Source organism: Kribbella sp. NPDC050281 (assembly GCF_040655855.1).
Lineage (GTDB): Bacteria > Actinomycetota > Actinomycetes > Propionibacteriales > Kribbellaceae > Kribbella.
The window spans coordinates 1-56,323 of the sequence record NZ_JBFAKS010000052.1 but is presented as its reverse complement, the minus strand read 5'-3'; the positions used below and the strand labels follow the sequence as shown (position 1 = coordinate 56,323).

At 68.4% G+C, this 56,323-nt stretch carries 54 protein-coding genes and 1 riboswitch; of the genes, 25 read left to right on the top strand and 29 right to left on the bottom strand.

Translation table 11 applies throughout. The features are described from left to right. Positions 1–83: 83 nt before the first annotated feature. Both AB0I34_RS38850 and AB0I34_RS38845 read left to right on the top strand, forming a co-directional pair. The gene (locus AB0I34_RS38850; protein WP_360455803.1) at positions 84–566 is read left to right on the top strand and encodes a glycoside hydrolase family 99-like domain-containing protein; all 483 of its coding nucleotides are present in this window, start codon (positions 84–86) and stop codon (positions 564–566) included. Between the two features lie 18 nt (positions 567–584). Continuing rightward, positions 585–1,445: a biopolymer transporter Tol gene (locus tag AB0I34_RS38845; protein WP_360455800.1), complete on the top strand. Its 861-nt coding sequence runs from the start codon at positions 585–587 to the stop codon at positions 1,443–1,445. Here the strand turns inward: AB0I34_RS38845 and AB0I34_RS38840 are convergent. From AB0I34_RS38840 to AB0I34_RS38830, 3 genes are read right to left on the bottom strand one after another with little or no spacing between them, the layout of a single operon-like run. Beyond that, entirely contained in the window at positions 1,442–2,689 is a 1,248-nt protein-coding gene (locus tag AB0I34_RS38840) for an FAD/NAD(P)-binding oxidoreductase (protein WP_360455797.1), read from the bottom strand. The two genes, AB0I34_RS38845 and AB0I34_RS38840, sit on opposite strands and share 4 nt — an antisense overlap. A gap of 10 nt (positions 2,690–2,699) precedes the next feature. After that, positions 2,700–3,926, bottom strand: coding sequence for a deoxyguanosinetriphosphate triphosphohydrolase (locus tag AB0I34_RS38835; RefSeq protein ID WP_360455794.1), 1,227 nt, complete (start codon positions 3,924–3,926; stop codon positions 2,700–2,702). Between the two features lie 32 nt (positions 3,927–3,958). Continuing rightward, the gene (locus AB0I34_RS38830; RefSeq protein ID WP_360455791.1) at positions 3,959–4,564 is read right to left on the bottom strand and encodes a RibD family protein; all 606 of its coding nucleotides are present in this window, start codon (positions 4,562–4,564) and stop codon (positions 3,959–3,961) included. Between the two features lie 72 nt (positions 4,565–4,636). On the opposite strand from AB0I34_RS38830, the gene AB0I34_RS38825 reads away from it, so the two are divergent. Both AB0I34_RS38825 and AB0I34_RS38820 read left to right on the top strand, forming a co-directional pair. Beyond that, entirely contained in the window at positions 4,637–5,185 is a 549-nt protein-coding gene (locus tag AB0I34_RS38825) for a winged helix-turn-helix domain-containing protein (protein ID WP_360455788.1), read from the top strand. Continuing rightward, the gene (locus AB0I34_RS38820) at positions 5,182–6,444 is read left to right on the top strand and encodes an MFS transporter (protein ID WP_360455785.1); all 1,263 of its coding nucleotides are present in this window, start codon (positions 5,182–5,184) and stop codon (positions 6,442–6,444) included. Before AB0I34_RS38825 ends, AB0I34_RS38820 begins: the two co-directional genes overlap by 4 nt. Here AB0I34_RS38820 and AB0I34_RS38815 read toward each other — a convergent pair. Further along, positions 6,384–7,010: a TetR/AcrR family transcriptional regulator gene (locus tag AB0I34_RS38815; protein ID WP_360455782.1), complete on the bottom strand. Its 627-nt coding sequence runs from the start codon at positions 7,008–7,010 to the stop codon at positions 6,384–6,386. The genes AB0I34_RS38820 and AB0I34_RS38815 overlap by 61 nt on opposite strands. Positions 7,011–7,094: 84 nt before the next feature. On the opposite strand from AB0I34_RS38815, the gene AB0I34_RS38810 reads away from it, so the two are divergent. Next, the gene (locus AB0I34_RS38810) at positions 7,095–7,949 is read left to right on the top strand and encodes an alpha/beta hydrolase (RefSeq protein WP_360455779.1); all 855 of its coding nucleotides are present in this window, start codon (positions 7,095–7,097) and stop codon (positions 7,947–7,949) included. Here AB0I34_RS38810 and AB0I34_RS38805 read toward each other — a convergent pair. After that, on the bottom strand, positions 7,914–9,440 hold the full coding sequence (locus tag AB0I34_RS38805) for a UDP-N-acetylglucosamine 1-carboxyvinyltransferase (protein WP_360455776.1): 1,527 nt from the start codon (positions 9,438–9,440) through the stop codon (positions 7,914–7,916). The two genes, AB0I34_RS38810 and AB0I34_RS38805, sit on opposite strands and share 36 nt — an antisense overlap. A gap of 174 nt (positions 9,441–9,614) precedes the next feature. On the opposite strand from AB0I34_RS38805, the gene AB0I34_RS38800 reads away from it, so the two are divergent. Beyond that, positions 9,615–10,829, top strand: a complete 1,215-nt coding sequence (locus tag AB0I34_RS38800) for a hypothetical protein (protein WP_360455773.1) — start codon at positions 9,615–9,617, stop codon at positions 10,827–10,829. A gap of 145 nt (positions 10,830–10,974) precedes the next feature. Here AB0I34_RS38800 and AB0I34_RS38795 read toward each other — a convergent pair whose 3' ends face one another. Next, positions 10,975–11,253 (bottom strand): muconolactone Delta-isomerase family protein, encoded by a 279-nt coding sequence (locus tag AB0I34_RS38795; protein ID WP_360455770.1) that lies wholly within the window; start codon positions 11,251–11,253, stop codon positions 10,975–10,977. A 302-nt stretch (positions 11,254–11,555) separates the two neighbouring features. Further along, positions 11,556–14,213: a pyruvate, phosphate dikinase gene (ppdK, locus tag AB0I34_RS38790; protein ID WP_360455822.1), complete on the bottom strand. Its 2,658-nt coding sequence runs from the start codon at positions 14,211–14,213 to the stop codon at positions 11,556–11,558. A 315-nt stretch (positions 14,214–14,528) separates the two neighbouring features. Then, positions 14,529–14,755, top strand: a riboswitch (cobalamin riboswitch). A gap of 91 nt (positions 14,756–14,846) precedes the next feature. Between ppdK and metE the strand changes: the two genes are divergently transcribed. Continuing rightward, positions 14,847–17,102, top strand: coding sequence for a 5-methyltetrahydropteroyltriglutamate--homocysteine S-methyltransferase (gene metE, locus AB0I34_RS38785; protein WP_360455767.1), 2,256 nt, complete (start codon positions 14,847–14,849; stop codon positions 17,100–17,102). 45 nt (positions 17,103–17,147) lie between these two features. Here the strand turns inward: metE and AB0I34_RS38780 are convergent, their stop codons facing one another. From AB0I34_RS38780 to AB0I34_RS38760, 5 genes are all read right to left on the bottom strand, one after another. Beyond that, the gene (locus AB0I34_RS38780) at positions 17,148–17,348 is read right to left on the bottom strand and encodes a hypothetical protein (protein WP_360455764.1); all 201 of its coding nucleotides are present in this window, start codon (positions 17,346–17,348) and stop codon (positions 17,148–17,150) included. Positions 17,349–17,694: 346 nt separating this feature from the next. Then, on the bottom strand, positions 17,695–19,653 hold the full coding sequence (locus AB0I34_RS38775; RefSeq protein WP_360455761.1) for a VWA domain-containing protein: 1,959 nt from the start codon (positions 19,651–19,653) through the stop codon (positions 17,695–17,697). 1 nt (position 19,654) lies between these two features. Next, on the bottom strand, positions 19,655–21,052 hold the full coding sequence (locus tag AB0I34_RS38770; protein ID WP_360455757.1) for an ATP-binding protein: 1,398 nt from the start codon (positions 21,050–21,052) through the stop codon (positions 19,655–19,657). Positions 21,053–21,114: 62 nt separating this feature from the next. Further along, entirely contained in the window at positions 21,115–22,392 is a 1,278-nt protein-coding gene (locus AB0I34_RS38765; RefSeq protein ID WP_360455754.1) for a serine hydrolase domain-containing protein, read from the bottom strand. A 9-nt stretch (positions 22,393–22,401) separates the two neighbouring features. Further along, complete coding sequence (locus tag AB0I34_RS38760) at positions 22,402–23,118, bottom strand: Clp protease N-terminal domain-containing protein (protein ID WP_360455751.1); 717 nt, start codon at positions 23,116–23,118, stop codon at positions 22,402–22,404. Between the two features lie 75 nt (positions 23,119–23,193). Between AB0I34_RS38760 and mug the strand changes: the two genes are divergently transcribed. After that, positions 23,194–23,694, top strand: a complete 501-nt coding sequence (gene mug / locus AB0I34_RS38755) for a G/U mismatch-specific DNA glycosylase (RefSeq protein ID WP_360455748.1) — start codon at positions 23,194–23,196, stop codon at positions 23,692–23,694. 73 nt (positions 23,695–23,767) lie between these two features. Next, a complete protein-coding gene (locus tag AB0I34_RS38750; protein ID WP_360455745.1) occupies positions 23,768–27,091 on the top strand; it encodes a hypothetical protein in 3,324 nt (1,107 codons plus the stop codon). Here the strand turns inward: AB0I34_RS38750 and ligD are convergent. The 13 genes from ligD to AB0I34_RS38685 all read right to left on the bottom strand — a co-directional run bounded on the left by ligD (position 27,088) and on the right by AB0I34_RS38685 (position 39,134). After that, entirely contained in the window at positions 27,088–28,062 is a 975-nt protein-coding gene (ligD, locus tag AB0I34_RS38745) for a non-homologous end-joining DNA ligase (RefSeq protein WP_360455742.1), read from the bottom strand. The two genes, AB0I34_RS38750 and ligD, sit on opposite strands and share 4 nt — an antisense overlap. Continuing rightward, positions 28,043–29,185 carry a hypothetical protein gene (locus AB0I34_RS38740; RefSeq protein WP_360455739.1) on the bottom strand — a complete coding sequence of 381 codons (1,143 nt, stop codon included), beginning with the start codon at positions 29,183–29,185 and terminating at the stop codon, positions 28,043–28,045. The genes ligD and AB0I34_RS38740 overlap by 20 nt, the downstream gene beginning before the upstream one ends. Next, positions 29,182–30,030, bottom strand: coding sequence for an acetylxylan esterase (locus AB0I34_RS38735; protein ID WP_360455736.1), 849 nt, complete (start codon positions 30,028–30,030; stop codon positions 29,182–29,184). The genes AB0I34_RS38740 and AB0I34_RS38735 overlap by 4 nt, the downstream gene beginning before the upstream one ends. Before the next feature lie 3 nt (positions 30,031–30,033). Beyond that, complete coding sequence (locus AB0I34_RS38730) at positions 30,034–30,960, bottom strand: acetylxylan esterase (RefSeq protein ID WP_360455733.1); 927 nt, start codon at positions 30,958–30,960, stop codon at positions 30,034–30,036. Positions 30,961–31,161: 201 nt separating this feature from the next. Next, on the bottom strand, positions 31,162–31,545 hold the full coding sequence (locus AB0I34_RS38725) for a PPOX class F420-dependent oxidoreductase (RefSeq protein ID WP_360455730.1): 384 nt from the start codon (positions 31,543–31,545) through the stop codon (positions 31,162–31,164). Positions 31,546–31,556: 11 nt separating this feature from the next. After that, the gene (locus tag AB0I34_RS38720; RefSeq protein ID WP_360455727.1) at positions 31,557–32,477 is read right to left on the bottom strand and encodes an NAD(P)-dependent oxidoreductase; all 921 of its coding nucleotides are present in this window, start codon (positions 32,475–32,477) and stop codon (positions 31,557–31,559) included. Then, positions 32,474–33,070, bottom strand: coding sequence for a dihydrofolate reductase family protein (locus AB0I34_RS38715; protein WP_360455724.1), 597 nt, complete (start codon positions 33,068–33,070; stop codon positions 32,474–32,476). Before AB0I34_RS38715 ends, AB0I34_RS38720 begins: the two co-directional genes overlap by 4 nt. Positions 33,071–33,088: 18 nt before the next feature. Then, on the bottom strand, positions 33,089–34,387 hold the full coding sequence (locus AB0I34_RS38710; protein ID WP_360455721.1) for an FAD-binding oxidoreductase: 1,299 nt from the start codon (positions 34,385–34,387) through the stop codon (positions 33,089–33,091). A 54-nt stretch (positions 34,388–34,441) separates the two neighbouring features. Beyond that, positions 34,442–35,305, bottom strand: coding sequence for a DUF6597 domain-containing transcriptional factor (locus AB0I34_RS38705; RefSeq protein ID WP_360455717.1), 864 nt, complete (start codon positions 35,303–35,305; stop codon positions 34,442–34,444). A gap of 238 nt (positions 35,306–35,543) precedes the next feature. Beyond that, positions 35,544–36,665 (bottom strand): tRNA dihydrouridine synthase DusB, encoded by a 1,122-nt coding sequence (gene dusB / locus AB0I34_RS38700; RefSeq protein WP_360455714.1) that lies wholly within the window; start codon positions 36,663–36,665, stop codon positions 35,544–35,546. A 3-nt stretch (positions 36,666–36,668) separates the two neighbouring features. After that, the gene (locus tag AB0I34_RS38695) at positions 36,669–37,361 is read right to left on the bottom strand and encodes a hypothetical protein (protein ID WP_360455711.1); all 693 of its coding nucleotides are present in this window, start codon (positions 37,359–37,361) and stop codon (positions 36,669–36,671) included. A 1-nt stretch (position 37,362) separates the two neighbouring features. Beyond that, the gene (locus AB0I34_RS38690; RefSeq protein ID WP_360455708.1) at positions 37,363–38,748 is read right to left on the bottom strand and encodes a glycine--tRNA ligase; all 1,386 of its coding nucleotides are present in this window, start codon (positions 38,746–38,748) and stop codon (positions 37,363–37,365) included. A gap of 95 nt (positions 38,749–38,843) precedes the next feature. Next, entirely contained in the window at positions 38,844–39,134 is a 291-nt protein-coding gene (locus AB0I34_RS38685) for an antibiotic biosynthesis monooxygenase family protein (RefSeq protein WP_360455705.1), read from the bottom strand. A 33-nt stretch (positions 39,135–39,167) separates the two neighbouring features. Here AB0I34_RS38685 and AB0I34_RS38680 point away from each other — a divergent pair, with 33 nt between their 5' ends. Then, positions 39,168–39,476 carry a DUF6703 family protein gene (locus tag AB0I34_RS38680; RefSeq protein WP_360455702.1) on the top strand — a complete coding sequence of 103 codons (309 nt, stop codon included), beginning with the start codon at positions 39,168–39,170 and terminating at the stop codon, positions 39,474–39,476. A 47-nt stretch (positions 39,477–39,523) separates the two neighbouring features. Here the strand turns inward: AB0I34_RS38680 and eboE are convergent, their stop codons facing one another. Further along, a complete protein-coding gene (gene eboE, locus AB0I34_RS38675; protein ID WP_360455699.1) occupies positions 39,524–40,675 on the bottom strand; it encodes a metabolite traffic protein EboE in 1,152 nt (383 codons plus the stop codon). Between the two features lie 111 nt (positions 40,676–40,786). Next, positions 40,787–42,085 (bottom strand): YibE/F family protein, encoded by a 1,299-nt coding sequence (locus tag AB0I34_RS38670; RefSeq protein ID WP_360455696.1) that lies wholly within the window; start codon positions 42,083–42,085, stop codon positions 40,787–40,789. 52 nt (positions 42,086–42,137) lie between these two features. Here AB0I34_RS38670 and AB0I34_RS38665 point away from each other — a divergent pair, with 52 nt between their 5' ends. From AB0I34_RS38665 to AB0I34_RS38635, 7 genes are all read left to right on the top strand, one after another. Then, entirely contained in the window at positions 42,138–43,127 is a 990-nt protein-coding gene (locus AB0I34_RS38665) for a metal ABC transporter substrate-binding protein (RefSeq protein ID WP_360455693.1), read from the top strand. Next, the gene (locus AB0I34_RS38660; RefSeq protein WP_360455690.1) at positions 43,124–43,888 is read left to right on the top strand and encodes a metal ABC transporter ATP-binding protein; all 765 of its coding nucleotides are present in this window, start codon (positions 43,124–43,126) and stop codon (positions 43,886–43,888) included. The genes AB0I34_RS38665 and AB0I34_RS38660 overlap by 4 nt, the downstream gene beginning before the upstream one ends. Further along, complete coding sequence (locus AB0I34_RS38655; protein ID WP_360455687.1) at positions 43,885–44,889, top strand: metal ABC transporter permease; 1,005 nt, start codon at positions 43,885–43,887, stop codon at positions 44,887–44,889. The genes AB0I34_RS38660 and AB0I34_RS38655 overlap by 4 nt, the downstream gene beginning before the upstream one ends. Before the next feature lie 61 nt (positions 44,890–44,950). Beyond that, positions 44,951–45,346, top strand: a complete 396-nt coding sequence (locus AB0I34_RS38650; protein ID WP_360455684.1) for a Fur family transcriptional regulator — start codon at positions 44,951–44,953, stop codon at positions 45,344–45,346. 59 nt (positions 45,347–45,405) lie between these two features. Further along, positions 45,406–45,885 (top strand): MerR family transcriptional regulator, encoded by a 480-nt coding sequence (locus AB0I34_RS38645; RefSeq protein WP_360455681.1) that lies wholly within the window; start codon positions 45,406–45,408, stop codon positions 45,883–45,885. A gap of 76 nt (positions 45,886–45,961) precedes the next feature. Further along, a complete protein-coding gene (locus AB0I34_RS38640) occupies positions 45,962–46,936 on the top strand; it encodes an aldo/keto reductase (RefSeq protein WP_360455678.1) in 975 nt (324 codons plus the stop codon). An 84-nt stretch (positions 46,937–47,020) separates the two neighbouring features. Next, complete coding sequence (locus AB0I34_RS38635; protein ID WP_360455674.1) at positions 47,021–47,509, top strand: GNAT family N-acetyltransferase; 489 nt, start codon at positions 47,021–47,023, stop codon at positions 47,507–47,509. Here the strand turns inward: AB0I34_RS38635 and AB0I34_RS38630 are convergent. Then, positions 47,506–48,600 (bottom strand): S-(hydroxymethyl)mycothiol dehydrogenase, encoded by a 1,095-nt coding sequence (locus AB0I34_RS38630; protein ID WP_360455670.1) that lies wholly within the window; start codon positions 48,598–48,600, stop codon positions 47,506–47,508. The genes AB0I34_RS38635 and AB0I34_RS38630 overlap by 4 nt on opposite strands. A 226-nt stretch (positions 48,601–48,826) precedes the next feature. On the opposite strand from AB0I34_RS38630, the gene AB0I34_RS38625 reads away from it, so the two are divergent. The 4 genes from AB0I34_RS38625 (at position 48,827) to AB0I34_RS38610 (ending at position 52,471) form a co-directional block, all read left to right on the top strand. Beyond that, a complete protein-coding gene (locus tag AB0I34_RS38625; protein WP_360455667.1) occupies positions 48,827–49,705 on the top strand; it encodes an ABC transporter ATP-binding protein in 879 nt (292 codons plus the stop codon). Next, complete coding sequence (locus tag AB0I34_RS38620; protein ID WP_360455664.1) at positions 49,702–50,511, top strand: ABC transporter permease; 810 nt, start codon at positions 49,702–49,704, stop codon at positions 50,509–50,511. The genes AB0I34_RS38625 and AB0I34_RS38620 overlap by 4 nt, the downstream gene beginning before the upstream one ends. 98 nt (positions 50,512–50,609) lie before the next feature. Continuing rightward, on the top strand, positions 50,610–51,830 hold the full coding sequence (locus AB0I34_RS38615) for a sensor histidine kinase (RefSeq protein WP_360455661.1): 1,221 nt from the start codon (positions 50,610–50,612) through the stop codon (positions 51,828–51,830). After that, entirely contained in the window at positions 51,827–52,471 is a 645-nt protein-coding gene (locus AB0I34_RS38610; RefSeq protein WP_360455658.1) for a response regulator transcription factor, read from the top strand. Before AB0I34_RS38615 ends, AB0I34_RS38610 begins: the two co-directional genes overlap by 4 nt. On the opposite strand, the gene AB0I34_RS38605 is transcribed toward AB0I34_RS38610, so the two are convergent. Then, a complete protein-coding gene (locus AB0I34_RS38605; RefSeq protein ID WP_360455655.1) occupies positions 52,464–53,396 on the bottom strand; it encodes an isoprenyl transferase in 933 nt (310 codons plus the stop codon). The two genes, AB0I34_RS38610 and AB0I34_RS38605, sit on opposite strands and share 8 nt — an antisense overlap. Positions 53,397–53,888: 492 nt before the next feature. On the opposite strand from AB0I34_RS38605, the gene AB0I34_RS38600 reads away from it, so the two are divergent. The 4 genes from AB0I34_RS38600 (at position 53,889) to AB0I34_RS38585 (ending at position 56,264) form a co-directional block, all read left to right on the top strand. Then, complete coding sequence (locus AB0I34_RS38600) at positions 53,889–54,263, top strand: hypothetical protein (protein WP_360455652.1); 375 nt, start codon at positions 53,889–53,891, stop codon at positions 54,261–54,263. A 461-nt stretch (positions 54,264–54,724) separates the two neighbouring features. Next, a complete protein-coding gene (locus tag AB0I34_RS38595) occupies positions 54,725–55,246 on the top strand; it encodes a hypothetical protein (RefSeq protein WP_360455649.1) in 522 nt (173 codons plus the stop codon). A gap of 39 nt (positions 55,247–55,285) precedes the next feature. Then, the gene (locus AB0I34_RS38590; RefSeq protein ID WP_360455646.1) at positions 55,286–55,789 is read left to right on the top strand and encodes a hypothetical protein; all 504 of its coding nucleotides are present in this window, start codon (positions 55,286–55,288) and stop codon (positions 55,787–55,789) included. Then, complete coding sequence (locus AB0I34_RS38585; protein ID WP_360455643.1) at positions 55,779–56,264, top strand: hypothetical protein; 486 nt, start codon at positions 55,779–55,781, stop codon at positions 56,262–56,264. The genes AB0I34_RS38590 and AB0I34_RS38585 overlap by 11 nt, the downstream gene beginning before the upstream one ends. The last annotated feature ends 59 nt before the right edge of the window (positions 56,265–56,323 follow it).

Below are 56,323 nucleotides of genomic sequence, written 5' to 3'. Positions count from 1 at the left end.
ACGAACTGGGGAAAAGTACGTGCGCCTTCTCGCTCTCGCCGCGGCCTTCACCGCCGTGATCCTGACCGCCGGACGTCTACGTGATGATCAACCAGGCTGGCTTCGACCCGAGGCAGGTCGGCAACGCCGGGGCGGACGCGCCGTACTGCACGACTGACGGTCCGGCCGTCGAGAGCCGCTCGTACGCGACGTACCTGCAGGGTCAGCGGGCCTTCTACAACCAGGCGCCGGGCGCGTACGGCCGCTGTGTCCTGTCCGACTTCGACGAACGGCCGCGGTACCCGATCGAGACTCCCGACGTGAACGCGATCCGCTGGATGCCGGACCAGTCGTTCGACGGCTACCGCCAGGCGGTCCGCAACGCGACCGCCGACATGGCGACCTCGACCCGGCCGTCCACCGTGGACAACTACCTGTTCCTCTGCGCGTGGAACGAGTGGCACGAGGGCGGCATCCTCGAGCCCAACGAACGCGACGGCTGCGCCTGCCTGGACATCCTGCACACCGAGCTCCAACTCCAGGGCCCCGGCTGTGTCGCTGATCCGGAAGGCACTCCCCCGAGCTGATGACATAGGTTGGAGGGCGTGCCACGAACCCTGCGCCCTGGTCAACGGTCCGAGCTCTACGTCGTCGACATCGCCACGGGCGAGCGTCGTCTGGTGCACAGCTCATCCACTCTGCTCTTCGAAGCGCCCAACTGGACGCCGGACGGACAGCTGATCGTCAACGGCGACGGGCGGCTGTTCAGAGTCGGCAGTGCGCTGCAGGAGATCGACCTCGGCGGGGTGCCGGCGATCAACAACGACCACGTCGTGAGCCCGGACGGTACGACGGTGTACGTGTCGGCCGACGACGGTCACCTGTACGCCGTACCGTTCGACAGCTCGGGCCCGCGGCGGGTGACCAACGACCGCGGACCGGGCTTCCACCACTACCTGCACGGTGTGTCGCCGGACGGGAAGACGCTGGCGTACATCGGACTGACGAATATCGACGGGCGCCGGATCGCCAACGTGTGGACCATCCCGGCCGCCGGTGGGGCTGACGTCCAGGTCACGAACGACGAGTACGCCGACGACGGGTCGGAGTACAGCCCGGACGGGAAGTGGATCTACTTCAACTCCGAGCGGGCTTCGACGACGCCCGGCCACGCGCAGCTGTTCCGCATCCTGGTGAGCACGGGTGAGGTCGAGCAGCTGACGTTCGACGAGCGGGTCAACTGGTTCCCGCACCCCGCGCCGGACGGGTCAGTGATCGCCTACGTCAGCTTCCCGTCCGGCACCTTTGGTCATCCCGCGGATGTGGACGACGTACGCCTGCGGCTGCTCAGCCCGGGCGGCGAGATCCGGGAGCTCGGGACGCTGTTCGGCGGCCAGGGCACGATGAACGTGCCGAGCTGGTCGCCGGACAGCCAGTCCTTCGCGTACGTCGCCTACCCGCTCTAGACGTCCGCCAGCTCCACCGACGTGTCGGCGAGGCGGGCGGGGTCGACCTGCTTACCCGAGCGGATGAGGTCCTGGATGGTGTCGATCGTGTCCCAGTTGTTGACGTGCATGCCGGCCAGCACGTGCCGATCGTCGTCCAGCCAGAACGCAAAGTAGGCACCGGACTTCGGGTCGCCGCGCAGCACCACCTGGTACGACGTCCCGCGCGGAACCTCACCGGCGTACTCCATGCCGAGGTCGAACTGGTCGGTGAAGAAGTACGGGATCGCATCGTGCGCGACGTCCTGGCCGAGCATCGCCTTGGCCGCCGCGACACCGCTGTCCTTCGCGTTCTGCCAGTGCTCCACCCGGACCGACCGGCCGAACAGCGGGTGGTCCCACCGCGCCACGTCTCCGGCGGCGTAGACGTCCGCCACCGACGTCTTCAGGTCGGAGCCGGTGACGATGCCGGAGCCGTTCTCCCGGGTCGCGACCTCGATGCCGGCCTCGGCGGCGAGCTCGGTGTTCGGCTGTACGCCGACGCCGACGATCACCAGGTCCGCCGGGATGACCTCGCCACCGGAGAGCCGTACGCCGGTGACCTTGTCGGTGCCCTCGAAGCCCTCGACCCCGGTGCCGAACCGGAACCGAACCCCGTGCTGGCGGTGGAACTCGGCGAACAACTCGCCGACCTCTTCACCGAGCACGGACGCCAACGCGGTCGACTGCGGCTCGACAACCGTCACCTCGGAGCCACGTTCCCGAGCGGCCGACGCCGTCTCGAGGCCGATCCAGCCCGCGCCGACCACGACCACGCGCGGCTTGGCGACGTACGCGTCGTCCAGCGCCTGCGACTCCTCGGCCGTCCGCAGGTAGTGGACCCCGGGCAGGTCACCACCAGGTACGTCGAGACGGCGCACGCGACTGCCGGTCGCGATCAGGAGCTTTCCGTAGGACACCTGAGAGCCGTCGTCCAGGGTGACGGTGTGGCCGGCGACATCGATGCTGGTGACGGTCTTGCCGAGCCGCAGTTCGATCTTGTTGTCGTCGTACCACTGCTGGTCGTGAAGTTGCGCGACCTCTGTCTCGTCCTTGCCGAGCAGCACCCCCTTGGACAGCGGTGGTCGCTCGTACGGCAGCCGCGTCTCGCTGCCGATCAGGACGATGCCTCCGGTCCAGCCGTCGTTCCGAAGCTCCTCGGCCGCGGTCGCACCTGCGAGACTCGCGCCGACGATGACAATGGGCTGCTGGTCTGCGTCACTCATACCCAGCAGATTAACCCTTCAACGACGTGTGCCAGGCAAGAGCTGACGGGTCGGTCAACGACGCGACCTGGTCGACGATGACGCGCAGTCGCGCGTCGTCGTCCGCGGCCTCGGCGAAGTCCGCGGCGAACGCGGTGTCGAGGTGCTGTGGAGCGGTTTTCCACAGGGCCTCGACAAGCTCGGTGAGCAGCTCGCGCTGGGTGGCGCGGCGCGCCTGCCGCTCGGGCGAATTCAGCACGTGGAACATGCCGACGCCCTTCAGCAGGCCAATCTCCACCCGGATGCCGTCCGGGACGACCAGGTCCGCCTCGTAACGAATCAGCCGCGAGCGGCCGAACACCGCATGCGTCGCCTGCTCGGCCGCCGTGCAGAACCGGCCGATCAGCTGACTGGTCAGGTCCTTCAACCCGCCGAGCGCGCGCCGGCTGTCGTCGAACGGCGTTCCCGGCCAGTAGGCCAGCGAGGTCAGTCGCCGCCAGCCTGCGTCCAGCTCCGCATCCGTTGCCTCTGGCAAATACATCTGCCGGACCGTCTGCCAGTACGTCGCCCGGTCCGCACCCACCTGCGCCAGGTCGATGTGGTGGGCAACGATCCCGTCCTCGACGTCATGCACCGAGTAGGCGACGTCGTCGGCGAAGTCCATCACCTGCGCTTCCAGACACCGCTGCTCGCCGACGCCCTGGCGCAACCAGGTAAAGACGGCGAGATCATCGTCGTACACGCCGAACTTGCGCTCTCCGGCGCGGCGGGACCACGGGTACTTCGTCGCGGCGTCCAGCGTGGCGCGGCTCAGGTTGAGGCCGACGCTGCGGCCGGCCGCGTCGAACGTCTTGGACTCCAGCCGGGTCAGCAGTCGCAGCGTCTGCGCGTTCCCCTCGAAGCCGCCGATGCCGGCCGCCACCTGGTCGAGCGCGCGCTCGCCGTTGTGACCGAACGGCGGGTGGCCCAGGTCGTGTGACAGACAGGCCGCGTCGACGATGTCCGGGTCGCAGCCGAGCGTGAGAGCCAGCTCGCGGCCGATCTGCGCGACCTCGAGACTGTGCGTCAGCCGGTTGCGGACGAAGTCGTCGCTGCCGGCCGTCACCACCTGGGTCTTCGCCGCCAGCCGCCGCAGCGCCGCACTGTGCAGCACTCGCGCACGATCGCGAGCGAAAGCAGTCCGGCCCGGTCGTTTGACCGGCTCCGCCACCCAGCGCTCGGCGTCATGCTCGTCGTACCACTCGTGCTGCTTCCTCATCACCGCTCACAGTAGCGGCCGGCACCGACAGGTCAGGCGTAGACGCAGTACCGGAGCCAGACGGTGCCACCTTCGAAGACCTCGGTGCCGGCATGACGTAGCGGCAGCCCTTCCAGCCCGCACCATCGCCGGCCGGATCCGACGACGACCGGGTGGACCAGGAGTGCGATCTCATCGACGAGACCGAGCTCGAGCAGTACGGCGATCAGCGTCCCACCGGAGTCGACGCGGACGGTCTTGGCACCGCGGTCACCAAGGACATCGAGCACCTCGGCCAGATCGACCCGGTCGTACCCGGTCACGAGTTCGCGGGTCGTCGCGTCAGGCGGCCGGGCCGGCGTCTGGTCGGCGTACAGGGCGAGGACATCGGACCAGTGGCCGAGCCGGCGTAGCCCCTCCCACTCGCGGACCCGCGCTCGGCTGTCCACGACGGCGAGCAGCGGCGCGGCCGGCCGTGGACCGGGATGCGGCGCGGCGCGCACCGCGGCCTCCTGCGCCAGGATCGTGTCGGCACCGACCAGCGTGACGTCCTCCTGCCACAACGTCGCCAGCGCGTAGAACCGCGCGAGGTCGGCGTCGAACCCGGACGTCCTACCGTCCAGCGACACCGCCACCTGAGCCACTACCTGAGGCCGCATGCCCCGAACGCTAGGAGCCGCCACCGACAACCGGCGTTGCAGAGACTCGTTTGCAGAGACTACTCTGCAACCATGCGACGAAGGATCGACGCCCGCAGTCTGCGCGGACTGGCCCACCCGCTGCGGATGAGAATCCTGGAGGCGATCGAGCTCGACGGCCCGGCCACCTCCACCAGCCTGGCGGCCCGGCTGGGCGAGAGCACCGGCACGATCAGCTGGCACCTGCGGCTGCTCGCCGAGCACGGCTACCTCGAGGAAGACGTCGAGCGCGGCACCAAGCGCGAGCGCTGGTGGCGGCTCGCGGCGCGGCAGACAGTCCTCGACCCGGGAGAGTTTCGCGACGATCCCGAGACCAGCGGCGCGTTGAACGTCTACCTGCGAGATCTGGTCGAGCGGTACTTCGACCGCGTCCGCGCGTACGTCGACGAGAACTGGCCCGGCGAGTGGCAGCACGCGGCCGCCCTCTCCGACTGGCGCGATCTGCGCCTCACTCCGGATCAGCTGCACAACCTCAACGAGGAGATCGCCGCGGTCGTCGAGCAGTACGCCAGCACGGAGCCCGCGGGCGAGAACACCGAGCGGGTGATCGTGCAACTGCAGTCCTTCCCGCGCAGATCATGAGCCTGCTCCGGCGGCACCGCGACTTCCGGCTGCTCTGGACCGGCGAGACGATCAGCCGGTTCGGATCCGCGACCTCGTCGGTGGCGCTCCCGCTGATCGCGATCTCGATGCTCCAGGCAACCACCTTCCAAGTAGGCCTGCTGACCGCGGCCGCCTGGGCACCCTGGTTGCTGATCGGACTGCCCGCCGGCGCCTGGATCGACCGGGTACGCCGCCGCCCGGTCCTGCTGGGCTCCTCGGCAGCATCGTTCCTCCTCTTCGCCGCGCTCCCCCTCGCCGCGTGGGCCGACGTACTCACGATCCACCTGCTGCTCGCCGCCGCAATCCTCGCCGGGGCCGCCGCAGTCGTCTTCCAGACCGCCTACACCGCCTACCTGCCCAACCTCGTCGACCCGGCCGACCACGCCGAAGGCAACGCCAAACTCCACGGCAGCGCTTCAGCCGCCCAGATCGCCGGCCTGGGCTGCGGCGGCCTGGTCGTCCAACTGGCCGGCCCAGCCAATGCACTGCTCGTCGACGCAGCAACTTTTCTGGTCGCCCTCATGTGCCTGGCCGCGATCGGATTCCGGGAGCGCCGTACGACGTCCGGCCGCCGGGCCGGCGCGATCCGGGCAGGCATCGCGTTGGTGGCAAGGGATGTCTGGCTGCGGACTCTGACGATCTTCGGCGCGGTCTCGAACCTCGCGTTGATGGGCTACCAAGCCATCGTGGTCGTGTTCCTCGTCCGCGAAGCCGGCCTGACGGCGGGCACAGTCGGCGCGTTGGTGGCCGCCGCGACCAGCGGTGGGGTTGCCGGTGCCTTCGCGGGCCGTCGTCTCGCCGCGCGCTTCGGTACGGCGCGCGCACTGCTGATCTGTGAGCTCGGGCTACCGACCCTCGCCCTGCTCATCCCGCTGAGCAGCCTCAGCCCTTGGCTGTACCTGGCCGGTGGCTTCGGTGTCAGTCTCGGCGTCGTCGGCGGCAACGTGGTGAAGGCGACCTTCCTGCAGTCCTACTGCCCACCGGACCTGTTCGGTCGCCTGACCGCGACGAGTTCGTTCGTCAACTACGGAACGATCCCGCTGGGCGCGCTCCTCGGTGGAACACTCGGCCAGACTCTCGGACTCGGGCCGGCGCTCTGGATCACGACCGCGGGAGTCCCACTCGCGGGCCTGGTCCTGCTCTGCTCACCGATCCGCCGGCGCCGCGATCTCCCCACTCACCACGGCAGCGTCGTACCGGCGGCCACGACCGACTCCAGCCGGGACCGGATGGCCTGACGAGCCCGGTCGTACGCCTTGCCGTCGTCGTGCAGGATCGACGCGAAGTTGGCCGCCTCGTAGTACGCATTCAGGTCGAAGGCCAACTGGTTGGCGTCGGCGTCCACCTCGCCGGCCTCGACGGCCGCCCGGACGGTCTCCTCGATCAGCTCCATCCACTCCACATGGACGTCGATGAGCGCGTCGTGCACGGCGCCGTCGCGGCCGGCGTACTCGTGCGACACCTTCTGGAAGAAGCAACCGCCCGGGAACACCCGGCTGCTCGAGTAGTGCAGCCAGGACTCGCTCAGCGCCCAGACCCGTCCGAGGCCGGGCTCGACCTCGAACGCCGGCGTCACCACCTCGTCGGCGTAGATCCGCCGCGCGGCCCGGATCGTCGCGAGCTGCAACTCCTCCTTCGACCCGAAGTGCGCGAACAGCCCGCTCTTGCTGATCCCCAGCTCGGTCGCGAGCCGCCCGATCGACAGTCCCTCGAGCCCGTCGACCGAGGCGATGTCGACCGACCGGCGCAGCACCGCGCGCCGGGTCTGGTCACCACGCACCAACCGCCCGTCGACCTTTTCCACGACTCACGATCCTAGTGCCGGTTGACGTCGAGCTTCGGACAAACTAATAATACGACCGTTCGTATAGTTTGTTGAGGAGGAGACATGAAGCAGTTGATCCGGGCCGGACTGTCGACCGTCGAGAGGTTCTCTCCCCGGCTGGCCGGGCGACTCGCGTTCGCGCTCTGGCGCCGGCCGCTGGGCCGCGGCCGGGTGCGCGAGTCCGAGCGGGCGATCCACGAGGCCGCGCGGGTCGAGGTCGTCGGCGGCGTCGTCACCTACACCTGGGGTGACGGCCACCGCCCGGTGCTGCTCGTACACGGCTGGCGCTCACGCGCGTCCCGGTACGCCGGTTTCGTCGCGAGGCTGCTCGAGCTCGGCTACAGCCCGGTCTCGTTCGACGCTCCTGGGCACGGCGACACTCCCGGCCCGATCGTCTCGATCCTCGGCTACCAGCGCATCATCCGCGGACTGGAGGAACGCCACGGCCCGTTCGAAGGCGTGATCGGCCACTCCCTCGGCGTCCCGTTCGCCCTCTACGCCGTCCGCGAAGGCGTCGCCGCCCGGCGACTCGTCATGATCAGCGGCGTCGCCGAGTTCGGCTACCTGGCCGACACGTTCTGCCGCGAGCTCGGCCTCGGACCGAAGACCAACAAGGCGCTCCGGCGCTCGATCGAGCGCGGGTACTTCGACGGCGACGAGCAGATCTGGGACAGGTTCTCGGTGGCGACCGCCGACGCGGACCTGCTGGTGATCCACAACGACGAGGACGACGTCGTGGATCCCCGGCAGGCGCGGGTGCTGCTGCGGGCCTACGGGCCGCGAGCCCATTTCCTGGCAACGACCGGCCTCGGTCACCGCCGGATCATGACCGATCCGGAGGTGATCACCGAGGCCGTCGCCTTCCTGCAGGACGCGCGCGGGTCAGATGTCGCGGAAGGTCTCGATCTGAGCGCCTAGCGAGTTGAGCCGGGCGGCCAGTTCCTCGTAGCCGCGGTTGATCACGTAGACGCTGCGCAGGACCGACGTACCCTTCGCGGCCATCATCGCGATCAGCGTGACGACGGCCGGCCGGAGCGCCGGCGGGCACATGATCTCGGCGCCGGAGAAGTGCGTCGGCCCCTCGACCATCACCCGGTGCGGGTCGAGCAGCTTGACCCGGCCGCCGAGCTTGTTCAGGTCGGTCAGGTAGATGGCCCGGTTCTCGTAGACCCAGTCGTGGATCAGCGTCTGCCCGGTCGCTGTCGCCGCGATCACCGCGAAGAACGGCAGGTTGTCGATGTTCAGGCCGGGGAACGGCATCGGGTGGATCTTGTCGATCGGCGCGTGCAGCTTCGACGGCCGGGTGGTCAGGTCGACCAACCGGGTCCGGCCGTTCTCGGCCAGGTACTCCGCGCTGCGGCTGTAGTCGAAGCCCATCTCCTCCAGCAGCGCCAGCTCGATCTCGAGGAACTCGATCGGCGCCCGCCGGATGGTGATCTCCGAACCGGTCACGACCGCCGCGGTGATCAGGCTCATCGCCTCGATCGGGTCCTCCGACGGCGCGTAGTCGACGTCCACGTCGATGTCCGGCTTGCCGTGCACGGTCAGCGTGGTCGATCCGATGCCGTCGATCGTGACGCCGAGCAGGTCGAGGTAGAAGCACAGGTCCTGGACCATGTAGTTGGAGCTGGCGTTGCGGATCACGGTCACGCCGTCGTACCGGGCCGCGGCCATGATCGCGTTCTCGGTCACGGTGTCGCCGCGCTCGGTCAGCACGATCGGCTTGCCCGGCGACAGCGCCCGATTCACCACCGCGTGGTACTCGCCGCCGGTCGCCTTCACCTCCAGCCCGAACGGCCGCAGCGCCGCCATGTGCGGCTCGACGGTCCGAGTACCGAGGTCGCAGCCACCGGCGTACGGCAGCTGGAAGGTGTCCTCGCGGTGCAGCAGCGGGCCGAGGAACATGATGATGGAGCGAGTACGACGGGCCGCCTCGGCGTCCATGCTGCCCAGGTCGAGGTGGGCCGGCGGGACGATCTCGAGGTCGCCGGCGTCGTTCAGCCAGGTGGTCCGGACGCCGATCGAGTTCAGTACCTCGAGCAGCCGGTTCACCTCTTCGATCCGGGCGACCTTGCGCAGCGTGGTGCGGCCCTTGTTCAGCAGGCTGGCACAGAGCAGCGCGACGCCGGCGTTCTTGCTCGACTTCACGTCGATCGACCCGGAAAGCTCCCGGCCGCCGGCGACGCGGAGGTGGACCGGACCGCCACCGAGAGAGACAATTTCGGAATCGAGGGCTTCGCCGATCCGGGCGAGCATCTCGAGGGTGAGGTTCTGATGACCCTTTTCGATCCTGTTCACAGCACTCTGGCTGGTGTTCAGTACTTCCGCGAGTTGCGTCTGTGTCCAGCCGCGATGCTTGCGGGCGTCCCGGATGAGATTTCCGATCCGGCTCAGGTAGTCATCGGTCATGGGCCGGACCTTATCTCACATGTGAGATACCTCTGCATCGACCCGCCGGTTCGAGGGTAGCCAATGTCACGCCGATGCTCACACCAGCCCCCGGACGGGCCCCTCACCGTCCGTCGAAACCGCCGCCGCTTAGAGTTACCCCAACTCCCGCCGCCACCCGGAGAGGACCAGCAGATGCCCGATGACACCTCCGCCGCGGTGGTGAACGAGTTCGAGGCGGAGTCGTGGCCGCTCGATGCGGCTGCGGACAGCCTGCATCAGGTGATCGACGGGTTCCAGAACGGTGACACCCGGCCGCTGGTGATCGGCGACGGCGACCAGCCGGTCCTCGTGGTGCTCGCGGTCGCCGACCTGGCCGACTTCCGCGCCCGCGTCGCGGAGCTGCTCGCCAATCCGGTCGACGCCGGGTGGCTGCGGTACTACCTGCGCTCGAACTTCGACATGAGCTCGGAGCGGCTCGTCGAGTTGCTCGGCGTCGACGCCGAGCACGGCCTGTCGTCGCTGGCCAGCCAGGTGAACGTCGAGCAGGCCGCCGTACTGATGCCGGATCATCTGCGCCGGACCGAAGCCGGTGCGAACCCGCTGATGCTGATCGGCGACGGGATGATGGCGACGGCGGCGCTGGTCGCGTTCCCGGCGTTCCAGGTGCTGCTCGCGCTCGAGGGCGGGAAGGTCGACGACGACTCCTGCGCGCACGACGACGAGGAGAAGCCGACCACGCCGCTGGAGGTCCTGGCCGAGCGGCTCGGTCCGGTGTCGACTCAGCTGGTCGCCCAGATCAACTCCGGCCGCGAGCCCGGCCTGCCGCGGTACGAGCTGCACTTCGAGGACGACCTGCTCGAGCACCTGCGCGACCTGGAGGCACGGGCGCAGAAGGCTCCCGGTGGCGGTGCGTACGACGAGCTGAACACACTGCTGCAGCAGTTCGACGAGATGCGCAGCGGGCTGACCGAGGTCGAGGACGAGGAGCTGGACGAGGCGCCGTACCTGGAGGCGACCGACCTCAAGGCGGCGTTCCCGGACCTGCGGGACAGCTTCCGCGAAGGCTCGGACGATCCGTACCTCATCGGTCTCGACGGCCGTCCGCTCGCCGGGCTGATCACCTACGACCTGTACGAAGAGCTGCAGAAGGTCTCGGTGGAGCTCGACGGGACCGACGAGGCACCGGTGCTCCCGCTCCCCCAGCCGCGCTGGGAGAACGGGCCCCCGCTGCTGCCGTTCGATGCTGCGATCGAGGTCTGCGACGCGGTGATCGAGGACATCTCCAACGGCGAGGCGTCGATGATCTTCGTCGCCGACGAGGACGGCGAACCCGAACTGGTCCTGGCGCCGTTGGTCTGGCTCTGGGCGTACGTCGACCACCTCGACCTCGAAGGCGCCGACATCTGAACTCCCGCCCGTCGGCGTTCCGTGGCAGCGGACGCGTGGCACTCACCAAATGCGCGCGACCGAGGCGATCACGCTCAGCTCGCGGCCGGTGGTGACCGATGACCGGGGTTGGTGAGTGTGGCAGGTCCGCCTCCCGCCCGCGAGCTCAGCCCAGGGGGAAGAGGGGCTTCCACTCGGCGAGGGTGGCGATCTCGTAGATGTCGGCCGGGGTGTACGGGTCCTTCGCGAGGATCTCGCGGAGCTCGGCCTCGTCGGCGACGTCGTAGACGAGCAGCGCCCCGGTCTCGTCGGTGAAGGGTCCGGCGGCGACGAGCTTGCCGGCCGCCTTGAGCTCGGTGAGGTACTCGCGATGGGCCGGACGGACCTCCAGCCGGCGCTCGGTCTCGGCAACATCGAAGCGCAACTGCACGACATATTGGGCCATGCCGAAAACCCTACACGGCCTTGCCTGCAAAGGATTTGGTGCGGGAAGGGAGTCACGAGCCGCCACAGCGGCTGGTTCAGGTCAGACCCGAAAGTCGACGAGTGATCGCCCTTCCCGCCCGGATATTCTGACTACCTCACCGGCCGTTACGCAAGGGGTTGGTTAAGAGAAATATTGCGGACAGTTCAGGCCCGTGACGCTTCGTGATGGAATCCCCGGCCACACCCAGCGCCGCGCCGATCACCCGCACGGTCCGTCACGCCGCCCGGCTGTCAAGCCCCACAACCGGGCGGCGACGGAGGTTAGTCCAGTGCGGCGCGGCCGGCCTCGAGGCGGGCCACCGGGATGCGGAACGGCGAGCAGGACACGTAGTCCAGGCCTGCCTCGTGGAAGAAGTGGATGCTGTCCGGGTCGCCGCCGTGCTCGCCGCAGATGCCGAGCTTGAGATCCGGCTTGGTGGCGCGACCGCGGTCGACGCCGGTACGGACCAGCGCACCGACACCTTCCCGGTCGATCGACTCGAACGGCGACACCGCGAAGATGCCCTTCTCCAGGTAGCGGGAGAAGAAGGCGCCCTCGACGTCGTCGCGGCTGAAGCCCCACGTGGTCTGAGTCAGGTCGTTGGTGCCGAACGAGAAGAAGTCGGCCGCCTCGGCGATCTGGTCCGCGATCACCGCCGCGCGCGGCAGCTCGATCATCGTCCCGATCGGGATGTCCCACTCGATGCCCAGCTCGGCGATCACGCGTTCCACCTCGTCCCGGGCCAGGTGCAACTCCTGGACCGCGCCGACCAGCGGAATCATGATCTCGGGCTGCGGGTCCTTGCCCTGCTGCTTCAGCTCGACGGCCGCGGACGCGATCGCCCGGACCTGCATCGCGAACAGCCCGGGGATGACCAGGCCGAGCCGGACACCCCGCAGACCGAGCATCGGGTTCTCCTCGTGCAGCCGCTCAACCGCCGCCAGCAGAGCGGCATCGTGACCCGGGTCCTGACCGCGCTCGCGGGCCAGCGCGACCTTGACCGCCAGATCCTCCATCGACGGCAGGAACTCGTGCAGCGGCGGGTCGATCAGCCGGATCGTCACCGGCTGCCCGTCCATCGCGGCCAGCAACTCCAGGAAGTCGCCCCGCTGCAACGGCTCGAGCTCGGCCAGGGCCGCATCGCGATCACTGTCGTTGTCGGCCAGGATCAGCCGCTCGACAGCTTCCCGGCGCTCGCCCAGGAACATATGCTCGGTCCGGCACAGCCCGATGCCCTCGGCACCGAACCGCCGCGCCCGGGCCGCATCGTCCGCGGTGTCCGCATTGGTCCGTACGCCGAGCCGCCGTACCTCGTCCGCGTGCGTGATCAACCGGTGCACCGCGGCCACGAGCTCGTCGCCCGACTCGGGAGCCAGCGAACCTTCGAAGTACTGCACCACCGGGGACGCGACCACCGGGACCTCGCCGCGGAACACCTCTCCGGTCGTCCCGTCGATCGAGATCGTCTCGCCGGCCTCGATCACCGTGCCGTGCACCTTGATGGTGCCCTGGGCAACGTTCACGTCGAGCTCCTCGGCGCCGCAGACACAGGTCTTGCCCATGCCGCGGGCGACCACGGCCGCATGCGAGGTCTTGCCGCCGCGGCTGGTCAGGATCCCCTGCGCCGCGATCATGCCGTGCAGGTCGTCCGGGTTCGTCTCGCGCCGGACCAGGATCACCTTCTCGCCGCGGTCCGCGGCCTCGACCGCGGCGGCCGAGGTGAACACGATCGTGCCGGACGCCGCACCCGGCGACGCACCGATCGCCTTGGTGATGAGGTCGGTGTCCGCGTCCGCGTCGAACCGCGGGAACATCAACTGCGCGAGCTGCGCACCCTTCACCCGCTTCAGCGCCTCGTCGGTGTCGATCACGCCCTCGTCGATCAGGCTGGTCGCGATCCGGAACGCGGCCGCCGCGGTCCGCTTGCCGACCCGCGTCTGCAGCATCCACAGTTTGCCGCGCTCGACGGTGAACTCGATGTCGCACAGATCGCGGTAGTGGCTCTCGAGCTTGGCCATGATCGCCATCAGATCGTCGTACGACGTCTTGTCGATCTGCTCCAGGTCCGCGAGCGGGACGGTGTTGCGAATGCCGGCCACCACGTCCTCGCCCTGCGCGTTCTGCAGGTAGTCGCCGTACACACCGGGCTGACCGCTCGACGGGTCGCGGGTGAACGCGACGCCGGTGCCGGAGTCCATGCCGAGGTTGCCGAACACCATCGAGCAGATGTTGACCGCCGTACCGAGGTCGGTCGGGATCCGCTCCTGCCGGCGGTAGAGGATCGCCCGCTCGGAGTTCCACGAGCCGAAGACGGCCTCGATCGCCAGGTCCATCTGGGTCCGAGGGTCCTGCGGGAACTCGCGGCCGGTGTGCTCATGGACGGCCTGCTTGAACGTCTCGACCAAGCGCTTCAGGTCGTCCGCGTCCAGGTCGAGGTCGTTGCGGGTGCCCTTGACTTCCTTGGCCGCCTCGATCGCGTCCTCGAACACGTCGCCGTCCATGTCGAGCACGGTCTTGCCGAACATCTGGATCAGCCGGCGGTACGCGTCCCAGGCGAACCGCGGGTTGCCGGAGTGATGCGCGAGCCCGTTCACCGAATCGTCGTTCAGGCCGACGTTCAGAACGGTCTCCATCATCCCGGGCATCGACACGGCCGCTCCGGACCGGACCGAGACGAGCAGGGGGTCGTCGGCCTGGCCGAGCTTCTTGCCCATCTTCTGCTGCAGTACGTCGACGTGGTGGTCGATCTCGTCGGCCAACTCCGGTGGCACCGAGCCGGTGGTCAGGTACGCGCGGCAGGCCTCGGCGCTGATGGTGAATCCGGGTGGCACCGGCAGGCCGAGGTTGGTCATCTCGGCCAGGTTCGCCCCCTTCCCGCCGAGCAGCTCCTTCATGTCCTTGTTGCCTTCGGCGAAGTCGTAGACGAGTTTCGGCACGATCACTCCCTGTGGTTCAGGCGGTGCTTCTGAGCGCGGTGTGGTGGCCCGCTGGCCCATCGACTCCAGTGGCGGGGGCGTTGCTCTCAGAGTAAGCCCAAAAACCAGTCCAGTTGAACACTGGTCTCACGATGCCGACGTGACTCTGCCCACAGGTCGAAGGCCGGAAAACCCTTCCCCCGTTGACAACGCAAGACAATCGGCACGTCCGCCAACGAAACCTTCTGGCGAATCGATCCCGGGGTTTCGTCGCGTCGACGGCGGGTACCGCGAGTGGTGTTCGTCTCGCCGTCCGGCGCGTCGCGGTGCTCGCGGGTTACGCTCGGCAGTGCCGACGGTTCGCCTGGTCGGGTGGTCGACGACGAGGCGAGGCAACAGGGAACCCGGTGTGAATCCGGGACTGCCCCGCAGCGGTGAACGGGAACGACAGCCGTCAGACAGCACTGGACGCCCGGCGTCCGGGAAGCGACGGCCAGTAGGCCAACCGGTCAGACCGACCGGACTGCCCGTGAGTCCGAAGACCTGCCGACGGTCCGCGCACCAGCCGGTGCGCGGTGGATCGGTGGTCTCGTGGGAGGACCCGTCCGGCGTCTCCGCGACCCCGCCGATCCCTGGCACGCTCGCGAGGAGAGAGACGTGAACACCATCAAGACAGTGCTGGGCTATCCGCGCATCGGCCCGGACCGCGAACTCAAGAAGGCCGTCGAGAAGTACTGGTCCGGCGACAGCGACGCGGCCGAACTGGAGGCGACCGCCCGCCAACTGCGCGCCGACACCTGGCGCGATCTGGCCGGCCGCGGACTCGACGTTCTCCCCGGTAACACCTTCTCGTACTACGACCAGATGCTCGACCACGTGCAGCTGTTCGGGATCATTCCCGAGCGCTTCCGCGCCCTCGATCGCTCCGGACTCGACACGTACTTCGCGATGGCGCGTGGCCACGCCGAGGTGGCGCCGCTGGAGCTGACCAAGTGGTTCGACACCAACTACCACTACTTGGTCCCCGAGCTCACCGAGGACACGGTGTTCCGGCTCAACCCGGCCAAGCCACTCGAGGATCTGGCGGCCGCGCAAGAAGCCGGGGTGGAGACCCGCCCGGTCCTGATCGGGCCACTGACCTTCCTGCTGCTCTCGAAATCCACAACTCCGGGCTTCGAGCCACTCAGCCTGCTCGACCGTCTCCTGGACGCGTACGCCGAACTTCTCGGCAGGCTCGATGCCGCGGGTGCTGACTGGGTGCAGCTGGACGAGCCGGCCTTGGTCCAGGACCGCACACCGGCTGAGCTCGACGCTCTCCGTCGCGCGTACGACCGGTTGGCGAAGCTCACCGAACGCCCGCGTCTCCTGGTCGCGACGTACTTCGGAGATCCCGGTGCAGCCCTGCCGGTGCTCGCGTCCACAGCGATCGAGGGGCTGGCGGTCGACCTCGTGTCCACTCCTGGCCTGGTCGACCGGCTGGCCGTCTTGCCGGCCATCCAGCGTAAGACCGTTTTCGCCGGGGTGGTCGACGGCCGGAACGTCTGGCGCACTCCCCTCGGTGAGGCGTTGTCGACCTGCGTGCAGCTGCTCGGCTCCGTCGGCCGGCTCGCCGTTTCCACCTCGTGCTCGCTGCTCCATGTGCCGTACGACGTGGATGCGGAGGACGAGCTTGATCCGCAGGTGCGGGCGCGACTCGCGATCGCGCGGCAGAAAGTCGACGAGGTAGTCCTGCTCGGCCGTGCGCTCAGCGAGGAGGAGCCCGGCGTACTGGTGAACCTCGACAATCCGTCGCCCGGCTTGTTGAAGGAGTCCGGCCTCGCTCGTGAGCAGGCCGTCCGCGCCCGGGTCGCCGCGATCCGTCCCGAGGATCGGCAGCGAGCGCCGTACGACGAACGCCGGACCGCGCAGGAGTCGATCGGGCTGCCGGATCTCGCGACCACCACGATCGGCTCGTTCCCGCAGACCGCGGACCTCCGCCGAACCCGCACCGAACTCCGGTCCGGCCGGATCGACCAGGCGACGTACGACGAGCGGATGCGGGCCGAGATCGCGCGGGTGATCAGCCTGCAGGAGGAGCTCGGGCTGGACGTGCTCGTGCATGGGGAACCCGAGCGCAACGACATGGTCCAGTACTTCGCCGAACAGCTGGACGGCTTCGCGACCACCAAATACGGCTGGGTGCAGTCGTACGGCAGCCGGTGCGTCCGGCCACCGATCCTGTACGGCGACGTGTCGCGACCCGAGCCGATGACCGTGCGCTGGGCGTCGTACGCGCAATCGCTGACCGAGCGGCCGGTGAAGGGGATGCTGACCGGGCCGGTGACGATCCTGGCCTGGTCCTTCGTCCGCGACGACCAGCCCGCCGCCGTTACCGCCGATCAGGTCGCGCTGGCCCTGCGGGACGAGGTGGCCGACCTGGCGTCGGCCGGGATCAGGATCGTGCAGGTGGACGAACCTGCACTGCGCGAGCTGCTGCCGTTGCGATCGGCGGAGCAGAAGGCGTACCTGGACTGGTCGGTCGGTGCGTTCCGGCTGGCCACTGGCGGCGCGTCCGCCGAGATCCAGATCCACACGCATCTGTGCTACTCGGAGTTCGGTGCGGTGATCGCCGGGATCGACGGACTGGACGCCGACGTGACCACGATCGAGGCCGCGCGATCAGGTATGGAGATCCTCGGCGACCTCACCGCCGCCGGCTTCCGCCGCGGCGTCGGCCCGGGCATCTACGACATCCACTCTCCTCGCGTCCCCAGCCAGGACGAACTCACGGACCTGATTGACCGGGCCGTGGCGGCCGTGCCGGCAGACCGGTTGTGGATCAATCCGGACTGCGGCCTGAAAACCCGCGGCTACGACGAGGTGATCCCTGCGCTCCGGCACCTGGTCCAGGCGGCCCGGACCGCCCGCACCTGAGTGCCCTTGCCGTGGGCACCTTGTTAGGTGCCCACGGCAACCGGGTCAGGCTGTCACGGTGCAGTAGTCGGACGCCCAGAACGAGTCGCCCTTCCACATCTCCACGCGCAGGGTGTGGCGGGATCCTTCGGTCAGGTTCCCGGTGATCCAGTCGGTGTGATACGGGTAGTTGTGACCTAGGGTGCTTGCCCGGCGGCCGGTGTCCAGCACGGCCACGACACCCCACCCGTCCTTGGCCTCATCCATGCCCTGAGCGCGTCACCGGGGGTCCAGTCGAACGGGTCACCATTCCACTCGCCCATCCCGACCAGTTCGTCGTCACTGGATCGATAGACACGCAGGAGGTACCCCTTGTGGTCGCTGTCGAGCAAGGCGCAGGTCGAGTAGTAGGGCTCACCTGCGTTCGCCTCGGTCTCGGCGACCACTGCCAATCCACCGGCGAGCAGCGAGGTGGCAGCGACGAGTGCACCCACACGAGCTTTCAGATTCACAGATTGTCCTTCCAGGAACGTCCTTCAATGCCGCCCCTAGCCTGCACAATCTCTTGTGATATCGCAGCTGGTTTTTCACATCAACTTACGAGAAGTTACCATCACATCCTGCGGCGGGTGCGGAGGTAGTCGCCTACTACGGCGGCGCCGAGGCCGTCGGGGTCGGGGGCCAGGACTCGGCCGCCGCTGCGGCGGGCCAGGAGGTCGACGAAGGCGTTGAGGCGGGGGTCGTCGCCCAGACGGAAGACCGTGAGCGACGCGCCGAGTTTGGCCAGGCGGTCCACCTCGAAGATCGTCTTGCGGAGCGTGGCCGGCTCGGGTGGGTAGGAGAACTCCGCCGTACCGTCCGGCTCCAGGTGCGCGGTCGGCTCGCCGTCGGTCACCATCAGGACCACCGGCTGCGCGTCCGGATGACGACGCAGATGACGGCCGGCCAGCAGCAGGGCGTGATGCGCGTTCGTCCCTTGCTCCCAGGCGCCCTCCATCCCGATCAGCTGCGGCAGCTCGACGACTCCGGCGTACCTCCCGAACGTGATCAGCTGGAGCGCGTCGTTGCGGTAGCGCGTCGAGATGAGCTGGTGCAGGGCGAGTGCCGTCCGCTTCATCGGCAGCCAACGGCCCTCCTGGACCATCGACCACGACGTGTCGACCAGCAACGCGACCGCGGCCCGGGCCCGATGCTCGGTCTCCGCGATCTCCACATCAGCCACATCCAGCTTGACCGACCCACTGCGCGTAGCACTCCGCAGTACTGCGTTCCGCACGGTCCGAGGCACATCCCACGGCTGGGTATCGCCGAACTGCCATTGCCGGCTGGAGCCACTCAGCTCGCCCGCCGCCCCGGCATTGGCTGCGTCGCGTTCACCCGATCCCCGAGCAGCCCGCAGTACGTCGGCCAGCGCGGTCTGCCCGAGCTGTCGCAGAGCCTTCGGCGACAACCGCAACGAACCATCGGGCGCTCGCTCGAGCAAACCCTGGTCGCGCAGCTGCCTCTCCAGCTCGGACAACCGGCGAGCATCCACCGTTGCCTCGTCGCCGAGCTGCCGGGTGAGCGCATCGAGGTCGATGTCCTCGAGCCGCGCGCCCGGATACGACTGCGCCAACTGCTCGGCCAGCGCATCGAGCTCGGCGAGGTCGGACATCGCCTGCGCACCGTCGGCGAGACCGAGCGGGTCGTCACCGCTCATCCGCTCCGACCCGGTCCAGTCCTCCCCCGGCCGCAGCGACTGCAGCTGGGCGTCCAGCTGCGCCAACTGCTGGGCGAGTTGCGGACTGCCGAATGCCTGCTGCGACAACTCCATCAGCTCGGCCCGCTGCTCGGCAGTCATCGAGTTCATCATCCGCTGTGCCGCGGCCGCCCGCTGCGCCAGTACGTCGATCAGTTCGTCGACGTTCTGCGGATTCTCCGGGAAGAACTCGCCGTGCTTGGCCATGAACTCGTCGAACAACTCCGGCACCTCGGGCCGGTCCTGTGCATGCGCGGCGAGCAACGCGTTGAGGTCGGTGAGCATCTCGTTGATCCGCTCGACGTCCTCAGGCGTGGTCTGCTGCAGCGCCTCCTTCATGCCCTCGAACCGCGACCCGAGCAGCTCGCGCCCGAGCAACTCCCGGATCTCCTCGTACTTCTGCCGCGCCTCCGACGACTCCCACTGGTAGTTGGCCAGCTCCCGTACGGCGGCCGCCGTACCCGACGGAAGCGCGTCGAGCTCGGCCTCCTTGAACCGGGCGTCGTCGGACGGGTTCGGGAACAGCTCGCGCCGCTCGGCTGCCAGCGCCTCGTCCAGCAACCGCTGGACGTCCCGCAGGGTGCCGTCGAGGTTGTGCCGCCGCTGGATCTCGCGGCGGCGCTCCCACATCCTGCGGGTGAGGTCGTCCAGGCCCTGGGTGTTCCGGGTGCCGCGCCGGAGAAGTTCTTCCAGCGCGGACCGCGGCGACGAGCCGTTCATCACGTCGCGGCCGATCTCGTCCAGCGCGTCGCGCAGATCCGCGGGCGCCTTCAGTGGATCCGGCCCGTCGTGCCACGGCCCGTAGGACCAGCCTTCCGGTATGGACGCGGACATGTCAGATCCCGTAGATCGTTGTGTCGTTGTCGGCGTCCTTGGCCAGTCGTTTCGACAGGTACAACGCCTCCAGGGCGAGCTCGACCGCGGCAGCGATGCGGCCGGGCGACTCGTCCGGCTCGACGCCGGCGCGCGCGGCGACGTCGTGCAGAACCGGCAGCTCCGGCAGCGCGGCCAGCACGTCCCGGCCGGGCACCCGCTCACCCGTGGTCACAAGGTTGCCATCGGCAACAGCGTTGGCCAGCGGGCTGAGGTCCAGCCCGGCGAACCGCTCCCGGGCGGTGTCCGCGACCGAGCGACGCAGCAGGTACTCGAGCAGCTCGATCTCGCGCCCTTCCTCACCGGGCTCGAACTCGAGCTTGCCGCGCAGTACGGCGGGCACGGCCTCCAGGTCGACCGGCCGCGCGACCGCCGGCTCCTCGCCGGTGATCGCGCTGCGCCGGAGCGCGGCGGCGGCGATCGTCTCGGCCGCGGCGACCGCGAACCGGGCCGACACACCCGAGCGCTGATCGATCGACGTCGACTCGCGCAGGTGCCGGACGAACCGGGCCAGCACCTCGAGCAGCGGCTCGCCGACCTCGGCGGTGAACTCGGCCTCCTGCCGGATCACGTCCACCTCGGCGTCGATGTCGAGCGGGTAGTGGGTCCGGACCTCGGCGCCGAACCGGTCCTTCAGCGGCGTGATGATGCGGCCGCGGTTGGTGTAGTCCTCCGGGTTGGCCGTTGCCACCAGCAACACGTCGAGCGGCAGCCGCAGCGTGTACCCGCGAACCTGGATGTCGCGCTCCTCCATCACGTTGAGCAGCGCGACCTGGATCCGCTCGGCCAGGTCCGGCAGCTCGTTGATCGCCACGATGCCGCGGTGCGCCCGGGGCACCAGACCGAAGTGGATGGTTTCCGGGTCACCCAGACTGCGGCCCTCGGCAACCTTCACCGGGTCCACGTCACCGATCAGGTCGCCCACCGAGGTATCCGGTGTCGCGAGCTTCTCGGCGTACCTCTCGCTTCGATGGATCCAGGCGACGGGCAGTTCGTCGCCGAGCTCCGCGGCGCGGCGGCGCGACGCCGGCGTGATCGGGTCGAGCGGGTGCTCGGGCAGTTCGGCACCCTCGATCACCGGGGTCCATTCGTCCAGCAGACCGACCAGCGTGCGCAGCAGCCGGGTCTTGCCCTGGCCGCGCTCACCGAGCAGGACGACATCATGCCCCGCGAGCAGGGCGCGTTCGAGTTGCGGAATCACCGTCCGGGTGAATCCGACGATGCCGGGCCACGGATCACGCCCGGCCCGGAGTTCTGTCAGCAGGTTGTCACGAATCTCGGCCTTGATCGACCGTGGGAGATACCCGGCGGCCCGGAGGTCACCAGCCTTACGAGGAAGTTCAGCAGGTGCACTAGTCACAGGTGAGACGTTAGCTCGCTCACCCCAAATCGCACCCCGAATATCTCAGCAGGCGGCCTCGCTCAGCGCTTGGGCGTGACCCGGCCGGAAGTGAAGACGTGACTCGGCGTGAAGGTGACCGGAACCCACGGATGCTCCGGCGCCTCGCGGGTGACGAAGTGATCGCCGTCCGCGGGCTCGGTCGGGCGCAGCTCGTACTCCTGCACAGGCTGCTCGGCGAACGACAGCCGGTCACCGGTGGCCTGATACGCCATCACCAGCGCATCGTCGCGCCGTACGACGTCCAGCCGGACGCTGGCACGTTCGTAGCGGCCGACATGGCGGTCGTCGACCGGAGCGTCGGCCGGCTGCGGTGAGGCCGGGTGGCCGACCCCGGTGAAGTGCGTGAAGACCTCGGTGGCCAGCGGCTCGAACAGGGTCGTGCCGTTGCCGGAGTTGGTCAGCAGACACATGATCAGCCGCGCCTCGGGGTCGATCCGGAGGAACGCCAGCTGGGAGATCGTCGTACCGTCGTGGCCGAACAGGCCGCGGCCTTGCCAGTCATAGATCCGCCAGGCCAGGCCGAGGTTGCTGAAGCCGCCGATGCCACCGGCGTACGGGACCTGCGGCTCCTGCATCGACCGGTAGCGGTCGTCGGTCAGGTGCATCCGGGCGAACTCGAGCAGGTCGCCGGCGGACGCGGTGACCCCTCCGGCCGGACCGATGCTCCGAGGCAACTGCCATGTCTTGACCGGCGAGCCGTCGGTGCCCAGGTGACCCAGGGCGGCGCGGTGCAGGATCGCCTCCTCCGGCAGCGTGACTGTCCTGGTCAGTCCGAGCGGCTCGACCAGCCGCTTGCGCAGCGACTCGTCCCAGCTGCCTGAGTCGAGCACCTCGATCAGCCTGCCGAGCAGCACGAACCCGGCGTTGCAGTAGGAGTACGCCGTACCTGGCTCGAACAACTGCTCGACGTCGGCGAGAAGAGCGACGTACCACTCGAGGCACTCGTCGCCGCGGCCGGTGTCGGTGAACACGTCGCCGTCGATGCCGCTGGTGTGAGTGAGCAGGTGACGGACGGTGATCCGCGGATCGATCGATGCCTCAGGCAACAACTTCACCACGGCGTCGTCCAGCTCCAGCCGCCCCTCCGCGGCCAGTTGGACGATCATCGTCGCGGTCCACGGCTTGCTGACCGACCCGAGCTGGAAGACCGAGTCCTCCGTCGTTTCGACCCCGGTCGACGCGTTCAGCACGCCGTACGGCGCGATCGTCGTCTCACCGTCGTGCCAGATCCCGAGCACCGCCCCCGGAACCTTCGCCGTCACCGCCAGTTCACTCAACCGTGCAGACCAGTCAGGCATGCGCCCAACCTACTTCGTCGCCTCCTCCAGCAGCGCACGGAGGGCAGTCCAGGCAGCGGTCTCATCGAAGTTCTCCGCCAGCAGGATCTTCGTCGCCAGGCCGGCCGAGTCCCGGTAGAACGCCAGCAGCAGGTGCTCGGTGCCGATGTAGTTGTGCCCCAGCGTCAGCGCCTCCCCGACCGCGCCTTGCAGCACGTGCGCGGTCCGTCGGGTGAACGGCGGTCGCTCGGCGTCGAGCGCCTTCGGCGGGTCGGTCGGCTCCTCCGCCGGATTCACCTCGTCGACGGCGGCGCGGACCCGTTCCTTCGTGATGCCGTGGTGCAGCAGGGCCTTCGTACCCAGCGACTCGGGCTCGGCGTAGAACGCGAGCAGCAGGTGTTCGGTGCCGATGTAGTCGTGGTTATCGCCACGGGCCACGTCCGCCGCGGCCTTCACCACAGCCATCGCGCGCTTCGTGTACCGGTTGAAGGCCGGCTTGCTGGTCCACGAGTCGGCGAAGCGCTTGTGTGCGGCCTGCTTGCTCACGCCGAGCACCGCGCTGATCTCGACCCAGGATTTGCCGGCGCCGCGGGCGCGGTCCACGAAGAAGCCGAGGGCGGCATCGCCGGTGCTGGTCAGTTCGCTGATCGTCGATGCCGCGGCGGCCAGCTGCTCGAGTTCGTCGTCGCTGCCGGCGTCCGCCTTGATCGTGTTGATGAGTTGCTGCAGGTCAGGTCCAGGAGTCATGCCGTCAACCTTAGGTTGACGAGCGGTTGAGCGTCAACCCTGGGTTGACGTGGCCTGGGCTGTACGGTGTGGCGCGTGCAACCTCTGCCGGACGTGATCAGTGACGGGCTGCGGGTGCTGTTCTGCGGGATCAATCCCGGGCTGATGTCGGCGGAGACCGGCCATCACTTCGCCCGGCCGGGGAATCGGTTCTGGCCGGCGTTGCACCTGGGTGGGTTCACGCCGCGCCAGTTGCGACCGGACGAGCAGGGTGAGCTCCTGACCTACCGGCTCGGGATCACCAACGTCGTCGACCGCCCGTCCGCGCGCGCCGACGAACTGACTCGCGCGGAGTATCTGGCCGGCGGGGAGAACCTGGTGAAGAAGGTCCTTCGCGTCCAGCCGGAATGGCTCGCGATCGTCGGCGTCACGGCGTACCGGGACGCCTTCGGCGAGCGGAAGGCTGCCATGGGCAAGCAGGACCGCCTGATCGGGGACACCCGCGTCTGGATCCTGCCGAATCCGAGTGGACTCAACGCGCACTACACCTTGCCGAAGCTCGCCGCCGCGTTCGCGGAACTCGAGCAGGTCAGTTGACAGGTCGCCGTACTGCTGCCCGACGCGACCCTGCCCGACTGACCTGACACCCGGGGTCGGCAGGATTGGGCCCATGCGTGCGAGCGAGCTGATCCAGTCCGTCGACAAGCTTCCGTACGGCGCTCGGCAGCGGGCGGCCGCACTAGCGGGCCGTCGGCTGAACGGGTCGGCGCTCCTCGATGAGCTGGCACGCGGTACGTCGTACGAGCGGACGCTGGGGCTGACGGTGGCGCAGGCGGCCGGGCACGTCTCCTACGTGACCGCGTTGCTGCGGGACCCAGATCCCTCGGTGCAGGCGCGGGCGCTCGCCGCGGTTGCCGGCGGCGTCCCGGTGTCTGATGACGATCTGCGGATCCTGTACGACGATGCACCCGCCGTACTGCGGACGAAGCTGCTTCACGTGATCCGCAAGACCGGGCGGTCGCATCTGGCTGCGCGGCTGATCGACGACCACCGGGAGCGCTGGGGCGATCGGGCCGCGGCGGGCCTGCTGAACAGCACCGACGATGCGACGGTCGAGCGGTTGCTCCCGGAGCTGGCGTACTGCCTCGGTAGTGGTGAGTGGCAACGACTTGGCTCGCGGCATCCGAAGGCTGTGCTGGCCTACGCGGGTAGCACGCTGCCGACCGGTCCGGACAAGAGCGAGTGGTGGCAAGGCGCGGCGTACGGCGTTGTCGGCGCGCTCGACCACGATGCGGCGCAGGTCGCGTCCCTGCTCGTCACGGCACTCCCGGCGGACCAGTTGCCGATGGCAATCGTCTCGATCCTGGGCCGGTTGATCGACGCCGACCCCGCCGGTGTGCTGGCGATTCTGCTCGCTCCCGAACGTGCTCGCTCGTTGCACACCGCCCTGAGCCCGGCGGTCCGGCGCCGGTTGCACCGATACTCGAACGCTGAGCTGATCGCTCTCGGTCGGCTTCTCTGGCCGGATCTGACCCAGCTGCTCGAGGATCTGCCGCCGTCGCGCCGGACGAGGATCTTCACCGCAGTCACGAGCACCGTGGATCTGGGCCAGAGCGTGCTTTCCGCCGGGCTGCTCGCCGTACTCCCCCGCGAGCTCAGGTACGAGCAGGCGCGGCGGATGCTGACGCTCGCGGTGATCGCCGACGACACGCGCGAGCGGTGGCGGGTCACCGCGTTCCTTCCGTACGACGAGGCGTTCGCACTGCTGTCGCCGGAGATCAGCCGGCCGGATGCCGACGATCGGCATTGGGTCTATCGCGCGGTGATCGGTGCGGCCGGGCATTCCCGGCAGCCTGAGCAGGTCGCGATCGCGATCTCCTGGGCGACCCGGGTGCGCAACGACCGCGATGCCGTTCGCCAGGGCGTGCTGCTTGCTGTCAACGAGCTCCCGCCGTCGACGTACACCGACGCTGCGGTGACCGCACTGGACACACTGCTGACCGCTGCACTGGAGGCTCGCGACAGCTCCTGGTACACCCGGTCGGCGCTCGGCCACATCGCGGAGACCGCCGTACGGGAAGGTGCGCTGCGGCAGCAGGAACGGCTGCTCGACTGGGGTCTGCAGGCGCATGCGCGGCTCACCGAGAACCAGGGCAGCCTGCAGCTCTACGGAATCGTCGATGGTCTGCCGCGTGGACGTGAGACGGCGGTGTACGACGTACTGCGGCGGTCTGTCGACGACAGTGTGGCGCGACGCGAGTTCACGCTGACCTTCGGGATCGCGCGCGCGTTCGGGAAGCGCGGGTGGTCGAACGAGCATCTGCACAACGCGCTCGAGCAGGCTCTCTGGTCGAACCAGGAGAACACCGTCGGTCAGGCGGCCGAGCTCTGGCTGGAACCTCCCGCGACGAGGCCCGAACGGATCGGTCGCGTCATCGGGAGAGACGTCGGCATGGCGCGGTGGGACGCGGTCTGGCGCGCTGTCACCGAATCGCGGACCGATCTGCTGGATGTCGTCCTCTCACAGCCGGCGCGCATCAGGCGATTCGATCGCAACCATCCGGCGTGGCCGGTCTCCGGCGCCGCGCTCCGCCGCTGGCTCCCCCGCCAGCAGGCGCGGTACGCCGAACTCGTCGCCGAGGCGGCCGGCGACGCGCGGATGCCGGACTGGGCTCGGGCGCATGCGGTGTCGATGCTTGGACACGTGCCCGGGGTCGGACGTACTGCGCTCGAACCGTTCCTGCGGCACGAGTCGGTGTTGTTGCAGGAGGCTGCGCTGGGTGCGTTGGCGTGGACGGACTCACCGCAGCAGGCGTTGCCGGTGTTGCTGTCTCATGCCGGTGACGATCGGGCGCGGGTCGCGATCTATGCGGCGTCCAGGGCGGCCCGGTTCGTCCGGCCGAGTGTGTTGCCGGGGTTGCTCCATCCGGTGCTGGTCGCTGAGGGCGTGAAGGTGACGTCGCGGAAGGAGGCGGCGCGGCTGCTCGGCGAACTCCGTGCTCCGGGTGCGAGCGCCGTACTGACTGATGCTTGGGCCTCGGCGCATCGGGATGTGAAGGCGGCGATCACCAGTGCGGCGTCGCAGTATCTGTTGCACGAACCCGCTAGCTGGGCGCTGCTGCAGCAGGCGGTGCACGACAGCGCGGCGACGGCGATTGTGCTGACGCAGCGGTCGGCTTTCGGGCTGGCCGCGAAGTACCGGTCGCGGTACGCCGACCTCCTGGTCGCGGTCACGAACCGGTCGGAGCCTGAGGTCGTGCGGGCCGCGTTGTTGTCTCTGCCGTGGTGGGCTCGGTGGAACCGGTCGGCGGCGCCTGTGTGCGCGGGGTTCATCACCGACCTGGCGGCTCGCAATCGGACGTGGAGTGACGCGACGACGGCGCTGGTGGCGATCGTGGCGACGGACCCGCGGCTGGGACTCGACGATCTGATCTCCGCCGTACGGCTGCTGGTCCGGCTGGAGAACGATCCCAACCTGCCGAACGCCACTCCCGACCGGGACCACCCGGCCCGACAGCGTCTCACCATCGTCGTCCATCGGCTGGCCGCGGCCTTCAGCGCCAAGCCGTCCGAGCGCCGCCAAGTCCTGAAGACCGTCGCCGGCGAACTCGAATCCCCAGACCTCCTGGCGCTGCGCCTGCACCTCCTGACCTACGCAGTCGACTGGCCGAACCTCTCGGCCGAGCTGCCTGACCTGCGCAGCAGACTTGGCGACCGCCCGTTGACCGCCTTCTCGGCAGCCAACCTGCTCCGCTCCCGTCTGTCGGCAAGCGAAGCCAGCTGGTCCCCCGAGTCGCTGGCGGATCCGGCGACACAGCTCGTCCACGACCCGGACCTGGCCGCCGGCCTCCTCGCCTGGTCCCTGATCTCCACCGCCGGCCCGCGCTCAGGCTGGTCCTCCACCTGGCGCGCGTTACTCATTGCCCTGCGCAACCACCCGTCCACCGACGTACGTCAGCTCGCGCTCGAACTGACGACGGCGAGCGAGGATTAGTCCTCCTTCTCGGCCTTCTCCTTGGCCCGTTTGCGGCGCTTGCCTTCGTGCATGGCGATGACGCGGGCGATGGGGATGGCTCGGCCTTCCTCGAGGAGGTCTTCGGGCAGGGATTGGGGAGCTGGGAGTTGATCGGCCCAGCGGTCGGCGTCGCCCAGTTGATCGACGGCGGTGCGGACGGTGAAGTCGCGCGGAGTGACCCGGTCCAGGTCGTCCCAGCCGACCGGGAACGATACCGGCGTACCAGGCCGGACCCGCGGACTGTACGCCGCGACCACCGTCGCCCCACCGGATCGGGTCGAGTCGACGAACACCTTCCCGCCCCGGTCCTCCTTGATGTACGCCGTGGTCGCGATGTCCGGGTCGATCCGCTCGGCCCGCGCCGCGATCGCCCGGGTCGCGGCAGCCGCATCCTCGATCGACACCGACTCGTCGATCGGCACGAACACATGCACGCCCTTCGCGCCGCTCGTCTTGACCGCACCCGACAGCCCTGCGTCGCTCAGCGCCTGCCGTACCAGGAACGCCGCCTGTACCGCTTTCGCGAACGTCTCGTCTCCCTCCGGCGGGTCGAGGTCGAGCACAAGGTGCGTGATGCGGTCCCAGTGATCCGCGCGCATCAGCGTCGGGTGGTACTCGACCGCGCGCTGGTTCGCGAACCACAGCAGCGTCCGCCGGTCGTCGCACAGCGCGTACGACACCTCGCGCTTGGACGCCTCCGCCCACACCGGCACCGTCTTGACCCAGTCCGGTGTGTACTTCGGCACGTTCTTCTGCATGAACTTCGGCTGCCCTGGCCGGATCCGGATCACCGACAACGGCCGCTCGCGCAACTCGATCAGGATCCGCTCGTGCACCGCATCCAGATAGTCGACCAGGTCCCGCTTGGTCGCGTCAGCCCCGTCGAACAAGGGCTGATCCAAGTTGGTCAGGTCGACCCCGTCCCGCGTCTCATCCGGCTTGCTCGCCATTCCCAGAGCTTAGAAGGCCGACAAGGGCTTCGAGAACCTTTTCCTCCTCGCCGGGTTCCACCGTCTGCGGGTTGAGTGCGATCGCGTCGTCGGGCAGGCGATAGGTGCCGACCGCGATCCGCGGGTCGCCGTCCCACAACGCCGCGACCAGGTCGTCCCGGGTCCAGCCGGAGGTTGTCGACAATCGCACAACCGCTCGGCTGTGCGGCTGACCCGCCTCGCTCGGATAGCCGCGGGTGACGGTCACTCCCGGCATTCCCTGCAATCCGCGGATCCAGTTGTCGACAATCCGTTCGTAGCCGGCGAGCATCGCCGCCTCATCCTGCTCCAGCGTCCATTCGACCGCGGCGACCAAACCGAGCAGTTCCTCCTTCCCGACCTTCATGCCGCGCCCGATGTCCTGGTTCGGCGATGCATGCAGCCGGCAACGGTCCACGATCCACCGGCGGCCCAGCACCAGGCCGCTGGCCTGCGGACCCCGTAGCCCCTTCCCACCGCTGAGGATCAGCGCGTCCGCGCCCACCTCCCGAGTGAATCGCCACAGTGTCGATACCGGAGGGATCTGTGCAGCCGCATCAACGATCACCGGTACGCCGGCCTCCGCGGCGACGCCGACCACGTCTTCGACGGCAAGCGCGCCGGCCGCCAAATGGGTCCCGGCGAACCACAAGACGCAGGCCGGCTTCCGAGCGAGCGCGGCCCGGAGGTCGTCGACCGACGGACCGATCTCGACGATCCGAGCCCCGGTCAGCTGGACACCGTAGTCGTAGCCGTTCCGCTGCGAAGCGAACATCACCACCTCGGTGTCGACCGGGAACGCCCGCGACTGATCGGTGATGCAGGCGGCAACGGTCAGCGTGATCGCCGCCGCCGCACCGCAGGTCACGTACGCCGCCTCGTTGTGCGTCAGCGCGGCCAGCCGCTCACCCACGCGAGTGTGCAGTTCGTCCAGATCGACGAAGTGAGCGGCCGCGTCGTTCATCGCCTGCAGAACCGGGGCCGGCATCAACGAGCCACCGAGCATGGTCAGCGTGGCGGACGCGTTGATCACCGGCCGCACCCCAAGCTCGCCGAGCGTGGTGGACGGACGGACCGGCGGATCCACCTCGAGCGGATCGCTCATCGGACCAGGAACCTTGACATCGGCCGGACCCCGGACAGCTCGGCCAACCACGCGTCGTGGAAGTCGTTGTCCGTCCCATCGAGGTGCGTCAGCTTGTAGACACCCGCGGCAGGCAGAGCGCTGATCAGCGGCGCACACCAGTCCGGATCGTCCGCCGCGACCAGGCTCGTTGCGGTCACCGCTGGCGCGTGCCGGGTCGGATCGAAGTAGGACAGCGTGTTGTCGACAATCTGCACCGACGATCCGGCGCGGAGATGATCGTTGAGCTCCTCGAGCGGATACGAACTGGACTTCAGCCGCGCCTCCGTCGCCCGGTAGAACAGCAGATCGGTCACCCGGAGCGCGGTGAAACCGGGCCGCCGGGCGGCCGTCAGCACGGCCAGGTCGTCGCCGGTCACCGCGACGCGCGCCGGATCGACCTCCGACAACCCCAGCAGGAACTCGGCCGCCCGAAGACAGTCCGCCGCGATCCCGCGATAGATGTACGACGCCGGATCGTCGATGCCCATTGTCAACAATCCTGGGTACGCCGCCGAGAATCCTTCGTCGGCCAGTCGCTGACCACGATGCATCACACCGAACACGACGTACCGGCTCCGGTCGTTGGGGTGCGGTACGTGATTGACGCTGCCGTATCGCGGTGTCTGGAGGAGCGCGGGGAACGGGCCGTCACCGGTGGGGATGCTCAGGTGGCCGAAGACGCGGTACGGGCCTGTGCTCGTCAGCCGGACGGTGTAGCTGGTCGCCTCGTCGGTCGCCCGGGCCGGCACCACGTCGAGCACCGGCCGAGCGGGTATTGCAGCGAGTTCCCTGTCGACCGCGGCCCAGTAGTTGTCGAAATCCATCAGTCACCGCTCCGGTTGCAGGTGCTCGGCAAGGAAGTCCTCCACGATCCGCATCACGCCCGGCAGCCCGGCGTGATGCGCGCAGTGCGGGAAGGTGTGCAGCGTTTTCTCGCAGGTCAGTGTCCGATGCAGCGCGAACCCGGTCTCCGGCGGGCAGACATCGTCCTCCAGCCCGAGGTACAGGAGCGTCGGCGCCTGCACCTTCGGCGCGAAGTTGAGACCGTCGTAGTACGCGACCGACTCCCGCACCCGATCCACGTCCTTGGGGTGCACCCGCAGGTACTCGTTGATCTCTTCGTACGGGTACGACCGAGTCAGCGTCGGCGCGGTCATGATCCCGCACAAGTACGGTGCCCCGGCCGCGACGGCCTTGATCGCGTCGGGTCGCAGCGCCGCCGTACTGATCCCGAGCCCACCGCCCTGGCTCGATCCCTGCAATCCGATCCGCGCCGTGTCGACTTCCGGACGACCTAGCAAGACGTCGACCGCCCGGACGACGTCGAGGTAGAAGCCGCGATACCCGTAGGTGTTGTGGTCGACGATGTTGTGCGTCAGGAGCCCCGGATAGCCGGGGTTGAACACGTCGTTCGACCGGAGCTTGCCGCGTGGCGCCACCGCGAGGGCGGCGTACCCGAGCTCGGACCATTCCTTCGGGATCGTCGGCTCGGAGATGTAGCCGGGGATCGTCACCAGTGCCGGGTACGGCGCTGGCCTGTCGCGCGGGATGGTGTACCAGCCGGCGATCCGCAGACCGCCGAAGCTGGTGTAGCGCAGATCGTAGACAATCACCTTGTCCGTGGAGAGTGCCGGCGTCTCGGTGAGCACCGGCTCCAGCGGGTACGACGCGCAGTCCGCCAGGCCGGCCGCCCAGAAGGCGTCGAAGTCGTCCGGCAGTTCGACCTCGACGATGGCGTTCTCAGGGTCTCTCAAGAGCATTCCTCTCGATGGGGGTGCTGCGTAGAGCGTGCGCTGGGTGCTGTGCAGAGCGTGCGCTGGGTGCTTGGTACAGCGTGCGCCGGGTGCTGGGTGCTCACACGCGTTGGGGTGCTTGCAGCGCGATGCCATCGGAGGCTGTGAACAGATGCAGCCGGTCCGGGTTGAACCAGACGTACAGCGGACAGCGGCCTGCTCTCACCCGACCCCCACAGCCTGGTGCTCGGGCTCGATGACGGCCACGACGCGCTCCTCGCCTCGGGGATAGGGTGCGCCGGCGTACTTGATGGCCAGATTGTCGACAATCTCCCAGGCCTCGTCGCCCTCGATCCATTCGACGACCCGGCCGCGAATGACGACCGGCTCGAACGGATTGTCGACAGGCGCGATGGACAGCGCCATCCGAGGGTCGCGGCGCAGGTTGCGTGCTTTGCGCATGGTCGGACCGGTGAAGAAGACGATGCGGTCACCGTGGGCGCCGACGTACACGGGAGTGCTGTGCGGCGAACCGTCGGCGCAGATCGTGGCGAGGTGAGCGATCGAGGTGCCGTCGAGGACGCTCCGTACTTTCGGGTCGAGCATGCTGTTCTCCTTCAGCGAGGGTTGGCGGCGCGCCATGCGACGTAGTCGGCGACCGCCTTGGGGACATCGAAGGCCGGCTCGAAGCCGGTGTCGTTGGTGAGCCGGGTGATGTCGAGGTACGGGTTGTCGTCGGGACCGTCCTGCCGTCCCGGCAGGAGGTCGAGCTTCAGGCCGGGAGTGATCGCCTGCAGAGCACCCGCGAAGTCGCGGTTGGTGTACGGCTGGCCGCTGGACACGTTGTAGACGTTGTGCGGAAGGGTTTTCGCGGTCGTCAGGAGTGCGATCGCGCGGCCTGCGTCCGGCGCATAGCAGCAGTCTCCGCCGTCGTCGGCGTAGAGCGGCTTCGGCTCCTCACCCCGGAGTACGGCGCTGATGTACGGCGGGATGTAGAAGAACGGTGATTCCGGATCGACGAGCGGTCCCCAGATGGTCCCGATCCGGAGTACGACGGGCTGGACGCCGCTGCCCTGAAGGCTGTGCATGGCGAGCGGCTCGACGGCCTTCTTGAACGCGATGACCAGGTGCGGCAGCTCTGTGGTGGGCAGGTCGAGCTCCTCGTGCCAACCGGTTTCGGTCCGGCCGATGTACACGCCGAGGCTGCTGGCGACGGCACACCTGCGGACGCCCCAAGCGCGGGCGGCGTCGAGCGCGTTGAGCAGACCGGTCGTGTCCGTGCGGAAGAAATCCACCGGGTTCTCGCCCGGAACGCTGCCCGCGAGGTGGACGATGTCGCTGATGTCGTGGCGGGCGCCGAGGGCGAGGAAGGCGTCCCGGTCGGTGACGTCGAGGGGTTCGACGATGACCTGGCCGGCGAGGAACGACGGGACCTCGGTACGGCGGTGGGTGGTGACGACGACCTGCTGTCCGAGGTCGAGGAGCGCGCGGGCGGTGTGGGCGCCGATCATGCCGAGCCCGCCGGTGACGAGGATCATCGGACGACCTCGTAGTGCAGGTGGGTCACGCCGGGCGCGGGGATGGCCTCGAGCAGGCGGAGTTCCACGTGCTCGGGGAGTTCCTGGAAGAAGCTGCGACCGGCGCCGAGCAGGATCGGCACCTGGTGGAGGATCAGCTCGTCGACGAGGCCGACCGCGAGCGCCGAAGTCACCGCGCCGCCGCCCATGATGGCGACGTCCTTGTCGCCGGCGACCTCGCGTGCCGCGGCGACGGCGTCCTCGATCCCTGTCGTGATCAGGGTTTGACGCTGGTCGCTCATCCCCGGCACCGGACGGTGGCTGACGACGACCAGCGGCGCCGTCGGGTGTGGGGCCCCGCCGTTGACCCAGCCGGAGTCGTCGTACGTGTTGCGACCGGCCAGGCTCGCGCCGACGCGTTCGGCACTCGCGTCGAAGAACCGGACACTGGCCTCGCTCAGCTTGAAGCCGTCGAACACCTGGCTCGGCGTGTCCCCGTCGAAGTACCAGTTGAACAGCATCCCCCCGTCGCCGAGCCCACGTCCGGCGCCGGGATCGCGACCGGTGATGTAACCGTCGACCGAGACCGAGTGGGCACTGATGACCTTGCTCATGGCTGTCCTCCGTGGTGATCAGATGGCTTGCGGGAAGTCGAAGAATCGGTGCGGGTCGTAGGCGCGCTTGACCGCTGCGAGCCGCTGATAGTTGGCCGCGTGGTACGCCGACGCCCAGTCGTCGAGCGCGCTGTCGGGGAAGTTGGGGTAGACGCGGCCGGACCCGTCGGCGTGCGCGGTCGCCCAGGACTCGTCGACCCAAGGATCGTCCGCGTCGCCGATGTGCTCGAGCAGGAAACGCGTGCTGCGATGAGCGAACGCCGTCGCGTTGTCGACAATCCTGTTGTAGGCCCCGCCCATCGCGGTGAACGCCAGCTCCCGTCGGCCCGTGGTCGTCGAGAACTGGTCCAGGAGAGATGCGATGGAGCCGTCGGCCATCGAGTCGGAGAAGAACTCCGACCTGAACCGGGTGAGGCGTTCGGGTTCATCGAGTGGGTCACCGAAGGTGCTCTTCAGCCGGCTGTAAGGCAGGCCGGCGCGCAAGTCGACGGTCGTGGCCTGCTCGGTCAACTGTTGCAGCAGTTCCCGGGTCGTCGCCTCGTCGAGTGTCGAGGCGCCGAAGATCGTCGCCTGGACGGGTTCGCCGGGCTCGGACACCAGGGAGAGGTTGACGGTGAGTTCGTCCGGGGCGTCCGGTGCCCAGACTTGCCAGGCGGACACCAGTTGCTCGAGAGCGATGTCTGACCACTGCGCCTGGATGCGGGTGGTCATCGGCTCAGGGACGGTGTCGAACCGCAGTGACGTGACGACACCGAACTGGCCGCCGCCGGCCCCACGAAGACCCCAGAACAGGTCTGGTTCGTGGTCAGCGTCGCACTCCACGACGCTGCCGTCCGCGAGCACGACCTGTGCGCCGACGAGGCGATCGCAGGTCAGGCCGTACTTGCGCCCGAGCAGACCGATCCCGCCGCCGAGGGTGAGGCCCGTGATGCCGACGGTCGGACCGCATCCGCCCGGCACGGTTCGGTCGTAGGCGTGCAAAGCGGCGTACACCTGTGCCAGGCGGGCGCCGGCTCCGATCGTGGCGATGCCATCAGATCCCACCGCGATGCCGTCGAGGCCGGACAGGTCGAGCACGATCCCGTCCGTCGAGGATCGGCCCGCGAAGCAGTGGCCTCCGCCACGTGGGGCAATACGATCTCCGGTGGTTGCGGCGTACTTGATGACGCTGACGACGTCCGAGACCGAGCGGCACTGAGCTACGAGCCTGGGCCGCGCGTCCCGGTAGGCCGGGTGGAACGGGCGGCGGATCTCTTCGTAGCCCGCTGAGCCGGGGCTGAACAGCTCGCCGTCGAGTGCGTCGGTCCAGTCGGTCATGAGTCAGACGCTATGACCGGCACGCCGACGGGTCTTGAACGAATCGCGCACGGGTCAGACTCGGAGCGGCTGCCTCCGGGAAGCGAGGAACGGCTTGTACGACGCGGAGTGGTCGTGGCCGCACATGCACCGGTCGACGGTGCCGCCGAGGGGCTGGCTCGGGTTGAGGCCGAGGAGTTGGCTCGGGGTGAGGCCGGTCAGGCGGAGGCATTCCCGGCTGAGGTGCGCCTGGTCGGCGTACCCCGCGTCGATCGCCAGACCCGCCGTACCGTCCGCACCACGCCGGCCCGTGGGCGTGGCGCCTGCCTGCGCCAACGCGAGAAACCCCTGGAACCGCAACGTCCGTTGGAGCACCTTGGGGCTCGTCCCCACCGCGTGCAGGCAGCGGCGACGCAGCTGACTCGCGGAGAGCGCCAGATGGCTGGCCAGCGTGTCGATGTTGAGCGGGTGCCACGGCATCAACGCCTGCACCGCCTCGCCCACCAGCGGATCCACGCGCACCGCGGTACGAAACTCCTGCACGAGGTGGGCTTGCAAGAACATGAGCGCTCGTTCGGGTGTGCCGGCTCGGGCCATCGCCTCGACGAGACGGTCCTCCAAGCTTCCCCACAGGTCTACCAGGCTCACGCGCTGATCCACGAGATCGTCGAGCACCGTCGGCAAGGGCGGCGCCGTGCCCGGGTGGAACCGCACTCCCACGATCGTGGTGTGGGCGGGAATGACCTCGACCTCCGGACCAGTCAGCGGGCCTACCAACTGCGGACGCCCACCAATCGGAAAGTGAATCTCCACGCCACCTGTCGGCAAATGCCGCTGCACGTACGCCGCTTCGCCGGTCCGCTGGATCCAGACCGTCCGCACCACGCCCGCGAGCCCCGGCAACGGCGGCCGCTCGACGTAGGACTCCACAACGGCCATCTTGGCACTGAAACGGCCAACCACGACCGCCGTCAAGAGCACGGCGCGCATGGTCACGACCGCCCGACCTCAACGCGCCCGCACACCGCGACGAATCAGCAGAAGCCCCAAGCCCGCACGACTTTCTGCCGAATCCTTGCCCTTTCAGGCATCACATCCGTTCCGCGGAGGTCCGCCTAGCGTGTGACGAGCCGCGGTCCGCCGAAGGCGCCAAGGCAGCGGCCGGAGGCCGTGACCTTCAGCCGCCGGAGACGCCTAGTTCGGCTTCGGCCAGGTCGGCGGTGAGGCCGTCGGTGTCGTCCAGCCAGCCGTGTGGGAGGACGATGTGGTCGCGGGGACTGCCTTGGCGACCTCGGGGTGCACCGAGTTCGGCGACCGGGAACGGGACGGTCGGATCGAGCTGGGCCAGCAGTTCGTCGAGCTGGGCGAGGGATTCGACCATGCCGAGGGCCGCGCGGAGTTCGCCGCCGGCCGGGAAGCCCTTCAAGTACCAGGGGACGTGCTTGCGGAAGTCCCGCAGGCCGCGCGGCTCCCCCATCAGGTCAGCCAGCAACTCACCGTGCCGGCGCATCACGACAGCGACCTCACCGAGGGTCGGCAGGTTCAGCGCTTCCCCACCGGAGAAGGCGACCGCGAGGTCCCGGAACAACCACGGCCGACCAAGGCATCCGCGCCCGACGATGACTCCCGCGCACCCGGTCTCCGCCACCATCCGCAAGGCGTCGCCCGCCTCCCAGATGTCGCCGTTGCCGAGCACCGGGATGCTCACGTGCTCCACCAGCGCAGCGATCGCGGACCAGTCGGCCTGACCGGAGTACGCCTGGGCCGCCGTACGCCCGTGCAACCCGATCGCCGCGGCGCCCGACTCTTCGGCGATCCGGCCCGCGTCGAGGTACGTCTGGTGGTCGGTGTCGATGCCGATCCGGGTCTTAATCGTGACCGGTACGCCGTACGGCGTCGCGGCGTGGACGGCCGAGCGCAGGATCGCGCCGAGCAGGTTGCGCTTCCACGGCAGCGCGGCGCCGCCGCCCTTGCGGGTCACCTTCGGGACCGGGCAGCCGAAGTTCAGGTCGATGTGCGCGACGCCGTACTGATCGCACAACACCTGCACCGCACGACCGATGTACGTCGGATCGACGCCGTACAACTGCACGGAGCGGACTGTTTCCCGCTCGTCGAACGTGAGCATGTCCAGCGACTTCTGGTCACCCTCGACGATCCCGCGCGACGTGATCATCTCGCACACGTACAGCCCGGCGCCCTGCTCCGCGCAGAGTCTGCGGTACGCCGCGTTGGTGATGCCGGCCATCGGCGCCAGCACCACGGGTGTGTCGATCGTGAGGTTGCCCAGTTGCAGCATGACTCAGGCCTTCGCCACCAGCACCTGGCCGTTGCCGGAGATCTGCGCCTCGTACGGCTGGACCGCGTTCGACATCGTGGTGACGTCGCAGGCGATCGGCTTGCCGGAATGCTTGACCACGGCAACATCAGCCATCGTGCAGGTCACCTTGGCCGCGTCGGGCGCCGTCCGCAGCACCGCGTCCACCACCTTGGCCTTCACGATCGCGACCGAGTCGGAGGTGAACTTGTACGACGCCGAGTACTGCTTCGCGTCGACCGTCAGCGTCCCGGTGTACGGCTTCCCGCCGTACGTGACGGTGCACGTCAACGAGTGATTGCCGGGCTTCTCCACGTCGTCGATGCCCGGGCACTTCACCGTCGTGGTGGCGGACTTGCCGGCCGCGATCTGCGCCTGCTTGGCGATCGCGAACCGGATCCGGTCGGCCAGCGGCGCGTCGCTCGCCGGCTCGCCGGTCACCTTCGGCGTCGGCCACGGCTTCGACGGTGTCGGCAGCGGGGTCAGCGCGGGCGTGGATGCGGTCGGGATCGGCGAGTTCGAGCTCGCCGGGGGCGTCGACGGAGCGGGGCTGTCGTCGGCCGCCTGCGGCTTGGAGTCCGAGCATGCGGCCAGCACGAACACCATCACCGCGGACAAGCCGAAGATCGTCAGTCCGAAGCGCAGGTGGTCACGACCGAGGAACCGCCGAGCCGCCATGTCAGCAGCCGACCAGGTGCTGGGCGAGGTAGCCGGTGACTTCGGTGAGGGCCACCCGTTCCTGTTTCATCGAGTCGCGCTCCCGGATCGTCACGGCCTGGTCGTCGAGGGTGTCGAAGTCGACGGTGATGCAGTACGGCGTACCGATCTCGTCCTGCCGGCGGTAGCGCCGGCCGATCGCACCGGCGTCGTCGAAGTCGACGTTCCAGTTCTTCCGCAGCTCGGCGGCCAGGTCCTTCGCCTTCGGGGACAGCTCGGCGTTGCGCGACAGCGGCAGTACGGCGGCCTTCACCGGCGCCAGCCGCGGGTCGAACCGCAGCACCGTGCGCTTGTCCACGCCGCCCTTCGCGTTCGGCGCCTCGTCCTCGGTGTAGGCGTCGAGCAGGAACGCGAGCACGTTGCGGGTCAGGCCGGCGGCCGGCTCGATCACGTACGGCGTCCAGCGCTCGCCCTTCTCCTGGTCGAAGTACGACAGGTCGGCACCGGAGTGCTTGGAGTGGGTGGACAGGTCGAAGTCGGTCCGGTTCGCGATGCCCTCGAGCTCGTCGAACTCCTTGCCGCCGAAGTTGAACTTGTACTCGATGTCGACGGTGCGCTTCGAGTAGTGGCTCAGCTTCTCCTTCGGGTGCTCGTAGAACCGCATGTTGTCCGGGTTCAGCCCGAGGCCGACGTACCAGTCCCAGCGGGTCTTCAGCCAGTACTCGTGCCACTCCTCGTCCGAGCCCGGTACGACGAAGAACTCCATCTCCATCTGCTCGAACTCGCGGGTCCGGAAGATGAAGTTGCCCGGGGTGATCTCGTTGCGGAAGCTCTTGCCGACCTGGGCGATGCCGAACGGCGGCTTCTTCCGGGCCGTGCCCATTACGTTCGCGAAGTTGATGAAGATGCCCTGCGCGGTCTCCGGGCGGAGGTAGTGCAGGCCCTCCTCGGACTCGACCGGGCCGAGGTAGGTCTTCAGCAGGCCGTTGAACATCCGCGGCTCGGTGAAGGTGTTCTTGTTGCCGCAGTTCGGGCAGGCGATCTCGGCCAGCTTGACGTCGTCGACGTCCTTGTTCTTCCGCCGGGCGTAGTCCTCGCGCAGGTGGTCGTCGCGGAACCGCTTGTGGCACGACTGGCACTCGGTCAGGGGGTCGACGAACTCCGACAGGTGCCCGGACGCCTCCCAGACCTTGGTCGGCAGGATCACCGAGGAGTCCAGGCCGACGATGTCGTCACGACTCGTCACCATCGCCCGCCACCACTGGGTCCGGACGTTGTTCTTCAGCTCCACACCCAGCGGCCCGTAGTCCCAGGCCGACTTGGTTCCGCCGTAGATCTCGCCGCACGGGTACACGAAGCCTCTCCGCTTGCTGAGGCTGACGACGGCATCGACGGTTTCCACGGGCACTTTTCGACTCCAGATAACGGGCACGGGTTGCGGTACGAAGGGTCCAGGCTATCGGTCCGGGGCGGCCACCGTCGCATCCGGCCGAACGACCGCTGCTACGGCATGAACTCGGGTACGTCGTCGTACGCGGTGGGCTCGTCGATCGCCTGGGACAGCAGCGGGACGGCGGCCACTTTCACCTCGTACGGCGACAGTGCGCGACGGTAACTGCCGATGTTCTCCCATTCCATCGTCAAGGCGAGCAGTTCCGGGTCGTCCGCGTTCCGCCCGGCCCGGGCGGCGACGAACCCCTTCTGCTTCCCCAGCACCTCGACCGCGCCCCGTAGCCGCTCGAAAAACCCCGGCTGCTCCCCTGGTTCCACCCGGAACCTGATCACCACGAACACGGGGTCCACTGTAAGACCTGGAACAATGGGGAGATGAGTTCCCCCAGCGGTCAGCCGGCGAGTCCGCTCCGGCAGCGGATCACGAAGTTCAGTTACCCGTACGTGGCGAAGCTGCACGGGATGCCCACCCTTACCCTCCCCGCCATCACGCTGGTGCTGGCCCTGGCCGGAGTCTTCGCTCCGCTGGTGATCGCGATACCGGCGCTGATCCTGCTCGCGCTGCTGCTGGCCTGGCTCGGGTTCCTGTCCTGGCCCGCCGTCGGCACCGGTCCGCGGTTCCTGCGCGTGTTCTCGATCCTGATCATCCTGCTCTTCGCGGTCTCCAAGATCGCCAGCAGCTGAGCCCGGCCAGCCGGTCGTTGCCTCGGGCACCTTCCTGCCCGCTGAGCTCAGCCTGAGGCCTCGAGTCCCAGGCCCAGCAGGTGTTTGCGAAGGCAGCCGAGTTCTGCCGCGATGCGTTCGGCCAGTTTCTCCTGCGTCCGTGGCATCCGCGGCCAGGTGTAGACCTCCGACTCCAGATGGTGCGTCAACGGGTGACCACCACCAACGAGGCGGTTCAAGCAGTCGTCGAGTACGCCGTTCGTGCCGGTGAGCGGAGGCGGTAACGCCTTGTACACAGGGACATGCGCATGCATCCGCCAGGCCGCATGACCCGACAACTGGTAGGCCAGCTCGACGTCGTCAACGCCGGGACCGCACCACTCCCGGACCTGACGCAGGTACTTCGGATCACCCAGCTTCGCGAGCGCTCGACGCCCCGAGTAGTCGGACGGATCTGCGAGCTGGGGCGCCGCGGACAGCTGCGCCTTCACCACATCGATGCCCGCTCGCCACAGCGTTTCGAAGCCACGATCGGGTTCCTCGAACTGCACAGCCAGATGGCAGGTGTCGAATCCCAGTCCGATCGCCGAGCCCCCGGCGTACGGGCTGGCATAGCGGCTGAGCCAGGCGGCGGCCTGGCCGAGCATCTCCAGGACGCAGCCCGGTTCGGGTTCGACCGCGATCCGGATCCGGCGGCCCGTGCGCGCCTCGGTCCGGGTGAGATGCCGCTCGACCCGGTCGAACGCCTCCCGCGCCGCGGCGTTGCGGGCCTTCGACCACGGCACCCGCCAGGCGAGCGGCAGCGTCGAGATCGAGCCGTACGCCGCATCGTCCGGGAGCAACTCGGCCAGGACATCGACCAGGTCGAGGGTGTAGCGGAGCCGCTCCGGCTCGGTCCAGTCCGGGCAGTAGACCCTGGTACCGACGATCTCCTCGGTGAAGTAGCTGTGCGGGATCCCGTTCAACGTGACGACTTCGAGCTGGTTGCGAGCGAGCGCCCGGCGCAGCCTGTTGAGCGCGGCCGGCGAGTTCGCCAATCGGTCGGCCAGCGGGCTCGGGAACCACAGGCCGACACCGAGCACCGGCACGTCCAACTCCTTGCGAACCAAAGACGCGCAGCCGTCGAGACCGGCGATCACGCCGTCCAGATCGCCGGCCGGATGGACGTTCGCGCAGTACCCCAGGTGAACGGCGGAGCCGTCCCGATGCCGAAATCTCATCAGCACTCCTCACTCCGTTGCAGCCACGGAAGGTAATTGCGAGCGGACTTTCCGTGACCTACTCAGCACTCTAGGAGCCACGTGCTCCCGGGGGAAGAGGATGGTGCGCAGCTATACCGGTTCGTGAACGCGCTCGGGCTCGGTCGAGATCAGGTCGCGGGAACGATCGGCCACCGCCATCGCGGCCAGGGCCGTCGTGAGCGGGACCGCGGCGATGATGCCGAGGCTGCCGACCAGGCCGCGAACGATCTCCATGGCCACCATCTCGGTCGAGATCACGTACCGGCCGGGAACACCTTGGATCGCGAAGGTCATCAGCACCGGCAACGAGGCACCGGCGTACGCGAGCACAAGTGTGTTGACGACCGACGCGACATGGGCGCGGCCGATCCGCAGGCCCGCACCGACCAGCTCACGCCGGGTCGCGGCCGGGTTCGCAGCGGACAGTTCCCAGACCGCCGCGGCCTGCGTGACAGTCACGTCATCGAGTACGCCGAGCGCCCCGATGACGATGCCGGCCACCAGCAATCCCTTCAGGTCAACGCCGGGCACTAGAGCCTGCACCCCGGAGGCACCCTCCGACGCCAGTCCACTCAGTTGGCAGAACTTGGTGAAGAACCAGCCGAGCACCACGGTCAGGCCCAAGGCCGCAATCGTCCCGGACAAGGCGATCGAACTCTCGGCATTGATCCCATGCGTGAGGAACAGCGCGATCGCCATGATCACGGCTCCGCCGACGACCGCGACCAGCAGTGGATTCGAGCCCTTCAGGATCGCGGGCAGGATGAACTGGGTCAGCGTGACCGCGGTGACCGCCAGCGCGATCAAGGCCGCGAAACCACGCCATCTCGACAGCGCCACCACGGCGACCGCGAAGATCGCGGCCAGCAGGAGCAACGGCATCGTCCGGTCGTGGTCGACGTACTGGTAGCGCTGCTCGAGCGGGGCACCCTTCTGAATACCGAGCATCAAGGACTGCCCGACCTCGATCTTCAGCGGAGCCTGGCCTGCCTTCGGCACTTGGACCGGCACCGACTTGCCCTGGTCCGGCCCGCTGGTCAGCTTCACCGTGGCCTCGTCGCACTGATCCTTCTGCTCGGCGCACGGCTTCAGCGCGGTGACCTCGCCCCTGGCCGAGTCGGTCTGGTACGACGCGACCTTCACGCCGCCGCCGGGCCACATCACGATCATGGCGATCACCGCGGCCGCGAGCAGGGGCGCGAGGACCGCCGCGACCACAATGCGGACGCGGCGGGCGACGATCGCATCCGAGTCGACCACCGAGGTATCCACCACGTGATCGCCATGCCCGTGACCGTGTCCATGCCCGTGACCCTGCGGAATATCGATCTTCCGGCGGCGGTTGGGACGACGGTCGGCACGGCGGCGTCCAACGCTGCGACTGGCCATGGATGAACTCCCTGTTTTGACAATCAGTTCCAACTAAATGAAAATGATTGTCATGAGATCTCGTCTTCGTGCTGTCATCGCCGGCGCCACCGCCCTGGCTGCCGTCACCCTGGCCGGGTGCGGCGGCTCGTCCGTCAGCGGCTCTGCTGACGGCAAGCTCGACGTCGTGGCATCGTTCTACCCGCTCGAGTTCATCGCCCGCACAGTGGGGGGTGACGCGGTGCACGTGACCACCCTGACCGCACCTGGTGTCGAGCCGCACGATCTCGAACTCACCCCCAAGCAGGTCGGCACGATCGCATCGGCGAAGCTCGTCGTCTACGAGAAGAGCCTGCAGCCGGCGGTCGACGAGGCGGTCGAGCAGAACGCCAAGGACGCCGGCTTCGACGTTGCCCCGGCGGCCAAGCTGGAGGCGACCGGCGCGGACTTCGAGGAGCACGACGAGACCCAGGGCGCGGCCACGCCGGGCGACACGGTCACGCCGGCGGCGTACGTCGCCCCCGCCGCGCACACCGACGACGCGCTCGACCCACACTTCTGGCTGGACCCGCTCCGGTACGCCGACGTCGTCAAGGCGGTCACCGACAAACTGGTCGCCACCGACAGCGCGAACGCGGCGGGCTACCAGGAGCGGTCGAAGGCCCTGCTCGCCGACATCGGCAAGCTCGACACCGAGTACAAGACCGGCCTGGCCAACTGCCGGCTCAAGACCTTCGTGACCAGCCACGAGGCCTTCGCCTACCTCGCGAAGCGATACGGTCTGACGATGGTCGGCATCGCCGGGTTCACCCCGGACGCCGAGCCGACCCCGGCCCGGATCAAGGAGGTCCAGGACATCGTGACGGCACAGAAGGTGACCACGATCTTCTACGAGGAGCTGGTCAGCCCGAAGGTGGCCGAGACGATCGCCCGTGACGTCGGCGTACAGACCGCCGTACTGAGCCCGATCGAGGGCCTGTCCGACGCGAACTCGCAGGAGACGTACCTGACCCTGATGCGGGAGAACCTGCAGGAGCTCCGGAAGGCGAACAGCTGCGCGTGACATCACAACCACCGGACTCCGCTCCGCCGGCCGTCCAGGTCGCCGATCTATCGGTCGAGCTGGGTGGCCGGCTGATCCTGCGCGGCGTCGACCTGCAGATCCGCCAGGGCGAGGTGGTCGCCGTCCTCGGCACCAACGGCTCCGGCAAGTCCACCCTGATCCGGACCGTCGTCGGTCTGCTGCCCGCGGCCCGCGGACAGGTCCGCCTCTTCGGTACGCCGGTCCCCCGCTTCCGGCAGTGGAAGCGGATCGGATACGTCCCACAGCGGATCACCGCGGCAGGCGGCGTACCGGCGACCGTGTACGAAGTGGTGTCGTCCGGACTGCTGTCGCAGCGGCGGCTGTTCACTCCGATGCACGCGCCCGGCAAGCAGGCAGTCGAGGACGCGCTGCGGATCGTCGACATGGCCGACCGGCGCAAGGACGCCGTGGCGGAGCTGTCCGGTGGGCAGCAGCAGCGGGTCCTGATCGCGCGAGCGCTGGTGTCCGACCCGGAGCTGCTCGTCCTCGACGAGCCGACGGCAGGAGTGGACCTCGCCAGCCAGCAGATCTTCGCCGACGCGATCCGGGACCGGGTCGCGCGCGGCACCACGGTGGTGATGGTGAGCCACGACCTCGGCCCGATGGACGCGCTGATCGACCGGTCCGTCGTCCTGCGCCGCGGCCGGATCGTGTACGACGGCCCGCCGCACGCCTCCCAGACCCACGCCCACGTCCACCACTCACACGGCGGCGACGAACCGGGGTGGCTCACCTCATGACCATGTTCCAACTGGAGTTCATGCAGCGGGCGCTGATCGCCGGGTTGCTCACCGGACTGTCCGCGCCTGCTATCGGCACCTACCTGGTGCAGCGGCGGTTGTCGCTGATGGGCGACGGCATCGGGCACATCGCGATCACCGGTGTGGCGCTCGGCCTGCTCACCGGCACCGCTCCGGTGTTCACCGCGGTCATCGTGTCCATCGCGGGCGCCACGGCGATCGAGCTCGTCCGGGCTCGCGGGAAGGCCAGTGGCGACGTCGCCCTCGCTCTCCTCTTCTATGGCGGCATCGCGGGCGGTGTACTGCTGATCGGCCTCGCGGGCCAAGGTGCGGCCACCCTGAACACCTATCTGTTCGGCTCGCTGACCACAGTCTCGTCCAGCGACCTGTACGTCGTCGTCGGACTGGCTGTGACCGTCCTGGTGGTGGCCATCGGACTGGGCCCGCAGTTGTTCGCGGTGTGCCAGGACGAGGAGTTCGCCCGGGTGACCGGCCTGCGGGTCCAACTGCTCAACCTGCTCATCGCAGTCATGGCCGCTGTCACTGTGACGGTGGCGATGCGGACTGTCGGCCTGCTGTTGGTGAGCGCACTCATGGTCGTCCCGGTGGCGACGGCACAGCAGATCACCCGGTCGTTCCGCAGTACGTTCGTCACGGCGTGTGTCATCGGTGTCGTCGCCTGTCTGGCCGGCATCGTCACGTCGTACAACGCGAACGTCGCTCCGGGCGCGACCATCGTCGTACTGGCCCTGGCCGGGTTCGTGGTGGCGGCAACGGCCGGCACCTTGATCCGCCGCCGGCAGGGCCGGGTCGCGCCACTGGCCGACGCGGAACCGGAGGTCGGCGTACCGGCGCCGGAGCCGCATGTCGTGAGCGCCGGGCACCCACATGCGCACAATCCGCAGTGCGGCCACACCAAGGTTGAACACGACGACCACGTCGACTATGTCCACGACGGTCATCTGCACGCCGCGCACGGTGACCATTGGGACGAGCACTGATATGAATGCTGACTTGCCGACTTCTGCGAGAATTGACGCGGACCAGAGAACAGGAGGAACGGTGGCCATCGGAACACGCTCGACCCGTCAGCGTGCGGCGGTAGCGTCGGCGCTCGACAATCTCGACGACTTCCGGACCGCCCAGGAGATCCACCAGGAGCTCCGGTCCTCCGGTGAGGCCGTCGGCCTGACCACTGTCTACCGGACCCTCCAGGCGCTGGCCGACTCGCGGGAGGTCGACGTACTCCGGACCGCCGACGGCGAAACGGCGTACCGGCGCTGCTCCAAGGGTCATCACCACCACCTGGTCTGCCGCAACTGCGGCCGCACCGTCGAGGTCGAGGGGCCGGCGGTGGAACGCTGGGCCGACAAGGTCGCGGCCGAGCACGGCTACGCGGACATCAGCCACACGCTGGAGATCTTCGGCACCTGCGGGGACTGCCAGCAGCCTGCCTGAGCAGTGTGGGCCAGGTCACCTTTGCGTTTGAGCGCGCTCTAAGGCGTACGGTCGAAGACATGACCACGACCGAGCTGACCGCACAGGAACGCTGGCAGGCGATCGCCGCTCACCACGGGGGCCCGGAGCCGATCGACGCCGACCTGCTGTGCCTGCTCGATCTGCCGGACGACCTGCCCGAGCGGATGACCATCGCCGAGGCCGCGGACGTCACCGGGCTCACCGCCCACACACTGCGGTACTACGAACGGATCGGACTCGTCCGCGTGGAGCGCGACGACACCGGCTACCGCAGCTACGACCGGCGGGCGCTGGCCCGGATCGTGTTCGTCACCAGGCTGCGCGTGTCCGGCATGCCGATCGGCACGGTCAGCCACTACCTCGACCTGGTCGAGGAGGGCGAGCACACGGGGCCGCAGCGGCTCGCCCTGATGGAGGAGCACCGGGCCAGGATCAAGCAGCAGTTGCACGATCTGCAGCTCGCGCTGGCAGTGACCGACTACAAGATCACCGTGTACGGCGGCACCGCCGAACCGTAAATCACCTTTCGCCCGGCCGACGGACGCTCACGAGTCCTTCGGTGGGCGGAGCCATGCCACCTTTGGGAGCAGAGAGATGAAACTGGGAAGCACTGGAGCCGAGGTCAGCCGGCTGGGACTGGGCTGCATGGGAATGAGCTTCGCGTACGGCACCCCCGACGACCCCGAGTCGATCGCAACACTGCACCGTGCCCTCGATCTCGGCATCACGTTCCTCGACACCGCCGACCTGTACGGCTTCGGCGCGAACGAGGAGCTGGTCGGCCGGTCGATCGCCGATCGCCGGGACGAGGTGTTCCTGGCGACCAAGTTCGGCATCGTCGGCGATCCCCGCGCCGCCGCTCGCAGCGCCGTGAACGGCTCACCCGAGTACGTGCGGTCGTCGATCGACGCGTCGCTGTCCCGGCTCGGCGTCGACCACGTCGAGCTGTACTACCAGCACCGCGCGGACCCCGACGTACCGATCGAGGAGACGGTCGGGGCGATGGCGGAGCTGGTCGAGGCCGGGAAGGTGCGGTACCTAGGGTTGTCGGAGGCCTCGGCGGACACCATCCGGCGTGCGCACGCGGTCCACCCGATCACGGCGGTGCAGTCCGAGTGGTCGCTGTTCAGTCGCGACATCGAGGAAGCGGTGCTGCCGGTCTGCCGGGAGCTCGGCATCGGGATCGTGCCGTACTCGCCGCTCGGCCGCGGCCTGCTCACGGGCGCACTGCCAACGGACCTCGCGGACGACGACTTCCGGCGTACGCTCCCCCGCTTCACCGGTGAGAACCTCGAGGCGAACCTCGAGCTGGTGGAGAAGGTCCGCGCGATCGCCCAGCAGTACGACGCGACGCCGGGCCAGGTGGCACTCGCCTGGGTGCTTGCACAGGGCAATGACGTGGTGCCGATCCCGGGGACGAAGCAGCGCCGCTACCTGGAGGAGAACTGGGCCGCGGTCGACCTGAAGCTCTCCGGCGAGGACCTCGCCTCGCTGTCCGGGCTCACGCCGGCAGGCGCTCGCTACCCGGACATGAGCTGGGTCGAGCGCAGCACCGCGTCGCGGGCCTGATAAACTGCTCTGCAGTAAGCCTTCCGTACCGGATCTTCTTCCGGCGGGAGGCTTTTCTGCGTTCTCACACCCTTGAGGAGATCAATGTTCGTACGGCGTGCCACCGCGGAGGACCGGGTCGTGATGGAGAGGTTGTGGCTGCTGTTCCGGCATGACATGTCCGAGTTCCAGGGCCAGCTGCCCCGGCCGGACGGGAGCTACCGGACCGAGTGGCTGGAGAAGGTGCTGACCGGGGACCCGGAATGGGCCGGGTACCTGTTCACCGACGGCGAGAGCCCGATCGGCTTCTGCTTCATGCGGGCGCTGCAACAACCGGTGCATGTCCTGAACGCCTTCTTCATGGTGCGGCCGGTCCGGCGCAACGGTCTGGGACTGCGTGCGGTGCTGGACGTACTCTCACACCACCCTGGCCCCTGTGACGTCGCGTTCCAGGACAACAACGAGAAGGCCGTCCGCTTCTGGCAGCGCGTCGCCACCGCGGTCTCCGGCGACGTCTGGACCCAGGAGCGCCGCTCGATCCCGGGCAAGCCCGACGCGAAGCCCGACGTGTGGATCTCGTTCAAGGTCGCCTAGAACACGACCACCGAGCGCAGTACGTCGCCGTGGTGCATCTTGGTGAACGCGGCCTCGACCTCGTCCAGGGCGATCGTCTCGGAGACGAACCGGTCCAGTGGGAGCCGGCCCTGCAGGTGGAGGTCGATCAGCAGCGGGAAGTCGCGGCTCGGCAGGCAGTCGCCGTACCAGCTCGACTTGAGTGAACCGCCGCGGCCGAAGAAGTCGAGCAGCGGCATGTCGAGCGTCATGTCCGGCGTCGGTACACCGACCAGCACGACGGTGCCGGCCAGGTCGCGGGCGTAGAACGCCTGCTTCCAGGTCTCGGGCCGGCCGACCGCGTCGATCACCACGTCCGCCCCGAACCCACCGGTCAACTCCTGGACTGCCTCGACGACACCGTCGTGGTCGAGGTCCTTGGAGTTGATCGCGTGGGTCGCACCCAGTTCCCGGGCCACCGCGAGCTTGCGCTCGTCGATGTCGAGGGCAATCACCTTCGCCGCGCCCGCGAGCCGGGCGCCGACCACGGCCGCCGTACCAACGCCACCGCAGCCGATCACAGCGACGCTGTCTCCGCGGCCGACGTTCCCGGTGTTGATGGCGGCGCCGAGGCCGGCCATCACGCCGCACCCGAGCAGGCCGGCTACCTCGGCCTTGGCGGCAGGGTCGACCTTGGTGCACTGGCCGGCCGCGACGAGGGTCTTGTCGGCGAATGCGCCGATGCCGAGCGCCGGGCTCAGCTCGGTGCCGTCCTTGAGCGTCATCTTCTGCTTGGCATTGTGGGTGTTGAAGCAGTACCACGGGCGGCCGCGCAGACAGGCACGGCAGTTGCCGCAGACGGCCCGCCAGTTCAGTACGACGAAGTCCCCGGGCTCGACGTCCGTGACGCCCTCGCCGACCGACTCGACCACGCCTGCCGCCTCATGGCCGAGCAGGAACGGGAAGTCGTCGTTGATGCCACCCTCCCGGTAGTGCAGGTCCGTGTGGCAGACACCGCACGCCTGGATCTTCACCACCGCCTCGCCCGGGCCGGGATCGGGAATCGTGATCTCCTCGATCGACACCGGCTTGCCCTTGCCTGCCGCCACTACTCCACGCACCGTCTGAGCCATGCCCAGACGCTAACCGGCCGCGGGTGGTCTCGTCATCTCACGGCGTGCCTAAGAACAGGACGTAGTCGTCTACGTATATCCCTCGTCCCGCCTGATCTCACCGCTGTTTGCCCTCACCGACCCACTACCTCCTGTCCGTAGGACACGGTCTGTCCACCGGTCGGGGGACAGAGAGTCCGCCGGGCGACGCTCCCGGGACACGGGGCGCGGACGGGAAGGTTGAGGCATGCAGACAGACAACGCAGTGAGGGTGCGGGGGCTGGTGAAGCGGTACCCGGACAAGGTGGCGGTCGACGGGGTCGACCTGGACATCCAGCACGGTGAGGTGTTCGCCCTGCTCGGGCCGAACGGCGCCGGCAAAACGACGACCGTGGAGATTCTGGAGGGGTATCGCCACGCCGACGAGGGTGAGGTCAGCGTGCTGGGCACCGATCCGGCGCACGGGGGCCGGCAGTGGCGGGCGCGGCTCGGCATCGTGTCGCAGACCTCCCGCGACGAGGCCGAACTGTCCGTCGCCGAGCTGGTCCACCACTTCGCCGGGTACTACCCGAACCCGCGTGACCCCGACGAGGTGATCGCCGCGGTCGGTCTGGAGGAGAAGCGCCGTACCCGGACCCGCAAGTTGTCCGGCGGTCAGCGCCGCCGCCTCGACGTCGCGCTCGGCGTCGTCGGCAACCCAGAACTGCTGTTCCTGGACGAGCCGACCACCGGGTTCGACCCCGAGGCGCGCCGGCAGTTCTGGACGCTGATCGAGAACCTGCGCACCGAGGGCACCACCATCCTGCTCACCACCCACTACCTCGACGAGGCCGAGCACCTGGCCGACCGGGTCGCCGTGATCGCCGACGGCCGGATGATCGAGGTCGCGACGCCCGACACGCTCGGCGGGCGCGGCGCTAGGACCGCACGGGTCTCCTGGCTGTCCGCCGACGGGATGCGCGAGGTGCGCACCGATCACCCGACCGCCGAAGTCGCGCGCCTGATGGCCCAGTACGACGGCGAGGTGCCGGAGCTGCAGGTACGGCGGCCGAGCCTGGAAGACATCTACCTGGACCTGATCGGGGCGGTCGCGGCCGCTCCGGTCCTGGAAGGAGCGGTTCGATGAGCACGGCGTTGCCCTCCCCCCTCAAGACCGGCGTCTCGCGGACCCGCCTGGAGGTGAAGGAGTTCTTCCGGGAGCGGGAGCAGCTGATCTTCACGTTCCTCTTCCCGATCATCTTCCTGGGCATCTTCTCCGCCGTGTTCAGCGGCACCGACTTCTCCGGCGGCGTCGACGCGGCCACCTACTTCACCCCGGGAATGATTGCCTCCGGCATCTTCCTGACCAGCTTCCAGTCGCTGGCCATCGGCATCGCGATCGAGCGCGACCAGGACGTGCTGAAGCGGCTGCGCGGTACGCCGATGTCCTCCCAGTCGTACTTCATCGGCAAGATCGGCGTCGTCCTGGTCACCTCGGTCCTGCAGTTCGGGCTGCTCCTCGCGATCGCCGGACTGCTGCTCGGCGTCGACATCCCGAGCGAGCCGGAGAAGTGGCTGAACTTCGTCTGGATCTTCATCCTCGGTACGGCGTCCGGGTGCGTGCTGGGGATCGCGTTCTCCGTCGTACCGAAGTCCGGCCGGGCCGCGTCCGCGGTGGTGACGCCGGTGGTCCTGCTGCTGCAGTTCATCTCCGGTGTGTACTTCGTCTACAGCAGCCTGCCGGCCTGGATGCGCACGGTGGCGGAGATCTTCCCGCTGAAATGGCTCGCGCAGGGCATGCGGTCGGTGTTCCTGCCGGACGGGTTCGAGGTGAACGAGCCGGGCGGTTCGTGGCAGCTCGGAACCGGTGCGATCGTGCTGGCGGTCTGGCTGGTGCTCGGCCTCCTCGTTGCCCAGCGCGTCTTCCGCTGGACCCGCCGGGACGCGGGCTGATGAAGCAGCACCCCGGTACGGCGTCGGCCCCGGTGGCCCGGCGCCGTACCGTGTCCGCCGGGGGTGCACCCCGTGTGTGGGTCCTGGTGTGGAGGAAGATGGTGACCGTGGATACGGCGAAGCGGGTGGATCAGCCGGTCTGGACGCGCACGCTGGTCGGCTGGCACGTCGTGTTCTGGGTCCTGCTGGCGACGACGCTGGCGGTGTCCTTCACGGTCGACCTGAGCCCGGTCCGGCGTGCCTTCTTCGTCGGCGCGGTGGTCGTGCTCGGGGCGGCGTACCAGTTCATCGGGCTGCCCGCGATCAGGTCCCGGCGGCGGCTGCCGTCGCATGCCTATCGATTGATCATGATCGCGTGCCTGATGGTGCTGGTCGGGCTGTTCCCGCAGTCGGTGTTCCTGATGTTCATCGTGTCGGCGCAGATCTGGTTGCTCGGCGAGGACGTACGCGAGGGTGCGGCGTTCAGTGTGCTGCTGGTGATCGGGGTCGGCGCCGCGCAGCTGTGGAGCGCGGGGTGGGGCTGGGACACGTTCTGGGAGGTCCTGCCGTGGATGCTGGTCAGCCTGGTGGTGAGCCTGCTGTTCGGCATCTGGATCGAGAAGGTGATCACGCAGAGCGAGCAGCGGGCGGAGCTGATCGAGCAGCTGGAGTCGGCCCGCGACGAACTGGCCGAGGCGCACCACAGCGCCGGCGTGATGGCCGAGCGGGAACGGATGGCCCGCGAGATCCACGACACGCTCGCGCAGGGTATGACCAGCATCGTGATGCTCGCCCAGGCGGCCGCCGTCGAGCTCCAGCGCGGCGGTACGGACGGAGCGGCGGCACGGTTGGCCGCGATCGAGGACACGGCCCGGGAGAACCTCGCCGAGGCCCGCGCGCTGGTTGCCGCGTTCACCCCGGTCGCGTTGTCGGAGGCAACGTTGGCCGAGGTACTACGTCGGCAGGCCGAGCGGTTCGCGGCCGAGACCGGTGTCGACGTACAGGTGTCGCTCGATCTGCCGGATGAGGAGGTCGCGGCGCTGCCGCAGGCGCAGCAGGTCGTGCTACTGCGGGCCGCTCAGGAGGCGCTGGCAAACGTACGGAAGCACGCGCGGGCGACGCAGGTCCTGATCACGCTGGGGTTGTCCGACGGCCGGGTATGGATCGAGATCCGGGACGACGGGTCCGGGTTCGCGCCGGCAGCAGTGTCCGGGGGCTTCGGGCTCGCCGCGATGCGCGGGCGGGTCGAGGAGTCCGGGGGTTCGGTGCAGGTGGAGAGTGCGCCGGGCCGCGGTACCAGGGTCCAGGTGTTGATGCCGGCTGGTCAGGAGGACGTGTGATTCGGGTTCTGGTGGTCGACGACCATCCAGTGGTGCGGTCCGGGCTGACCGGCATGCTCTCCGTCACCGAGGACATCGAGGTGGTCGGCGAGGCCGGCGACGGTTCGGAGGCCCTCGCGCTGGTCGAGTCGGCGCGGCCGGACGTCGTACTCATGGATCTGCGGATGCCGCGGACGGACGGGGTCACTGCCACCGGGGCGATCGTGTCCGGGTATCCGTCGACGCGCGTGCTGGTGCTGACGACGTACGACACCGACACCGACATCCTGCACGCGGTCGAGGCGGGCGCGGCAGGGTATCTGCTGAAGGACACTCCGCATGCCGATCTGCTGGACGGGATCCGGGCGGCGGCGCGTGGAGAGACCGTGCTGGCGCCTCCGGTCGCGGCGCGGCTGATGTCGCGGTTGCGTACACCTAGTACGCCGCCTGTCGCGCAGCCGTCACCGCGTGAGCTCGAGGTGCTGGCGGCTGTCGCGCGGGGTTTGAGCAACGCTGAGATCGGGCGGGAGCTGTTCATCGGCGAGGCCACGGTGAAGACGCATCTGCAGCGGCTCTTCACCAAGCTCGACGTGGACGACCGGACTCGCGCGGTGACGGTCGCTTACGAGCGCGGGTTGTTGCCTAACCCTCGTACTACTTGACGCCCGTCGGGTTGACGCCCGTCGGGTTGACGCCCGTCGGGTTGACGCCCGTCGGGTTGACGCCCGTCGGGTTGACGCCCGTCGGGTTGACGCTCGTGGGGTTGACCTCGTTGGGGATGGCGCCGCCGTAGCGGCGGTCGCGCTGGGCGTAGATCTCGATCGCGCGCCACAGGTCGCGACGGTCGAAGTCCGGCCACAACGTGTCCAGGAAGACCATCTCGGCGTACGCGAGCTGCCAGACCAGGAAGTTGCTCGTCCGCTGCTCGCCCGACGACCGGACGAACAGGTCGACCTCGGGGATGTCCGGCGCGTACAGATGCCGCGCAATCGTCTGCTCGGTAATCCGGCCCGGCTTGAGCTTGCCCTCGGCAACTTCTACCGCGATCTTGCGCATCGCGTCGGCGATCTCGGCGCGGCCGCCGTAGTTCACGCAGAACTGCAGCGTGATCGTGTCGTTGTCCTTGGTCCGCTCCTGCGCGTACTCCAGCTCGTCGATCACGCTCTTCCACAACCGCGGCCGGCGGCCCGACCACACCACCCGGACCCCCATCGCGTCCAGCTCGTCCCGCCGGCGATGGATCACCTCACGGTTGAACCCCATCAGGAACCGCACCTCTTCCGGCGACCGCGCCCAGTTCTCCGTCGAGAACGCGTACGCCGAGATGTACTTCACCCCGATCTCGATCCCACCCTTGATCACATCCAGCAGCGAAGCCTCCCCCGCCCGGTGCCCCTCCGTCCGAGCCAACCCCCGCTGCTTGGCCCACCGCCCATTCCCATCCATGACAATCGCCACGTGCTTCGGCACCAGCTCCTTCGGCACCCGCGGCACCACAGCCCCCGACGGATGCGCCTCCGGCGCCACCACCACCTTCTCCCCCCGCGACCCCTCCACACCCCGACGACGACGACCAATAGGCGACATACCCAAATCCTCCCCCACACCCCCACCCACCGCCTTCGGGGGTAGCGCCCACCAACCACGACGACACATCCGACCGCGCCCAAGCCCACGGCAAGGCACCCGCCGCCCACCCCTGCCCCGGCCGCCTCCAGGCGGACCAACGTCGAGGACAATCCCCGCGTCAACGACGCAACGTCACGCCCACCCCTGTGGAAAACCGGCTGCCGAACACCCTCCGTATGACACCCTTACACCAACAGCAACCCCAGATCGGAGCCCTGCATGACCCGCCGCCCCCTCACCACCGCCGTCGCGACGCTCTGTGCCCTCAGCGCACTGACCGCCTGCGACGGCTCCCCCGAGGCAGGCCGGCCCAACACGACTCCAACGTCCCCCACCGCCAGTCCAACCCCCACCGCTCCCTCGACCCCAACCTGGACACCAGAGGAACTTGAGGCGATTGACGCGGCTAGGTCGAGGTACACGATTGCTCGCGCAGCTGTCGACAAGGCGATGCAAAGCCCGTCCACAGCCACCAGGGCGGAGCTCCTCAAAGCAGGCAATGGCGGCGCCTGGCTGATCTCCGTTCTCGGGGAACTTGACTTCCAGCAGGACAACGACTGGTACCAGGTAGGAAGCCTCCAGGTCGCGTCTACATCGATCCGTGCAGTCAAGCTGACTGCGACGCAGCCAGAGGTACAACTCACGACCTGCATCGACAGTTCGAAGGTGACGACGCGCTTCCAGAAGACCGGGAAGCCGGTCCCGGCCGGATCGAGTGACGGCGACCGCCACCGCTTTCTCTCTCGGCTGGTGTTTGCGCCTCCTACGGGACAGACGGAAAAGATGTGGTTCCTCATCGAAGACAAGGTGGCTGGGAAATGTTGACCAGACTGCCCCGTGCTATCGCCTTCGGCATCTTCATCGCCACGCTTTGGGCCGTCACCACCCCGTCATCCCAGGCCGATCCGCCGGGATACAAGAAGGTCTGTAATCCAATCAGTGGCAGGTGCACCTTCATCGCGATCTCAGGATTCGGCACTCCCGGCGACGAGGGCGACGAGGGCGACGAAGGAAGAGCACCTGCCAAGGCAGGCAAACCTACATGTCGATTCCATGGTGGACCGCAGGCTTGCACCCATCGGGAGTTCGGCAGCTGGTCGAACAGCCAGCAGTGCTACCTCCAGAGGGAGGAGCCCCAGCCGCCGCCTGAGGACCCGCGTTGGCAGGGCCATACCGACGGGAGTATCTGGGCTTGCGTTCGGGAGCAGGGATACGACCAGGGGCGGCACTTAGTTACCAGGTGGGTGTGGCTGCCGGGCGAACCCGACACTGTGGTGATTGATCCGGTGACGTTGGCTTATCGGGCGGTGGCGGCTATGCAGTTGGCTCCGCCTTTGGTGAAGTCGGCGCCTGGGGTGGGGCAGATCGGGCTGGTGAACATGCCGGTGTGGTTGTGGGTGGAGAAGACGGAGAACACCTGGGGTCCGATTGTGCGGAGTGCGAGTGTGCCGGGGTTGTCGGTGACGGCTACCGCGCATGTGAAGGCGGTGAACTGGGCGCTCGGGGATGGGAACACGGTTCGGTGTGAGGGACCAGGTACGCCGTACGACAAGGCGATGGGGATCAAGGACTCGCCGGACTGCGGGCATCGGTACAAGAAGACCTCGCGGGAGTTGCCGAAGTGCACCTACCCCGTGACTGCGACCGCGCAATGGGACATCACCTGGCGAAGCACGCTGGGCGACACCGGGCAGATCTCCATGACCCAGCAGGCGGGCACGCAGCTTCGGATTGGAGAGGCGATTCCTGTGCTGGTTGATCCTGATGGAGGCGAGGTCGCGGCGCCGGCCAAGGGTGGCTGTGGATAACTCGGGCTCTCGTTGCCGCGGAACGAATACATTCAGAGCATGAGTGGACTGCTTGGCGTTGATGAGCTTCGTGCGGATCTGGCTGGCGTACTGGCGAGGTTCCGGGCGGGGCGGACGCGCGCCTTCAGCTTTGGTGACGGTACGCCGGAGGCGGTGGTGCTCACGTACGACGAGTTCGAGGACCTCGGTGGTGACGAGAAGTTCGAGATCCCGGGCGTGGTACTCGAGCCGAACGTGCTGTCGGAGCGGTTGCACGGGTTGGTGGAGGCAGTTCGTGCTGGGCGTGCGGTCCCGGTGGTGTGGGGCGAAGGTGGCGAGCCGGAAGCGGTGGTGCTGTCGACGACTCAGTACCGCGATCTGAGGGGCGACGACCATCCGCCGGCGGGCGTGGTCGACGACCCGACTGTCCGCACCTACGCCACCGAGCCACTCCCAGGCAGTCGGCCGCTGGATCTGGACGAGTGGGCGGCCAACGATCCGTTTACGCGGGAGCTTCTTGACGAGATTCGCGCCGGGGAGAGACCGCCGAGTGATGAGCGGTGACACCAGGTACCTGATCGTCGGTCACGAGAAGTTCCACCAGGACCTGCACTTCCTGCGTCAGCAGGCGAAGGCGGGCGCGGGCTCCTACCGTCAGCTGTACCGCGAGGTCCTGCGCGAGATCGAGCGGCTCCGGGCCGGGACGGCGAACGGTCACCACGCACTCGGTTACGAGTCGGCGAAGGGTGACCTCCGGGACTGCGTGACGTCGTACCTGCAGTCGGATCCGGAGCGGAAGGCCGACTACCGGCTGGTGTTCCGCGAGATCGGGCCGACCGCGCCCGGTGAGTTGCCGCGGCGCGAGTTGTTGGCTGTCAAGGCGCGGGGAGGTCGGAACGATATCTATGCGCATGTTTGTGCTCGGCTGAATCGGGGTTCGTACGATCGGCAGCCGGGGCTTGACCGGTTTGGGGAGCGAGGGGCTGGGTCGGGTGGGAACGAGCTAGATGTACCGGGACAAGACGTTGGTGGCAGGTGAGTTGGGGTTGACGTGAGGAGAACCTCCGGTTGGGGTGTGGCTTGTCGAAGGCTTCACAC

Bases quoted from the DNA above. Each gene is read 5' to 3' on its own strand.
- AB0I34_RS38850 (WP_360455803.1), top strand. From the start codon at position 84: ATGATCAACCAGGCTGGCTTCGACCCGAGGCAGGTCGGCAACGCCGGG.
- AB0I34_RS38840 (WP_360455797.1), bottom strand. From the start codon at position 2,689: ATGAGTGACGCAGACCAGCAGCCCATTGTCATCGTCGGCGCGAGTCTC.
- AB0I34_RS38835 (WP_360455794.1), bottom strand. From the start codon at position 3,926: ATGAGGAAGCAGCACGAGTGGTACGACGAGCATGACGCCGAGCGCTGG.
- AB0I34_RS38830 (WP_360455791.1), bottom strand. From the start codon at position 4,564: ATGCGGCCTCAGGTAGTGGCTCAGGTGGCGGTGTCGCTGGACGGTAGG.
- AB0I34_RS38825 (WP_360455788.1), top strand. From the start codon at position 4,637: ATGCGACGAAGGATCGACGCCCGCAGTCTGCGCGGACTGGCCCACCCG.
- AB0I34_RS38820 (WP_360455785.1), top strand. From the start codon at position 5,182: ATGAGCCTGCTCCGGCGGCACCGCGACTTCCGGCTGCTCTGGACCGGC.
- AB0I34_RS38810 (WP_360455779.1), top strand. From the start codon at position 7,095: ATGAAGCAGTTGATCCGGGCCGGACTGTCGACCGTCGAGAGGTTCTCT.
- AB0I34_RS38805 (WP_360455776.1), bottom strand. From the start codon at position 9,440: ATGACCGATGACTACCTGAGCCGGATCGGAAATCTCATCCGGGACGCC.
- AB0I34_RS38800 (WP_360455773.1), top strand. From the start codon at position 9,615: ATGCCCGATGACACCTCCGCCGCGGTGGTGAACGAGTTCGAGGCGGAG.
- AB0I34_RS38795 (WP_360455770.1), bottom strand. From the start codon at position 11,253: ATGGCCCAATATGTCGTGCAGTTGCGCTTCGATGTTGCCGAGACCGAG.
- AB0I34_RS38780 (WP_360455764.1), bottom strand. From the start codon at position 17,348: ATGGATGAGGCCAAGGACGGGTGGGGTGTCGTGGCCGTGCTGGACACC.
- AB0I34_RS38775 (WP_360455761.1), bottom strand. From the start codon at position 19,653: ATGTCCGCGTCCATACCGGAAGGCTGGTCCTACGGGCCGTGGCACGAC.
- AB0I34_RS38765 (WP_360455754.1), bottom strand. From the start codon at position 22,392: ATGCCTGACTGGTCTGCACGGTTGAGTGAACTGGCGGTGACGGCGAAG.
- AB0I34_RS38760 (WP_360455751.1), bottom strand. From the start codon at position 23,118: ATGACTCCTGGACCTGACCTGCAGCAACTCATCAACACGATCAAGGCG.
- AB0I34_RS38750 (WP_360455745.1), top strand. From the start codon at position 23,768: ATGCGTGCGAGCGAGCTGATCCAGTCCGTCGACAAGCTTCCGTACGGC.
- ligD (WP_360455742.1), bottom strand. From the start codon at position 28,062: ATGGCGAGCAAGCCGGATGAGACGCGGGACGGGGTCGACCTGACCAAC.
- AB0I34_RS38740 (WP_360455739.1), bottom strand. From the start codon at position 29,185: ATGAGCGATCCGCTCGAGGTGGATCCGCCGGTCCGTCCGTCCACCACG.
- AB0I34_RS38735 (WP_360455736.1), bottom strand. From the start codon at position 30,030: ATGGATTTCGACAACTACTGGGCCGCGGTCGACAGGGAACTCGCTGCA.
- AB0I34_RS38725 (WP_360455730.1), bottom strand. From the start codon at position 31,545: ATGCTCGACCCGAAAGTACGGAGCGTCCTCGACGGCACCTCGATCGCT.
- AB0I34_RS38720 (WP_360455727.1), bottom strand. From the start codon at position 32,477: ATGATCCTCGTCACCGGCGGGCTCGGCATGATCGGCGCCCACACCGCC.
- AB0I34_RS38715 (WP_360455724.1), bottom strand. From the start codon at position 33,070: ATGAGCAAGGTCATCAGTGCCCACTCGGTCTCGGTCGACGGTTACATC.
- AB0I34_RS38710 (WP_360455721.1), bottom strand. From the start codon at position 34,387: ATGACCGACTGGACCGACGCACTCGACGGCGAGCTGTTCAGCCCCGGC.
- AB0I34_RS38705 (WP_360455717.1), bottom strand. From the start codon at position 35,305: ATGGCCGTTGTGGAGTCCTACGTCGAGCGGCCGCCGTTGCCGGGGCTC.
- dusB (WP_360455714.1), bottom strand. From the start codon at position 36,665: ATGCTGCAACTGGGCAACCTCACGATCGACACACCCGTGGTGCTGGCG.
- AB0I34_RS38695 (WP_360455711.1), bottom strand. From the start codon at position 37,361: ATGGCGGCTCGGCGGTTCCTCGGTCGTGACCACCTGCGCTTCGGACTG.
- AB0I34_RS38680 (WP_360455702.1), top strand. From the start codon at position 39,168: ATGAGTTCCCCCAGCGGTCAGCCGGCGAGTCCGCTCCGGCAGCGGATC.
- eboE (WP_360455699.1), bottom strand. From the start codon at position 40,675: ATGAGATTTCGGCATCGGGACGGCTCCGCCGTTCACCTGGGGTACTGC.
- AB0I34_RS38670 (WP_360455696.1), bottom strand. From the start codon at position 42,085: ATGGCCAGTCGCAGCGTTGGACGCCGCCGTGCCGACCGTCGTCCCAAC.
- AB0I34_RS38665 (WP_360455693.1), top strand. From the start codon at position 42,138: ATGAGATCTCGTCTTCGTGCTGTCATCGCCGGCGCCACCGCCCTGGCT.
- AB0I34_RS38655 (WP_360455687.1), top strand. From the start codon at position 43,885: ATGACCATGTTCCAACTGGAGTTCATGCAGCGGGCGCTGATCGCCGGG.
- AB0I34_RS38645 (WP_360455681.1), top strand. From the start codon at position 45,406: ATGACCACGACCGAGCTGACCGCACAGGAACGCTGGCAGGCGATCGCC.
- AB0I34_RS38640 (WP_360455678.1), top strand. From the start codon at position 45,962: ATGAAACTGGGAAGCACTGGAGCCGAGGTCAGCCGGCTGGGACTGGGC.
- AB0I34_RS38635 (WP_360455674.1), top strand. From the start codon at position 47,021: ATGTTCGTACGGCGTGCCACCGCGGAGGACCGGGTCGTGATGGAGAGG.
- AB0I34_RS38630 (WP_360455670.1), bottom strand. From the start codon at position 48,600: ATGGCTCAGACGGTGCGTGGAGTAGTGGCGGCAGGCAAGGGCAAGCCG.
- AB0I34_RS38625 (WP_360455667.1), top strand. From the start codon at position 48,827: ATGCAGACAGACAACGCAGTGAGGGTGCGGGGGCTGGTGAAGCGGTAC.
- AB0I34_RS38620 (WP_360455664.1), top strand. From the start codon at position 49,702: ATGAGCACGGCGTTGCCCTCCCCCCTCAAGACCGGCGTCTCGCGGACC.
- AB0I34_RS38615 (WP_360455661.1), top strand. From the start codon at position 50,610: ATGGTGACCGTGGATACGGCGAAGCGGGTGGATCAGCCGGTCTGGACG.
- AB0I34_RS38605 (WP_360455655.1), bottom strand. From the start codon at position 53,396: ATGTCGCCTATTGGTCGTCGTCGTCGGGGTGTGGAGGGGTCGCGGGGG.
- AB0I34_RS38600 (WP_360455652.1), top strand. From the start codon at position 53,889: ATGCAAAGCCCGTCCACAGCCACCAGGGCGGAGCTCCTCAAAGCAGGC.
- AB0I34_RS38590 (WP_360455646.1), top strand. From the start codon at position 55,286: ATGAGTGGACTGCTTGGCGTTGATGAGCTTCGTGCGGATCTGGCTGGC.
- AB0I34_RS38585 (WP_360455643.1), top strand. From the start codon at position 55,779: ATGAGCGGTGACACCAGGTACCTGATCGTCGGTCACGAGAAGTTCCAC.